Raw genomic sequence first — 57,671 nt, 5'->3', positions numbered from 1 at the left:
GGCGGCCTCGACCTCCAGCAGCGCGCGGAACCAGGCGTCGTCGGACACGGCCGCCGCCGCACCGCCGCGGGCGAAGGTGCCGGCGAACAGACCTGTCACGACTGCCTCTCCTACCGGTGGGCGGCGAGCCGCGCTCAGACGGCGGCGCACCTCAGACTGCGAAGAAGACCGTCTCGCGGTCCCCCTGCAGGTGCACGTCGAAGCGGTAGCCGTCCCCGCTCGGCTCGGCGAGCAGCGTGGCCCGGCGGTCCTCCGGCAGCGCGGCCAGCACCGGGTCCGCCGCGTTGGCCTCGGCCTCGTCGGCGAAGTAGATCCGGGTGACGACGCGGTCGAGCAGGCCGCGGGCGAACACCGAGACGTCGACGTGCGGCGCCTGCAGCCCGCCCTCGCCGTCGGGCACCCGGCCGGGCTTGAGGGTGAACACCGCGAACTCGCCGGTGATCGTGGAGGCGCGCGCGTAGCCGCGGAAGCCGGGGTGGACCGAGGCGCCGCGCGGGTCCTCCGGCGAGGGGAAGCGGCCCTCCGGGTCGGCCTGCCAGGTCTCGACCATCGCGTCGGGGACGACGTCGCCCGCGCCGTCGACCACCCGGCCGCGGATCCAGAAGCCGCCGGGCGTGCCCTCGGCCGCGGCCCACTCGCCGTCCGGCCAGGTCAGGCCGATCGCGAGGTAGGGCCCCACCGTGGCGCTGGGGGTGGTGCCCAGCCGGAACGGCTCGGTGAGGAAGCCGGTGCCGCGCTGCCCGGAGCGGGGCTGGAAGGGGACGGCCGGGTCCGGCGGGACGTCGAGGGGGTCCGGGTGCCCGGGGTGTGCGGTCACGCCACGTCTCCGTCGTCGTCGGTCTCGAACGGGGTCTGCTCGGTGCCGCGCAGCACGATGTCCCACTCGAAGGCCAGCGCCCAGTTGTCCTGGGTGCGCTCCAGCGAGTACCGGCTGACCGCCCGGTGCCGGGCCGCCGGGGGGATCGAGTTGAAGATCGGGTCCTGGCCGAACAGCGGGTCGTCCGGGAAGTACATCTGGGTGACCAGGCGCTGGGTGAACGCCCGGCCGAACAGGCTGAAGTGGATGTGCGCCGGCCGCCAGGCGTTGTGGTGGTTGCCCCAGGGGTAGGCGCCGGGCTTGACCGTCATGAACTCGTACCGGCCCAGGCTGTCGGTGACCACCCGGCCCAGCCCGTCGAAGTGCGGGTCCAGCGGCGCGGGCCAGTTGTCGACGACGTGCCGGTAGCGGCCGGCCGCGTTGGCCTGCCACACCTCGACCAGGGCGTCGGGCACCGGGCGGCCGTCGCTGTCCAGGACCCGCCCGTACACGAGGATCCGCTGGCCGATCGCCTCGCCGCCGTGGCGCAGCGTCAGGTCCGCGTCGGTGGGGAGCACCCGGTCCTCGCCGAGCACCGGGCCGGTGACCTCGGTGAGCCGGTGCGGCAGGTCCACGGGCGTGCGCAGCGGCGCGCGCAGCGCGGTGCTCCGGTAGTCCGGAAAGCCGACGGGCGTCCGGGTCCCGTCGGGTTCGCGCAGGTACCGCGGCAGGACGAGCCTGCCCTCCGACGTGGTCCCGGTCATACCGGGAACGTACGTCCGGCCGGCGACGCCGGGCGAGCGCCGGGTCCCGCCCAGCGGAAGGCGGCCGGTCCGTCAGCGGGCCGCCGACGACGCCGCGAGCGAGGCCAGGTGGGCGTGCACCAGCGTCACCGCGAGCGCGCCCTCACCGACCGCCGAGGCCACCCGCTTGACCGAGCCCTGGCGCACGTCGCCGGCGGCGAAGACGCCCGGCGTGCTGGTCTCCAGCAGCGCGGGCGGCCGGTCCAGCGGCCAGGCCGGCGTGACGTCGTCACCGGTCAGCAGCGCCGCGCCGGTGAGCAGGAAGCCCCAGCGGTCGCGGGCCAGCGTCCCGGCCAGCCAGTCGGTGCGCGGCTCGCTGCCGATCATCACGAACAGCATCCCCGGCTCCTCGGTCTCCGCCCCGGTGTCCAGGTCGCGCAGGACGACGGTCTCCAGGACGTCGCTGCCGCGGCCGCCGGCCACCTGCACGCGGTACCGGACCTCGACCCGGGGCAGCGCCTCGAGCTCGCGGATGAGGTAGTCCGACATCGTCTCGGCGAGCGAGGACCGGCGGACCAGCACGGTGACGCGCTCGGCGTAGCGCGAGAGGTACACCGCCGCCTGCCCGGCCGAGTTGCCGCCGCCGACGACGAACACGTGCCGGCCGGCCATCGCCGGCGCCTCGCTGACCGCCGCCCCGTAGAAGACGCCCCGGCCGGTGAAGGCCTCGAGCTCCGGCACGCCGACCCGCCGCCAGGCCGCGCCGGTGGCGATCACCACCGCCCGTGCCCGCACCGCCGTCCCGTCGTGGAGCGTGATCCGGTGCAGCCCGTCCTCGGTGCGCAGCGACGCGGCGGTGCGCATGAAGGAGAACGTCGTGCCGAAAGCCCAGGCCTGCAGGTAGGCGGAGAACGCCAGCCGGCTGCCGCTCACGCCGGTGGGGAACCCGAGGTAGTTGCGGATCAGCGAGCTCGTGCCCGCCTGCCCGCCGACCGCCTCGCACTCCAGGTGCAGCGTGTCCAGGCCCTCGGAGGCGGCGTACACGCTCGCGCCCAGGCCGGCGGGGCCGGCCCCGACGATCGCGACGTCGTGGACGGCGTCGGGGTCCAGCGGGTCGAACAGGCCGAACGCCTCGGCCACGTCGAGGTCGGTGGGCGCCTCGAGCACGGTCTGCTCGGGCCGGAACCGGACGACGACCACCGGCAGCCGCGGCCGCTCCAGCTCCAGGTCGGCGAGCATCGCGCGGCCCTCGGGCGAGCCGGCCTCGTAGACGCCCAGCGGGATGCGGTTGCGGGTCATCTGGTCGCGCAGGTGCTGGGCGTGCGGGTCCCACCGGTCCCCGATGATCCGCACCGCCTCGAAGCCGCCGCCCCGCCGCGAGGACCACTCCTCGAGGATCTCGGTCACCGAGCGGTGGAACTCCTCGTCGGGGCGGCCCTGCGGGGCGTACACCCAGCGGTCGAGCTGGCCGACGGTGATCGCCTCGAAGATCGGCCGGGCGGTCTCGAAGGCGCCCCACCGGACCAGCGCCACCGCGATCGCACCGGGGTGCCGCGCGTGGCAGGTGCGCAGCACCTCCAGCCCGTCGGGGTCGTCCTCCCCGAGGCCGCCGAGGAGCACGGCCACCGCCGGGTCCCCCGCGGCGGACAGCGCGGCGTCCAGCTCGCCGGGGCCGGTGCCGGCGACGACGCGGTAGTCGCTGCCGTAGCGGCGCTCGAGCTCCCGGGTGGTGGCGGTCCGCAGACCGGCGTCCCGGGCGACGACGACCAGCGCGGTGGCGGTCACGACGCCGCTCCGGACGGGCGGGCGGGGACCGGGTTCAGGGCACCGTGCACGGGGCTCTCCGGGTGCGCGCATCCCCCGTGCGGACCGTGGGCGCGGCCATGCAACCACTCCCCCGGGCCCGCTGTCACCGGGTTCCGGGGCGCCTCCGCCGTCCCTAGACTCCGCGGCGACGGGAACCTCGGCGGGAGGTGCACGTGGCCGCTCCGGCGGGGACGCCCGGGATGCCGCGGACCATCGCGACGCCCGACCAGCGGCTGCGCGTCTTCGTCTCCTCCACGCTCGAGGAGCTGGCGGCCGAGCGGCGCGCGGTCCGCGACGCCGTGGCCCGGCTGCGGCTGACCCCGGTGATGTTCGAGCTGGGCGCGCGCCCGCACCCGCCGCGCGACCTCTACCGCGCCTACCTCGCGCAGAGCGACGTCTTCGTCGGCGTCTACGGCGACCGCTACGGCTGGGTGGGCCCGGACATGGCGGTGTCCGGCCTGGAGGACGAGCTCGTCCTCTCCGAGGGCATGCCGCGGCTGCTCTACGTCCGGACGCCGGCGCCCGGCCGCGACCCCCGGCTGGCCCGGCTGCTGGAGCGGGTGCAGGCCGAGGGCGGCGTGTCGACCACGCCCTACCGCGACCCGGCCGAGCTCGCCGAGCTGGTCGCCGACGACCTCGCCGTGCTGCTCAGCGAGCGCTTCACCCGGCCGGTCCCGGCGCCCCCCGGGCTGGCCGCCGGGTGGCTGCCGACGCCGCCCACGCCGATGGTCGACCGCACCGCCGAGCTGGCCGGCGTCACCGGGCTGCTGGGCGACCCCGCGGTGCGGCTGGTGGTGCTCACCGGGCCCGGCGGCATCGGCAAGACGCGGCTGGCGCTGGCCGCGGCCGCGGCGGTGGAGCCCGACCGGGACGGCGTGTGGTTCGTCGACCTCTCCGGCGTCCGCGACCCCGCCGACGTGCCCACGGCCGTGGCCGCGGCGGTCGGGGTGTCCGCCGAGGGCAGCCGCCCCCTCCTCGACCAGGTGGCCGACCGGCTGGCCGGCCGCCGGGCGCTGCTGGTCGTCGACAACCTCGAGCAGGTCACCTCCGCCGCCCCGGACCTCGCGACGCTGCTGGCCCGCTGCCCGCTCACCCAGCTGCTGGTCACCAGCCGCACCGTGCTGCGGCTGCGCGGCGAGCACGACGTCCCGATCGAGCCGCTGGGGACGCCGGCCGCCGGCGACGACGACGGCACGGCTCCCGCGGTGCAGCTGTTCGTGGCCCGCGCCCGCCAGGCCGACCCCTCCTTCGCGCTCACCGGCGCCACCGCGGGCCCGGTCGCCGAGCTGGTGCGCCGGCTCGACGGGCTGCCGCTGGCGGTCGAGCTGGCCGCGGCCCGGGTGCGCACGCTGCCCCCGCGGCTGCTGCTGGCCCGCCTGGACCGGGCGCTCGACCTCGGCGACCCCGACGTCGACGCCCCCGACCGCCAGCGCACCCTGCGGTCCACCATCGCCTGGAGCCACGACCTGCTCGACGAGCGCGGCCGGGCGCTGCTGGCGCGGCTGTCGGTGTGCGCCGACGGCTGCACCCTCGACACCGCCGAGGTGGTGGGCGCCGGCCGGGACGAGGACGGAGCCGGCGACCTCGACGTCCTGGAGACGCTGTCGGACCTGGTCGGGCACAGCCTGGTCACCCCCACCGACACCGGCGACGGCGAGCCGCGGTTCCGCATGCTCGAGCTCGTCCGCGCCTACGCCGCGGAGCGGCTGCGCGAGCGGGGCGAGGAGGAGGCGACCCGGCTCCGCTGGGCGCAGCACCTGGCCCGGATGGGCGCCGAGGCCGGCGCCGGGCTGGCCGGCCCGGCCGCGCGGCTGTGGCGGGACCGGCTGGACGCCGAGACCGCCGACCTGCGCGCCGCGCTGCGCTGGGCGGTGGCCACCGACCGCGCGGACCTGGCCGTGCGGCTGACCGCGCCGCTGGTCCGCTGGTGGTGGGCGCGCGGCCTGCTGCCGGCCATGGCCGAGCTGGCCGAGCAGACGGCGGCGCTGCCGTCGGCGGCCACGCTGCCGCCGGACCTGGCCGGCCGGCTGACCTGGGCCCGCGCGTCGCTGCGGATCGCTCTCGGCGAGCGGACCGGTGCGGCCGGCCTGCTCGAGGGCGTGGTCGACGACGCCCGCCGCCGCGACGACGCGTGGCTGCTGGGCCACTCCCTCGGCGCGCGGGCGATGACGCTGTCCCCCGCCGACCCCCGCGTCGTCCCGCTGCTCGACGAGGCGCTCGCCCAGCTGCGCCGCAGCGGGGACGGATGGTCGGTCGCGTTCAGCGGGATGCTCCGCGTGGCCGTCGCGCTCGCCGGCGGGGACGCCGCCGGCGCCGAGCGGGTCGCGGGCGAGGCGCGGGACCTCGCCGCCGCGGCCGCCGACGACCAGCTCGCCGCGCTGCTCGGTGACGCCCTGGCCCTGGCCGCGCTGCTGGCCGGCGACCTGCCCCGCGCGCGGGCCCGGCTGGACGAGGCGGTGGCCCTGCACCGGCGGACCCGTGACCTGGAGGGCGCCGCGACCTGCCTGGAGGTGCTCGCCGCGCTCGCCCTCGCCGAGGGCCGGCACGCGGCGGCGGCCCGGCTCGTGGGCGCGGCCGACACCGCCCGCGCCGGACTCGGGGTGGCCCGCTGGTCCCCGCACCAGGCGCTGGCCGACCGGCTGCGGGAGGCGCTGCGCGCCGCGCTCGGGGACGACGAGGAGGCGCGCGGGCGGGCCGCCGGCGCGGCGCTGGGCCCCTGGGCCGCGCTGGACGAGGAGCTCGCCCGGCCCGGCTGACCGGCCGGCCGGCCGACCCCGGTCAGCCGACCGGTACCGGCGGGTACTGCGGCAGCGGCGCGGTCCCCGGGTGGGCCACGGTGAACCGGCCGAACTCGTCGTCCCGGCCGGGGTGCACCGGCGCGGGGGCGGCGTCCGCGGTCCCGAGCGGCCGGCCCGCCGGCAGCGTGCTGCGGTACTCGACGGCACGGAAGGCGGCCAGCGGCGCGAGGACCAGGCCGAGGGCGCGCAGCGCGTCGGCGACCGGGTGCTCCCCCAGCACGAGGTCGGCGCCGCCGGGCCCGGGCCGGGCCTGCCACCGGGCGAGCACCGGGATCCGCGTCTCCAGCAGCCGCCCGCCGCGCACCGACCACAGCGTCCGCGCCCGGCTGCCGCGCAGCGCCGGACCGCGGGCGCGCACGGTGTGCACCAGCACGCCGGCGCCGGCCTCGGACAGCCGGACCCGCTGCCGCCCGGGCTCGTCGAGGAAGTCCATGTCGCCGAGCCACTTCGGCAGCCCCCACTCGGCGCGGCCGAGGTCCCGGGCCTCGCGGGAGGTCACCGGCAGCTGCAGCACGAAGCCGCCGACCGCCGGGCGCCCTCCGCGCACCGCCCGGCCCGCGACGACCGCGGCCGTCACGCCCACCTCGCCGTAGGGCGCCAGCGCGTGCGTGCCGCCGTCGGGGTCGGTCCAGGTGACGGTGCGGTAGCGGAAGGCGTGCACCGCGACCGGCGTGCGGCCGCCGGGCAGGGCGAGTGGCCGGAGCAGCGGCCGGCCGCCGTCGCGGGGCAGCAGCGCGGCGACCGCGGCGGCCGAGGCCAGGTGGTAGGTGCTGGCCACCGCCGCGTCGTGGTAGGCCAGCGGCAGCCGCACGGGACCGGTCACGGCGCCCAGCACACCGGGGCGCGGCCCGGACCGGCAGGGCCGGAGGTCCCGCGGCTTCCGCTGGGTGGGAGACTGGCGGGGTGGCGGGCGGCGCGGGAGAGCGGGGACGGTCGGTGACCTCGCGCGCACTGGCCGTCCTCGACGCCTTCGACGCGAGCACCCCCCGGCTGACCCTCACCGAGATCGCCGAGCGGTCGGGCACGCCGCTGACCACCGCCCACCGGCTGCTCGCCGAGCTCACCGGCTGGGGCGCGCTGTCCCGCCGCGCCGACGGCCGCTACGAGATCGGCCGCAAGCTCTGGGACCTCGGCCTGCTCGCCCCCGTCTCCCTCGAGTTGCGGCAGGTGGCGGCGCCCTACCTGCTCGACGTGCACACGGCCACGCGGGACACCGTCCACCTCGCCGTCCGCGACGGGCTCTCGGCGCTCTACGTCGAGCGCATCTCCGGCCGCGAGTCGGTGCCGGTGGTCAGCCAGGTGGGCAGCCGGCTGCCGCTGCACGCCACCGGCGTGGGCAAGGTGCTGCTGGCCGCCGCCCCCGACGACGTCGTCGCCGAGGCCCTGGCCGCGCCGGCCCGCGCCACCCGGCACACCGTCGTCGAGCCGGCCCGGCTGCGCCGGGAGCTCGCCGAGGTGCGCCGCCGCGGCTGGGCGCGCACCGCCGAGGAGATGTCGCTGGGCACGCTGTCGGTGGCCGTGCCGGTGCGGGTGGAGCGCGGCGGCAGCACCGCCGTGGCCGCGGCGCTGGGCATCGTCGTCCCCAGCCACCGGCGCGACCTCCCCCGGCTGGTGCCGGTGCTCGAGGTGGCCGCCCGGGGCATCGGCCGGGCGCTGGCCCGGGCGGCGCACCTGGGGTGATCGGCACTTCCGCTGAGCGGCAGGCCGAGGTGTCCACCCGCGGGTAGCCCGGGTCACACTCGCCGGCATGCGCACCCAGGTGGGGATCATCGGCGCCGGCCCGGCCGGCCTGCTGCTGTCGCGGCTGCTCGCGCTGCAGGGCATCGACTCGGTGGTGCTGGAGAACCGCTCGCGGGACTACGTCGAGGCCCGCATCCGCGCCGGCATCCTCGAGCAGAACACCGTCGACGTCCTCACCGAGGCCGGCATGGGCGACCGGCTGCACCGCGAGGGGCTCGAGCACCGCGGCATCCACCTGCAGCACCCGGGCACGCGGCACACGCTGGACTTCCCCGAGCTGTGCGGCCGGCGGGTGTGGGTCTACGGGCAGACTGAGGTGGTCAAGGACCTCGTCGCCGCCCAGCTCGCCGGCGGCCCGCCGCTGCACTTCGAGGTCTCCGACGTCGCGATCGAGGACGTCGACACCGACGCCCCGCGCATCCGGTTCACCGACGCCGACGGGGTCGCGCAGGTGCTCGAGTGCGACGTCGTCGCCGGCACCGACGGCTTCCACGGCCCGTCGCGCGCCGTCGTCGCCGAGGGCACGCAGCAGCGGCTGTGGGAGCGCACCTACCCCTACGCGTGGCTGGGCATCCTGGCCGACGCCGCCCCGGCCACCGACGAGCTGATCTACGCCTGGCACCCCGACGGGTTCGCGCTGTACTCCATGCGCTCGCCGAAGGTGTCGCGGCTGTACCTGCAGGTCGACCCGTCGGAGGAGATCGAGGACTGGTCCGACGACCGGATCTGGGAGGGGCTGGCCACCCGGTTCGCGCTCGAGGGCTGGGAGATCAACACCGGCCCGGTGCTGGAGAAGTCGATCCTGCCGATGCGCAGCTTCGTCAGCGCGCCGATGCGCCGCGGCCGGCTGTTCCTCGCCGGCGACGCCGCGCACATCGTGCCGCCCACGGGCGCCAAGGGCCTCAACCTCGCCGTCGCCGACGTCGTCCTGCTCTCCCGCGCGCTGGTGCGGCTGCTGCAGGAGAAGGAGACCGACCTCGCCGACGCCTACTCCGACACCGCGCTGCGGCGGGTCTGGCGGGCCACCCACTTCTCCTGGTGGATGACCTCGATGCTGCACACCACCGGCGACCCCTTCGACGCCGAGCTGCAGCTGTCGCAGCTGCGCCGGGTGTGCACGTCGGAGGCCGCCGCCCGCGAGCTCGCCGAGAACTACACCGGCCTGCCGCTCTAGCCGAGCAGCTGCCGCACCCGCCCGGCGGTGCCGTCCGCCAGCGGCAGGTGCGGCAGCACGCCGGTCACCTCGCCGGGCTCCAGCCCCTGCTCGGCCAGGACCGCCACCAGCCGGGCGGCGGCGTCCGGAGGAACCGGGGAGGGCAGGCCGGCCTCCCGGACGGCGGCCAGCGCGAGGAACAGCGCACCCGACAGGCCCTCGTCCGGCTCGGGCTCTCGACCGCCGCCCGCCCCGCCCGGCGCGGCCGCGGCGCGGGTGGCGGCCTCGGCGGCGCGGACCAGCGACAGCGGCAGCCCCTCCGACTCCACCTCCAGCAGCGGCGTGCGGCCCAGCGCGGCGAGCACGAGGTGCTCGGCCTCGGTGCGCAGCGGCTCCTCCCACTCCATCGCGTGCACGACCTCGCCCAGGTCGGCGCCGTCCTCGCCGAGCTCGTCGAGCAGCTCGGCCCACTGCGCCGGCCGGGTGCGGCGGGCGCGGTCGGCGGCGAGCACGCAGGTCTCGCGCACGAACGGCTCGAGCACCTCGCGGTCGAACCGGTCGGCGAACACGGTGCCGTCGGCGTCGACGGCGTTGAGCGCGTCCTGGAAGCTGCCCGGGCGGGCGTCGCCCAGCTCGAGCCGGCCGTCCTCCTCGCCCGACAGCGGCTGCCCGGTCGCGGCGCGGTCGCCGATCGTCGAGCCGGTGGCCACCAGCCGGCCGCGCAGCCGCAGGTGGTGCGGCCGGTCGGACAGCCCCACCGCCCAGGCGCAGGCCTCGGCGATCAGCGCCGCGCGGCGCTCCCGGAGCACCTCGCGGCCGAGCAGGCCGAACCAGTCGACGTCGAAGGTGGAGCCGTCGAAGGAGGCGATGCTGTCGAAGGAGCTGTCGAACACCCCTCCTTGCTACCCCTCTCCCAGCGGTCCGCGGAGGAGTTCCGTCACGGTGGCCGCCGCCCCGCGGGTGCGCAGCGAGTCCAGCGCCGCCGCGTAGGCGGCCGTGAAGCGGGGCCGGTCGCCGAGGTCACCGAACAGCTCGCGGTCGGTCAGCGGGGCGAGCGGGTCCTCCCGGGACCGGCGCGCCGCGGCGACCAGGCGGTCGCGGCGGGCGTCGACCAGCCCGGCCGCGTCCCCGCGCCGCTCGAGCGCGTGCACCCACGCCGCGACCACCGCCGCCGAGCGCCGCACCTCGCCGCCCCGGTCGAGGTTCGCGCGCAGCACCGGGAACAGGAACTGCGGCAGCCGGTCGGAGGCGTGCTCGACGAGCCGGGCGAGGGTGTCGCGCACGTGCGGGTTGCCGAAGCGGGTGACCAGCTCGGCGCGGTAGCGGCGCAGGTCGGTGCCCGGGACCGGCGGCAGCGTCGGCGTCCCCTCCTCCTCCAGGTAGCCGACCAGCAGCTCGCGCAACAGCGGGTCGCGGGTCGCCTCGTGCACGTGCTCGTGGCCGAGCAGCGGGCCGAGGTGGCCGAGCACCTGGTGACCGGCGTTGAGCAGCCGCAGTTTCATCAGCTCGTACGGCGCGACGTCGCCGACCACCTGCACGCCGACGTCCTCCAGCGGCGGCCGCCCGGCCGGGAACGCGTCCTCCAGCACCCACTGCGTCCACGGCTCGCACACCACCGGCCAGAGGTCCTCGACGCCGAAGGTCGCGGCGAGCCGGGCGCGGTCGTCGTCGGTGGTGAGCGGGGTGATCCGGTCGACCATCGACGACGGGAACGGCACCTCCCGGGCCACCCACTCGCCGAGGGCGTCGTCGCGCAGCCCGGCGAAGGCGGCGAAGCTGCGCCGGGCCAGGTCGCCGTTGCCGGGGACGTTGTCGCAGGAGGCGACGGCGAACGGCGGGAGCCCGCGGGCGCGGCGGCGCACCAGCGCCTCGGTGACCAGGCCGAACACCGTCACCGGCGCGGCGTCCGGCCGCAGGTCGGCGAGCACGGCGGGCGCCGTCGCGTCGAACTCGCCGGTGGCCGCGGACGCGTTGTAGCCGCCCTCGGTCACGGTCAGCGTGACGATCCGGGTGCCCGGCGCCGCCATCGCCTCGACCACCGCCCCGGGGTCGTCCGGCGCGAGCCGGTAGCCCACCAGCGAGCCGACCACCCGGGCGGTGAGGTGACCGTCGGGGTGCTTCTCGACCAGCGTGTACAGGCGGTCCTGCGCGGCCATGACCTCGGCCATCCGGCGGTCCGCGGGCAGCACGCCGACCCCGCAGACCCCCCAGTCCTGCCCCGCGCCGGCCTCGAGCAGCCGGTCCAGGTACAGCGCCTGGTGCGCCCGGTGGAAGCCGCCGACGCCGAGGTGGACCACCCCCGCCCGCACCGCGGCGCGGTCGTAGCGCGGCGTCCACACCGACGCGGGCAGCTCGCCCAGCGTCGCGGCGCTCAGCCGGGTCATCGGCGCTCCTCGGGCTCCGGGTCGGGACCTGCCCCTACCCCGCCCGGGCGGGCACCGGCACCCGCTGCAGGTCGGCGGCGACGACGAGGTCGCCGTCGAACTCCTCCCGCGCCTCGTCCGCAAAGGCGCGCGGGTCGGCGTAGCGCTGGGAGAAGTGGGTGAGCACCAGCGTGCGCACCCCCGCCTGCGCGGCGACCCGGGCGGCCTCGCGGGCGGTGAGGTGCCCGTACCGCTGGGCCAGCGCCGCGTCGGCGGCGAGGAACGTCGCCTCGACCACCAGCAGGTCCGCGCGGTCGGCGAGGGCGGGGACGGCGTCGCACATGCGGGTGTCCATGACGAAGGCGAACCGCTGCCCGGGCCGCGGCGCGCTGACCTCGGCCAGCCACACCGTCCGCTCCCCCACCCGCAGCACCCCCTCGCGCTGCAGCCGGCCGACGTCGGGACCGGCGACGCCCGCCCCGGCCAGCCGGTCCGGGAGCATCCGGACGCCGTCGGGCTCGGTCAGCCGGTAGCCGAAGGACTCGACCGGGTGGCTGAGCCGGCACGCCTCGAAGACGCCGGCGGGGTCGTCGGCCAGCCGGCCGTCCCCGGACACCGGCTCCTCGCGGATCTCGGCGAGGTCGGCGAACGGGGTGGCGTGCCGCAGCCGGTCGAAGAAGGCCTGCCCTGACGCCGGGTAGTGCGCGACCACCGGGTGCGCGACGCCGTCCAGCGACATCCGCTGCACGACGCCGGGCAGGCCCAGGCAGTGGTCGCCGTGGAAGTGGCTGAGCAGGATCCGGTGGACGGCGCTGCTGGGCACCCCGGCCAGCAGCATCTGCCGCTGGGTGCCCTCGCCGGGGTCGAACAGGAAGCCGCGGCCGTCCCAGCGCAGCAGGTACCCGTTGTGGTTGCGGGTGCGGGTGGGCGCCTGGCTCGCGGTGCCGAGCACGACCAGCTCCCGCGCCGCAGGTGAGGTGCTGGAACGGCCTCCCTCCAGGGTCCCGCGCCGAGCCTGCGAGGCGTGGGGGGAAGGGAGGTCCTCCATCAGCCGAACAGGTCGGACAGGAAGGACTCCTTGCGCTTCTTGCCGTGCGAGCCGTAGGAGCCGTGCGACGACGAGTGCGAGGACCCGCGCACCGCGCCGAGCACCTCGTTCACCACGGCACCGAGCCCCGCGCCACCGGCGGCCGGGTACTGGCCGCCGTGCTGCTGCGGTGCGCCGTGCTGCTGGGGCGGCTGCTGGGCACCGTGGCCGCCGGACTGCGCGGCGGCCGGCGCGGCGTGCCAGGAGTTCTCGGCGTCGATCAGCCGCTCGAGCTCCCCGCGGTCGAGGAAGATGCCCCGGCACTCGGTGCACTGGTCGACGTGGACGCCGTTGCGCTCGTAGGTGCGCATCGTGCCGTGGCACTTGGGACAGACGAGATCCATGCCGCACGGTACGACGCACGCGGGACCCCCGGAGACCGGGACCGCGTGCCAGGGTGCGCGCCCGTGAGCACAGAGCGCACGGTGACCCTCCGCTTCGGCACGGCCTCCCGGCGGAGCACCACCCACACCAACCTCTCCGCCGTCCGCAGCGACGGGCCGGTCCTGTGGGTGGCCGGCGACGAGACCGCCACGATCGAGCGGCTGGTGGCCGACGACCCCGCCGACCCCACCTCCTACGGCGACCAGACCACCTTCTCCCTCGCCGACCTGGTGCCGCTGCCCGGCGGCACCGGCCCCGGGGTCGAGGAGGAGGCCGACATCGAGGGCCTGGCCCGCACCGGCGACGCGCTGTGGGCGGTCGGCTCGCACAGCCTGCGCCGGCGCCGCATCCGCGACGAGCACGACGGCGAGCGGGCGCTGCGCCGCCTGGCGCGGGTCACCGGCCAGCCGCGCCGGCAGGTGCTGGTGCGCATCCCGGTGGTCGACGTCGACGGGCTGCCCACCCTGGTGAAGGACGACGGCGCCCGCAGCGCCGCCGTGTTCGGCACCCGGGGCAGGGACCTGCGCGAGCTGCTCGCCGACGACGAGCACCTCGCCCCGTTCCTCCCCATCCCGGGCAAGGACAACGGCCTCGACGTGGAGGGCATCGCGGTCTCCGGCGAGCGGGTCTTCCTCGGCCTGCGCGGCCCGGTGCTGCGCGGCTGGGCGGTGGTGCTCGAGCTGCGGCCGGAGGTCGACGAGCGCGACCCCACCCGGCTGCGGCTGCGGCGGTTCCCCGGCGGCCGCCGCTACCGCAAGCACGTGCTGCGGCTGGCGGGCCTGGGGGTGCGCGACCTGTGCCCGCAGGGCGAGGACCTGCTGGTGCTCGCCGGCCCGACCATGGACCTCGACGGGCCGGTGTACGTCTACCGCTGGCACGGCGCCCTCACGGCTGAGGAGCCGACCGTCGTCCGCGGCGACCTGCTCACCCGCGAGCTGGCGCTGCCCTTCGGGGACGGCGACGACCACGCCGAGGGCATCGGCCTGCTCGGCGACCCCGCCGACGGCCGGCTGCTGGTCGTCCACGACAGCCCGGCGCCGGCGCGGCTCACCGACGACGGCGGCGTGCTCGCCGACGTCGTCCGGCTGCCCTGAGCCGCTACCCCACCCGCACCGGCCTGGCGGCGACCACCCCGGCCGCCGCCAGGCCGAGGCCGACGGCGAGCAGGAGCAGCAGCGGCGCGGTCCACCCGCCGGTGGCCTCCGACAGCGCGCCGACGACGACCGGGCCGAGCGCGCCGAGGCCATAGCCGACGAGCTGGCTCATGCCCGACAGCCGGGCCGCGGCGTCGGCGTCGGCGGCGCGCAGCACCACGAGGGTGACCGCCAGCGCGATGCCCGCGCCCTGCGCCAGCCCGCCGACGACCGCCCACGCGGGCCACGCCCCCGGCGCCACGAGCAGCCCGGCGACCGGCACCACCCACAGCGCGGCGACCCCGAGCGCGAGCCCGGCCTGCCCGGACGTGCGGGCGAGGACGGCCGGCACCAGCAGGCTGCCCGCGATGCCGAGCGCCTGGTAGACCGAGGCGGCCACCGAGCCGGTGGCGGCGTCGGTGCCGGCGCGGTCGGCCAGCAGCGTCGGCAGCCACGCGGTGAGCGAGAAGTACAGCGTGGAGTGCAGCGCCTGCACCGCGGTCACCGCCCACGCGGTCGGCGACCGCCACAGCGGCCGCGCGCCGCCGGACCGTACGGACGGGGCGGGGCCGGCGGCGTCGGCGTCGCGCGCGGCCGCCGCCCAGACGACCGCCGCGGCGACGGCGAGCACCCCCTCCGCGGCGAGCGCGCCCCGCCAGCCGAGCACCGCCGCCAGCGGTGCGGTGAACGCCGCGCCCGCGGCGGCGCCGGCTACCAGGGCCGCGGTGTACAGGCCGGTCACCGTGCCCGCGCGCCGGCCGAACCCGGCCTTGACCACGGCGGGGAGCAGCACGTTGCCCACCGTCATGGCCGCGCCGGCGAGGAAGGTGCCGGCCAGCAGCACCGGGGCGCCGTCGAGGACCCGCAGCCCCTGCGCGACCGCGAGCAGCACCAGCGAGCCGAGGACGGCCGCGCCCGCGCCGGCCCGGCGCCCGACGGCGGCCGCGGCCGGCGCCAGCAGCGCGAAGCACAGCACCGGCAGCGTGGTCAGCAGGCCGGCGGCGGCCGCGGACAGGCCGAGGTCGCCGCGGACGTCGTCGAGGACGGGGCCGACGGCGGCGATCGCGCCCCGCAGGTTGAGCGCCGTCAGCAGGACGGCGGCCAGCAGCAGCCGGCCGCCGGGGGACGCGGCCGGCACGGCCCCATCCTGCGCCGCCGCCCGCGGACCCGCCGGTTCCGGACCCGGTGCGGATCGTGAAACACGAGCCGCTAGTGTCCCAGCCGTCCGTGGCCCGGGTCACACCGTCGTACCGGGCCGGAACGCTGGAGGTCTCCTTGCCCCTCTCCGTCCCCCGGCGGCTGCGCAGGTCGCTGCTCGCCCTCCTCGCCGGCACCGCGCTCACCGCGGGCGCCGTCGCCGCCGCCGCTCCGGCCGGCGCCGCCCCTGGCGGCCCGCGTGACCGCGCGCCGCTGGTCGTCCAGACCGACGGCGGCGCCGTCCAGGGCAGCCGGCCCGGCGACCACCGCCTCTTCGAGGGCATCCCCTACGCCGCCCCACCGGTCGGCGAGCTGCGCTTCCGCCCGCCGCAGCCGGCCGCCGGCTGGTCCGGCACCCTCGACGCGACCGAGCCGGGCAGCCCTTGCCCGCAGGTGTCGAGCCTGACCAACCCGACCTCCTCGACGGACGAGGACTGCCTGTACCTCAACGTCACGACCCCGTCGGGGCTGGCCACCGACCGGCGCGACCTGCCGGTCATGGTGTGGATCCACGGCGGCTCCTGGCGCACCGGCAGCGGCGACCGCTACGACGCCGGTGCGCTGGCGCTCGAGGGCGACGTCGTCGTCGTGACGGTCAACTACCGGCTCGGCCCGCTCGGCTTCCTGGCCCAGGACGACCTGTCCGCGGCCATCGGCGGCGCGGGCTCCGGCAGCGCCGGGCTGCTCGACCAGCAGGCCGCCCTGCGGTGGGTGCAGCGCAACGTCGCGGCCTTCGGCGGCGACCCGGACAACGTGACGATCTTCGGCGAGTCGGCCGGCGCGTCCTCGGTGTGCGCGCAGCTGGCCTCCCCCACGGCCGCCGGCCTGTTCGACAAGGCCATCGCGCAGAGCTACAGCTGCGCGACCCGGTACGCGACGCTCGACGAGGCCGAGACCGTCGGCGCGGGCGTGGCGGCCGCCGTCGGGTGCACGGGCAGCGGGCCGGCCGTCGTCGCCTGCCTCCAGGCCGCTCCCGTGTCCACGCTGCTGTCCCGGTGGCCGGCGAGCGGCGGTTCGTTCGTCGTCGGCGGGTCGTCGCTGCCGGTCCAGCCGGCCGACGCCATCACCTCGGGGAACTGGAACCGGGTGCCGGTCGTCCACGGCAACCTGCAGGACGAGAACACGCTGTTCACCCCGCTGGGCATCCCGACGGCGCAGCTGCCGCGGTACCTGGACCCGGCGGCGCACGACGCGATCCTGGCCGAGCGGTTCGGTCCCCGGGCCGGCGAGGTGGCGGCGCGGTACCCGCTGGCGGAGTACGGCTCGCCGCTGCGGGTGCTCGCCGCGGTCGCGAGCGACACCGGCAGCGCGCTGTCGACCTGCCAGCACGTCGACGCCTACGAGGCACTCGACCAGCGGCCGCGCAACGACCGGGTGTACGCCTACCAGTTCCGCGACCAGGGCGCCGACCCGCTGCTGGACTTCTCGCGGGCGCCGTTCTCCTTCCCCGCGGGGTTGTACGACGAGGGCGCGCAGCACGCCGGCGAGCTGCCCTACCTCTTCCCCGGCCTGTTCGGGGACGGGCTGACCGCCGAGCAGCAGCAGCTGGCGACGACGATGGTGCGCTACTGGACCAACTTCGCCGCCACCGGCAACCCCAACGGCAGCGGCGTGCCGGCCTGGCACCGGTACTCCGGCCCGTCCGACGTCCAGGGCCTGGACGTGACCTCGCAGGGCGGCGTCGGCCCGGTCGACGTCGCCGCGGACGCGGACTGCGCGTTCTGGGCGGGCCGCTGAGCACCTGAGTACCTGAACAGCACGCGCCCGAGCACCACCCCGGGCCCCGGGAGCGGCACGTCCGGTGACCGCCACCCGGGGCCCGGGGCACGTCCCGCCCCGCCCGCCCCACGCCCCGAGAGCCGGATCTACTGATCGGTAACAGATGTGGGATCGTCGGGGAACACGTCGAGACGGCGTCACACCGCCGTCAGGAGAGAGGTCCCATGCGGTTGCAGCTTTCCCCGGAGATGGAGGCCTTCCGGGATGAGATGCGCACCTTCTTCACCACCCAGGTGCCGCAGGAGATCCGCGACACCGTCGCGGCCCACCGCCACCTGACCCGCGACCAGTACGTCGAGGCCCAGCGCGTCCTCAACGCCGCCGGCCTGGCGGTGCCGCACTGGCCGGTCGAGCATGGCGGCCGGGACTGGACGCCGCTGCAGCGCCACATCTGGCGCGAGGAGATGCAGCTGGCCAACGTCCCCGAGCCGCTCGCGTTCAACGCCAGCATGATCGGCCCGGTCATCGCGAGCTTCGGCAACCAGGAGCAGAAGGAGCGCTTCCTGGCCAAGACCGCGAACCTCGACATCTGGTGGTGCCAGGGCTTCTCGGAGCCCGACGCCGGCTCCGACCTCGCCTCGCTGCGCACCACCGCCGTCCGCGACGGCGACGACTGGGTGGTCAACGGCCAGAAGACCTGGACCACCCTCGGCCAGTACGCCGACTGGATCTTCTGCCTGGTCCGCACCGACCCGTCCGCCGAGAAGAAGCAGCGCGGCATCTCGATGCTGGTCTTCCCGATGGACACCCCCGGCGTGACCCTGCGGCCGATCCAGCTGATCGACGGCGGCCACGAGGTCAACGAGGTCTTCTTCGAGGACGTCCGCGTGCCCGCCGAGAACCTGATCGGCGAGGAGAACCGCGGCTGGGACTACGCCAAGTTCCTGCTCGGCAACGAGCGCGTGGGCATCGCCCGCGTCGGCGCCACCAAGAAGCTGATCGCCCAGGCCAAGCAGCACGCCCGCGAGGTCGTCGTCGGCGGCCGGCCGCTGTCGCAGGACCCGCGCCTGACCGCGCGCATCGCCGAGCTGGAGAACGAGCTGCTGGCCCTGGAGCTGACCGCCCTGCGCGTGGTCGCCAACTCCGCCGACGGCAAGCCGCACCCGGCGTCCTCGGTGCTCAAGCTGCGCGGCTCGGAGCTGCAGCAGGCCGCCACCGAGCTGCTCGTCGACATCGCCGGCCCGCTGTCGGTCGCGTCCTTCGCCGACGGCGGCTCGCAGGTGCCCCAGTGGGCCCGGGTGGCCACGCCGGAGTACCTGAACTACCGCAAGGTCTCCATCTACGGGGGCTCCAACGAGGTCCAGCGGACCATCATCGCCGGCACGATCCTGGGGCTGTGAGCTAGCAGTGGACTTCCAGTACGACAGCGAGCAGAACGACCTCCGCGAGGCCGTCGCGGGCCTGCTGGGCCGCGCCTACGGCGACAGCGAGCGGCGCCGCCAGGTGGTCGCCACCGACCCCGGCTTCGACGAGAAGACCTGGGCGCAGCTGGCCGAGATGGGCGTGCTCGGGCTGCCCTTCGCCGAGGAGGACGGCGGCATGGGCGCCGGCCCGATCGAGGTGGCCCTGGTCGCCGAGGAGATCGGCCGCGTGCTCGCGCCCGAGCCGTTCGTCGAGGCCGTGGTCCTGGCCGGCGGCCTCGTCGCCGCCGTGGGCACCGCCGAGCAGCGGGCGGCGGTCCTCGGGCCGCTGTCCGAGGGCGCCAGCGTGCTCGCCGCAGCACTCGCCGAGCCCGGCACCCGGTGGAGCCCCGCGGCGTCGGCCGTGACCGCCACGCAGGACGGCGGCACCTGGCGGCTGACCGGCGTCAAGGAGCCGGTGCCGAACGGCGCCCGCGCCGACGTCCTCGTCGTCAGCGCGGTGACCGGGGGCGGCACCGCCCTGTTCCTCGTCCGGGGCGACGCCGAGGGCCTGACCCGCACCGGCTACCGCACCCACGACGGCACCCGCGCGGCCAACGTCACCCTCGACGGCACCCCCGCCGAGCTGCTCGGCGAGGGCAGCGCGGACCGCACCGCCGACGTCGAGCGGGCGCAGGCCCTGGCCCGGATCGCCTACAGCGCCGAGGCCGTCGGGGCGATGGACACCGCGCTGAAGACCACCGCGGAGTACCTGAAGACCCGCAAGCAGTTCGGCGTCACGCTCAACCGGTTCCAGGCGCTGACCTTCCGCGCGGCGGACATGTACGTGTCCCTGGAGCTGGCCCGCAGCACCGCGCTGTGGGCGAGCATGGTGGCCGACACCGGCGGCGACGTCGTCACCGCCGCCGACCGCGCCCGGCTGCAGACCAGCCGCGCCGGCCGGCACGTCGGCAAGGAGGCCATCCAGCTGCACGGTGGCATCGGCGTCACCGCGGAGTACTCGGTCGGCCACTACACCAGCCGGCTGACCGCGATCGACCACCTGCTCGGCGACGGTGACTGGGCCGCCGACCGGCTGGCGTCGACCGTGGACTCCTACCCGACGGTCGACCCGCTGGGCGCGCCCTACACCGGCTGACGAAGGACCCCGTCCTCCCCACCCTCCGCACGCTCGGGGCGGGACCCGGGACGGGGCCGTTCCCGCACCTCACCGGCAGCGGCCGGCGTCCCCTCCCCCGGGGGCGCCGGCCGTCGCCGTTCCCGGCCGCCGAGGACCTAGGGTCCGGCGGGTGCTCACCTGGCTCCTGCTCCCCGCCGTGCTCGCGACCGTCCTCGCTTGGGTCGCGGCGCGGCTGGTCCGGCGGCGCGCCCAGGGCCGCCGCGCCGGCCGGGTCGCCGCCGTCCTGGTCGCCGTCCTCGCCTGGGTCGCCGTTGCCGCGGGCGGGCTGCAGGTCTGGGCGCGGGCGTCGCTGGACTCCTCCGGCATCGCCCGCGCGATCGTGTGGATGGACGCCGACGTCGACGACCGGCTCCGGTTCCCCGAGCTGCCGGTCCCGGCCGGCGACACCCCGCTGCCGCTGACCGCCGGCTCGCTGCCCGGCGGCGTCCTCGACGAGGTGACCGTCCCCGGCGGCGGCACCGAGGACCTCGCGACGCTGCTCGACCGCACGCAGACGACGGCCTTCGTCGTGCTGCGCGGCGACGAGGTGCTGCTCGAGCGCTACGGCGCCGGCGGCTCCCGCGAGACGCCGATGACGTCGTTCTCGGTGGCCAAGTCGGTGCTGTCCACGCTGGTCGGCCTGGCGATCGACCGCGGCGCGATCGGCGGCCTGGACGACCCGGTCACCGAGTACGTGCCCGAGCTGCTCGACCGCGACCCGCGCTTCGGCGAGATCACGCTGCGGCACCTGGTGACCATGTCGTCGGGCCTGTCCTACGAGGAGGAGGGCCTGCCCTGGAGCGACGACGCGCTCACCTACTACGACGTCGACCTGCGGCGGCTGGCCCTGTCGGCCGAGGTCGCGCGGGAGCCGGGGCGGGAGTGGCTGTACTGCAACTACAACCCGCTGCTGATGGGCCTGGTGCTGGAGCGCGCCGTCGGCGAGCCGGTCGAGGACTTCGCCGCCGAGGCGCTGTGGGGCCCGATGGGCGCCGAGGCGGACGCGAGCTGGAGCGCCGACAGCGCGGCCAGCGGGTTCCCCAAGATGGAGAGCGGGTTCAACGCCCGGGCGCGCGACTACGCCCGCTTCGGGCTGCTGTTCGCCCGGGAGGGCCGCGCCGGCGACCGGCAGGTCGTGCCCGCCGGCTGGGTCGCCGAGGCCACCGCGCGGGACACCTCCGGCGACCCGGCCGAGCACTACCAGTACTGGTGGTGGGTCGACACCGAGCGCGAGGGGCGCTCCTACGCCCGCGGCAACAAGGGCCAGTACGTCTACGTCGACCCGGCGACCGACGTCGTCGTGGTCCGGCTCGGCCGTGAGGAGGGCGTCGACGACTGGCCGGCCGTGCTCCGCGACGTGGCCGACCGGGTGGGCGCGGCGGGTTAGTCGCCCACCACCGCGCGGCGCAGGTCGTCGGCGTCGGCGCGGACCTGGTCGAGCACGGCCGCGACGCCGTCCTCGCGCAGCAGCCCGCCGGTGAGCCGCTCGACCGGCACCGGCACGTGCGCCGGATCGGCGTACCGGGCGCCGAGCTCGAACGCGACCCGCAGCAGGGCGCCCTCGGCGGAGGTGGGGTCGTCGACGGCGACCAGCGGGGCGACCATCGCCGGCGGGAAGCCCCACTGCTCCAGTGCCACCGCGGACAGCCGCAGCGCGGAGATGCCGTACCGGCACACCTCCGCGGTCCGCCGGGCGGCGAACGGGCGCTGCGCGGCGGCCAGCTCGCGGTAGCCCTCGGGGTCGTCGGCGTGCAGCAGCGCCACGCCGACCTGGGCGAGCAGCCCGAGGCACAGCGCGTCCTGCGGCCGGCTCCCGAACCGCGGGGCCAGCGCGGAGGCGGCCAGCGCGATGCCGGTGCTGGTCTCCCAGAACCCGTCGGGCAACTGCGACTCGTCGTCCAGGCAGGTCAGCGCCACCGTCGCCATCGTCCGCACCGCGGTGAAGCCGACGACGGTGACGGCGAACTGCAGCGTCGTCGCCCGGCCGCTCATGCCGAAGTACGCCGAGTTGGCCAGCTTCATCACCCGGCCGGCCAGGGCGACGTCGCCGGCGAGCACCTCGGCGAGCGTGCGGGCGCTGGCGTCCTCGGTGCTGGCGACCGCCACCACCTGCGCGGCGACGGTGTGCTGCGCGGCCATGGTGTCGATGCCGGCGAGCAGCCGGTCCAGGTCGACCGCCGGGCGGGTCAGGGGCACCGCGGTCACCGGGCACCCACCCAGGCGGCGGTGGCGGCGCCGTCCATCGGCTCGGCCAGCGAGAAGCCCTGCAGGTAGGTGGCCCCGAGCGCGGTCAGCGCGGCCGCCTGGGCCGGCGTGGCCACGCCCTCCGCGACGGTGGACAGGCCCAGGCTGCGCGCCAGCGCGATGACGGCGGTGGCGATCTCGGCGTGCCCGTCGGCGAGCTCGGCCACGAAGGACCGGTCCACCTTGAGGCAGTCGACCGGCAGGTGGCGCAGGTAGGCCAGCGACGAGTAACCGGTGCCGAAGTCGTCGATCGCCAGCGCCACCCCGAGGTCGCGCAGCTGCTGCAGCAACGCCCGCGCGGCGACCGGGTCGGTCATGAGCGCGGACTCGGTGATCTCGATCGACAGGCGGGCCGGGGCGACGCCGTGCCGGTCCAGGGCGGCGACCACCTCGCCCGGCAGGGCGGCGTCCAGCTGCAGCGCCGAGACGTTGACGTTCACCCGTGGTGGGGCGGCGGCGCCGAGCTCGCGGTCCCACGCGGCGACCTGCCGGCACGCCTCGTCCAGGACCAGCAGGCCCAGCGCGCCGACGAGGCCGCTCTCCTCGGCCAGCGGCACGAACGTCGCCGGGCTGATCGGCCCCCGCGCGAGGTGCACCCAGCGCGCCAGCGCCTCCACCGCCTCCAGCGAGCCGTCGGCGGCGGAGACGATGGGCTGGTAGTGCAGGCCGATCTGCCGCCGCTCGATCGCGTCCCGCAGGTCGGCGACCATGCGCAGCTTGTCGCGGGCCTCGGCGCGACCGGCCCGGTCCAGCACCCGCACCCGGCCCTTGCCGCCGGCCTTGGCCTGGTACATGGCGATGTCGCAGTCGCGGACCAGGTCCGCGGCGTCGGCGTGCTCGGGGGCCTGCACGGTGACGCCCACGCTGCAGTGCGGCTGGAACCGCACCCCGGCCAGGTGCACCGGCACCGCGAGCGCGGCGACGATGCGCTCGGCCAGCGCGGCGGCGTCGGCCTCGTCGACGTCCTCGCAGACGACGACGAACTCGTCCCCGCCGAAGCGGGCGACCAGGTCGCCGGGGCGGACCGTGGCGCGCAGCCGCCCGGCCACCTCCACCAGCAGCTCGTCGCCGGCCTCGTGGCCGAGCGAGTCGTTGACCACCTTGAAGTCGTCGAGGTCCAGGAACAGGCAGGCCAGCCCACGGCCCCCGGCGGCGAACCGGGCGGCGAGGTGCTGGTCGAGCAGCGTGCGGTTGGGCAGGCCGGTCAGCGGGTCGTGCTGGGCCTGGTGGGCCAGCCGCGCCTCGAACACCATCCGGTCGGTGACGTCCTCGACGGTGCCGAGGAAGCCCGCACCGGCGCCCGGGGTGAAGACGTGGCCGAAGCGCAGCACGGTGGCCCGCTCGGTGCCGTCGGGGCGCACCAGGCGCGCCCGCACCTCGCCGTCCCCGCCCTCGAGGACGGCGGCCACGACCTCGACGACGGCGCCGAGGTCGTCCTCGTGCACGCAGCCGGTCCACCCGGTGCCCAGCAGGACCTCGGCGGGCCGCCCGGCCAGCCGGCAGAACGCGTCGTTGACGTGCGCCAGCCGCATGCCCTGCTCGGACAGCAGCGTCGGGACCGGTGAGCGCTCGCTGAGGGTGGCGAAGCGGCGCTCGGCGGCGTCGGCGGTGGCGCGCGACACCCGGTCGGCCTCCGCGGCCCCGGGCGTGACCACCAGCGTCCACGCGTCCCCGGCCGGCGCGGGGGTCGCCCGCACGACGGCGTCGGTCAGGCCGCCGCCCGCGGTGCGGACCGGCAGGGCCAGCCGGGAGGTGTGCTCGCGGCGCAGCAGCAGCGGGAGCTCGCCGGCGGCGAGCGTGGGGAGCAGGTGGGCGACCGGCAGCCCGGCCAGGCCCGCGGGTCCGGGGCCGAGCAGCCGGACGGCGCCCTCGTTCGCCCAGGTGACCCGGGGGGCGCCCCCGACGGTCTCGGCCACGAGCAGGGCGGTGCCCTCGCCCGCCGCCGCCGCGGAGAAGACCGCGGCCACCACCTCCGGGGTCGCGGCACCGGCCGGACCCGTCACGGGCGGGCTGGTGGGCACGGGCGTCCTCCTGGGCCGGGGCGGCCTGCACGGCCGGTGTCCCCGCACGGGGACACCCCCGCTGCGTCGGCACCCGCGGGGCCGGGCTCCAGCCGGGGACGCCGCCCCCTCACCCCGAGGGGTGGGTCCGCGCCGCCTGCGATCCGCGTCACGATCGTGTGCCGGGGGGCGAGGGATGCCGGGTGCGCCTGTCACCATGCAGCCCCGGGGTGGCAGAGCCCGCCGCCCCCGCAGCACCACCCAGGCCCCGCCGGCAACGACGCCGGCCCGAGCTGTCGTTGGAGTGCGCGTGCTCATCGGTGTCCCCGCAGAGACCCGGCGGAACGAGACGCGGGTCGCGGCGACCCCCGCGAGCGTCGGCCGGCTGTGCGCCCTCGGCCACGAGGTCCTCGTCCAGGCCGGCGCCGGGGAGGCGGCCAGCTGCCCCGACGAGGCCTACGTCGCCGCCGGCGCCCGGATCGGCCCGGCGGCCGAGGCGTGGGGCGCCGACGTCGTCCTGCACGTCAACGCCCCCACCCTCGACGAGGTCGCCCTGCTGCGCCCGGACGCGGTGCTGGTCAGCCTGCTCGCCCCGGCCCTGGCGCCCGAGCTGCTCGACGCGCTGACCGCCCGCGGCGTCACCGCCCTGGCGATGGACGCCGTCCCCCGCATCTCCCGCGCCCAGTCACTGGACGTGCTGTCCTCGATGGCCAACATCGCCGGCTACCGGGCCGTCGTCGAGGCCGCGCACGCCTTCGGCCGGTTCTTCACCGGCCAGGTCACCGCGGCGGGCAAGGTGCCGCCGGCCAAGGTGTTCGTCGCCGGCGCCGGCGTCGCGGGACTGGCCGCCATCGGCGCGGCGAGCAGCCTCGGCGCGATCGTGCGCGCGACCGACGTCCGGCCCGAGGTCGCCGAGCAGGTGCGCTCCCTGGGCGGCGAGTACGTCGGCGTCCCGGCCGACGAGGGCGAGACCCAGGCCAGCGGCACCGGCTACGCGTCGGTGACCAGCGAGGACTTCGACGCGCGCGCGGCGGTCATGTACGCCGAGCAGGCCCGCGACGTCGACGTCGTCATCACCACCGCGCTCATCCCCGGCCGACCGGCGCCCCGGCTGCTCACCGAGGACATGGTGGCGAGCATGAAGCCGGGCTCGGTGGTCGTGGACATGGCCGCCGCCCAGGGCGGCAACGTGGCGGGCTCGGTGCCCGACGAGGTGGTCGTGACCCCGAACGGCGTCACGATCATCGGCTACACCGACCTGCCGGCCCGGCTGCCGGCGCAGTCCTCGCAGCTGTTCGCCACCAACCTGGTCAACCTGCTCACGCTGCTCACCCCCGGCAAGGACGGGCGGTTGGTCCTCGACCTCGACGACGTCGTCCAGCGGGCGATGACCGTGACCCGCGACGGCGAGCTGCTGTGGCCCCCGCCGCCGGTGCAGGTCTCGGCCGCCCCCGTGGCCGCCGCGGCACCGCCACCGGCGCCGCTGCCGTCTCCCGAGAGGAGGGCGGCGACGCCTCAGCGGCGGGCCGCGCTCGTCGGCCTGGCCGGCGCGCTGCTGTTCCTGCTGGCCGCCTTCTCCCCCGACCAGCTCATCGGCAACCTGACGGTGTTCGCCCTCGCCGTCGTCGTCGGCTTCTACGTCATCGGTCACGTGCACCACGCGCTGCACACCCCGCTGATGAGCGTCACCAACGCGATCTCCGGGATCATCGTGGTCGGCGCCCTGCTGCAACTGGGGCACGTCAGCACCGTGGTCACCGTGCTCGCGTTCCTCGCCGTCCTGCTGGCCAGCATCAACGTGTTCGGCGGCTTCGCGGTGACCCGCCGCATGCTCGGCATGTTCCGGAGGGCCTGACCGCCATGACCGCCACCAGCGCCGCGTCCGCGGCCTACATCGTCGCCGGCCTGCTGTTCGTCCTGAGCCTGGCCGGCCTGTCGAAGCACGAGACCGCCAAGACCGGCAACGCCTACGGCATCGCCGGCATGGCCATCGCCCTGGTCGCCACCGTCGGGCTGGCCTGGCACGACGGCGACGCGCTCGCCGTCGGGCTGATCGCCGTCGCCATGGCCCTCGGCGCGGCCATCGGCCTGTGGCGGGCGCGCATCGTCGAGATGACCGGCATGCCCGAGCTCATCGCGCTGCTGCACAGCTTCGTCGGCCTGGCCGCGGTGCTGGTCGGCTGGAACGGCTACCTGTCGGTCGAGGGCGCCCCCGCCGGCGAGGCCGAGGAGCTAGGCCTCCCGGTCGGCATCCACTCCGCCGAGGTCGCGATCGGCGTCTTCATCGGCGCGGTCACCTTCACCGGCTCGATCGTCGCGTTCCTCAAGCTGTCGGCCCGGATCAAGAGCAACCCGCTGGTGCTGCCGGGCAAGAACGCGCTCAACCTCGGCGCGCTCGCGGCGTTCGCCGTCCTCACCGTCGTCTTCGTCGTCTCGCCGGACCTGGGCGTGCTGGCCGGGCTGACCGTGCTGGCGCTGGCGCTCGGCTGGCACCTGGTCGCCTCGATCGGCGGCGGCGACATGCCGGTCGTCGTCTCGATGCTCAACAGCTACTCCGGCTGGGCGGCCGCGGCGTCGGGCTTCCTGCTCGACAACGACCTGCTGATCATCACCGGCGCGCTGGTCGGCTCCTCGGGTGCCTACCTCTCCTACATCATGTGCCAGGCGATGAACCGCTCGTTCATCTCCGTCATCGCCGGCGGCTTCGGCAACGAGGGCAGCACCACCGGGTCCGGCACGGTCGAGGGCGAGCACACCGAGATCACCGCCGAGGACGTCGCGCAGCTGCTGCGCGACGCCGACAGCGTCGTCATCACCCCCGGCTACGGCATGGCGGTCGCCCACGCGCAGAACGCCGTCGCCGACCTCACCCGGACCCTGTCGGACAAGGGCGTGCCGGTCCGTTTCGGCATCCACCCGGTCGCCGGGCGGCTGCCCGGGCACATGAACGTGCTGCTCGCCGAGGCGAAGGTGCCCTACGACGTCGTCCTGGAGATGGACGAGATCAACGACGACTTCCCGAAGACGTCGGTCGTGCTGGTCATCGGCGCCAACGACACGGTCAACCCGGCCGCGGCCGAGGACCCCGGCAGCCCGATCGCCGGCATGCCGGTCCTGCACGTGTGGGAGGCCGAGCACGTCGTCGTGTTCAAGCGGTCGATGAGCACCGGCTACGCCGGCGTCCAGAACCCGCTGTTCTTCCGCGAGAACACCCGGATGCTGTTCGGCGACGCGCGCGAGCGCGTCGAGGACATCCTGCGGGCGCTGTGAGCGTGCTCGTCAGCCCCGCCTGGCTGATCGGCGGGCTGCGCAACGTGCCGGGCTTCCTGGCCACCGACGGGCGGGGGCTGGCGTTCGTCAGCGACACCCCGGTGTTCGACGTGCCGCTGGGCGCGGTCACCGACGTCTCGTGGCCGTGGTGGTGGTTCGGGGGCGGGCTCGAGCTCTCCGCGGCCGGGCAGCGGTGGAAGGTCACCTTCGTCCGGCCCAACGGGATGCCGCCGCCGCAGCCGTCGATGCTGGCGTCGTCGGTGGGGACCGTCGGGGTGCTCACCGGGACGCTGCCGCCGCACGTGCTCGCCGACCTCGACGCGCTGCGCGGGCTGGCCGACGTCCGCGACGGCCGCGCGGCCGGGAGGCGGTGGCGCGAGGTGCTGCCGGGCTGAGTTGCGTGTCCGGCCACGGGGGGACGACGGTTGCCGGTGTGGACCCCTTCCGTCTCGGCATGCCGAAGATCCCCGGCCTCACGGAGCTGCTCACGCTCCTGCAGACGCAGACCGAGGCGCTGGCCCAGCTGCCGCGCACGCTGACCGACCTCAACGCCGCCGTCCGCGAGCTGATCGCCGCGACCTCGACGGCGACGTCGGCCATCTCGTCGGCGCAGCGCACCGCCGAGCGGCTGGAGACCCTGGTCGGCGAGCTGGAGGAGCCGGTGCGGGCGCTCAAGCCGGGGCTGGAGCGGGTCGGGCGGGTGCTCGACGACCCCGCGGTGGAGGCGGTGCCGGACATCATCCGCACCATCGACGAGGACCTGATGCCGATGATCGCGACGCTGCGTCAGGCCCAGTCGCGGGTCGCCGGCGTCACCGGCCTGCTGCGCCGCCGCGGCCGCCCCGACGACCGCCCTGACGACCGCCCTGACGACCGCCCTGACGACGCGGACGCGGCCGGCTGACGCCCGCTCCCCAGTGCCCCGGCCGCCCGAGGACGGCGGGCAGCCGGGTGCCGCCGTCGCCGCGGGCGGCGGCCACCTGCGGGCGGGTGAGGAACAGCGCGCCGGTGAGGTCGGCGCCGCGGAGGTCGGCCGCGCGCAGGTCCGCGCCGAGGAGGTCGGTGGCGGTGAGGTCGGCGCCGCGCAGGTCCGCGCCGATCAGGTAGGCGCCGCGCAGGCTCACCCCGCGGAGGTCGGTCCTCCGGAGGTCGGCGCCGACCAGGTCGGCGCCGCGCCGGTCCCGCCCGCCGGCGCGGACGGCGGCGCTGACCCGGCCCAGCAGCTCCCCCGCCGCCGCACGGACCGCTCCGGCGTCGACCGCTCCCAGCTCCCCGGGCGTCCCGGCGGCCAGCCGCTCGGTGCGCCCGAGCGCCGCGGTGACCTCGTCGTGCAGGCCGGCCGGCAGCGGGAGCGCGGCGGCCTCGGTGAGGTACCAGAGCAGCTCGTGCAACTGCCGCAGCACGGGGAACGCCGCCGCCACGCCGGGGTCGGCGGCCGGCTGCTCGACGGCGGCCACCTGCACCAGCCGCTGGCCGGCGCCGAAGCAGTCGAAGACCGTGCAGCCGGGGAAGCCGCGCTGCCGCAGGTCGGCGTGGATGCCGCAGCGGGCGTCCGCGGTGAGGTGGACGCAGGCGCGGCCGGCCGGCTTGTCGACCGCGAAGTCCGCAGACGCGGCGAACGCCGGGAGCACGCAGCACAGGCCGGCGCACGAGGAGCAGTCGGCGGCCAGGTCCCGTCGCCGGTCGGCGGGGGCCACCGCCGACGGGGCGGGAGGGGTCACAGGTCCAGGGTAGGTGCGGGCCCCTCGGGGTCGAGATCGCGCGATCTCGCGCAGCCGGCGGGCCCTGGGGGTCGAGATCGCGCGATCTCGCACGTCCGGCGAGCCGGGAGCGGGCGAGATCGCGCGATCTCGGCGGCAGGGAGCCAGCAGGATGACGGGCGTGGACGTGCTGAGCAGCCGCGTGCTCCTGCGGCCCACCGACGCCGAGCGCTCGCAGGCCTTCTACCGCGACGTGCTCGGGCTGGCCGTGTACCGCGAGTTCGGCCCGCCCGGGCACCGCGGGGTCGTCTTCTTCCTCGGCAACGGCCTGCTCGAGGTGTCCGGCCGGGCCGACGGGCGCCCGCGCGGGCTGGCGCTGTGGGTGCAGGTGCGCGACCTGGCCGCCGAGGTGGCGCGGCTGGCCGCGGTCGGCGTCCCCGTCGTCGCGGCGCCCGAGCGCAAGCCGTGGGGCCTGCTCGAGGCGACGGTCGAGGACCCCGACGGCGTGGCGATCGTGCTCGTCGAGGTCCCCGCCGACCACCCGCTCCGGGCCGACGTCCGCCCGACGGGTTGAGTCGCCGAGCGGGCGAGCGGCGTGGGAGGACGGGGTCCTCTCCTAGTCGGTGCCGGACTCCATCGCGGCGCGGTCGAGCAGCTCGTCGTCGGCCGGGGTGGTCCGGCCGGCGATCGCCCGTGCGCCGCCCTCGGTCATCCGGTCGATCAGGCCGGTGGCGGCCGCCTGCGCGGCGCCGATGACGGCCGGCTCGGCTCCGCCGCCGACCATGCCGAGCCGCGCGTACTGCTCGAGCTTGGCGCGGGAGTCGGCGATGTCGAGGTTGCGCATGGTCAGCTGGCCGATCCGGTCCGTCGGCCCGAACGCGGGGTCCTCGGTGCGCTCCATCGACAGCTTGTCCGGGTGGTAGCTGAACGCCGGGCCGGTGGTGTCGACGACCGACCAGTCCTCCCCGCGCCGCAGCCGCAGCGTGACCTCGCCGGTGACGGCCATGCCGACCCACCGCTGCAGCGACTCCCGCAGCATGAGCGCCTGGGGGTCCAGCCACCGGCCCTCGTACATGAGCCGGCCCAGCCGCCGGCCCTCGGTGTGGTAGGTGGCGAGGGTGTCCTCGTTGTGGATGGCGTTGACCAGCCGCTCGTAGGCGGCGTGCAGCAGCGCCATGCCCGGCGCCTCGTAGATGCCGCGGCTCTTGGCCTCGATGACCCGGTTCTCGATCTGGTCGGACATGCCCAGCCCGTGCCGGCCGCCGATCGCGTTGACCTCGAGCACCAGGTCGACGGCGGAGGCGTACTCCTTGCCGTTGACCGAGACCGGCCGCCCGTTGGCGAAGCCGATGGTCACGTCCTCGGGCTCGATCTCGACGGCGGGGTCCCAGAACCGGACGCCCATGATCGGCTCGACGATCTCGATGCTCGTGTCGAGGTGCTCGAGCCGCTTGGCCTCGTGGGTGGCGCCCCAGATGTTGGCGTCGGTCGAGTAGGCCTTCTCCGCGCTGTCCCGGTAGGGCAGGCCGTGCGCGGTCAGCCACTCCGACATCTCCTTGCGGCCGCCGAGCTCCTCGACGAACCGCGCGTCCAGCCACGGCTTGTAGATCCGCAGCGACGGGTTGGCCAGCAGGCCGTACCGGTAGAACCGCTCGATGTCGTTGCCCTTGAACGTCGAGCCGTCGCCCCAGATCTGGACGTCGTCCTCGAGCATGGCGCGCACCAGCAGCGTGCCGGTGACCGCGCGGCCCAGCGGGGTGGTGTTGAAGTAGCTGCGCCCGCCGGAGCGGATGTGGAACGCGCCGCAGGTCAGGGCCGCCAGGCCCTCCTCGACCAGCGCCTCCCGGCAGTCGACCAGCCGGGCGACCTCCGCGCCGTAGGCGGTGGCGCGGCCGGGCACCGACGCGATGTCCGGCTCGTCGTACTGCCCGATGTTCGCCGTGTAGGTGCAGGGGACGGCGCCGCGGTCGCGCATCCAGGCGACCGCCACGGAGGTGTCGAGACCACCGGAGAAGGCGATCCCGACGCGTTCGCCGACGGGCAGGGACGTGAGCACCTTGGACACGAGGAAGATTATGCACGACTACGCATGACCATTCACGGGTGGGGGTCGGGCCACCGGACCCCGTGGGGCAGGATCGCAGGAGTGCCGGACCTCTCCGCGGGCGACGACCTGCGTGCCCTCGTCGACGCCTCCCCCTCCCCGTTCCACGCCGTCGCCGAGCTCGCCCGCCGGCTGGCCGCCGCCGGGTTCACCGAGCTGGCCGAGGCCGACGCGTGGGAGCTCGCCCCCGGCGGGGCGCACTACGTCGTGCGGCAGGGCAGCCTCGTCGCGTTCCGGCTGGGCAGCGCCCCGCTCCCCGAGGCCGGGATGCGGCTGGTCGGCGCGCACACCGACTCCCCCACGTTCAAGGTCCGCCCCCGGTCCGACGTCCGGCAGGCCAGCTACCGGCTGGTCGGCGTCGAGCCGTACGGCGGCGGGCTCTGGCACACCTGGCTGGACCGGGAGCTGACCGTCGCCGGGCGGGTGGCGCTGCGCGGCGGCCGCACCGCCCTGGTCCGGCTCGACGGCGCCCCGCTGCGGCTGCCGTCGCTGGCCATCCACCTCGACCGGAGCGTGCGCGAGGGGCTGACGCTGGACCCGCAGCGGCACCTGGTCCCGGTGTGGTCGCGGGACCTGGACACCGAGCCGGGGCTGACCGAGGCGCTCGCCGCGGCCGCCGGGGTGACGCCGGGCGACGTCGTCGGGCACGACCTCGTGCTGGCCGACACCCAGCCCGCGGCTCCCGCCGGCCCCGACGGCACCTGGATCGCGGCGCCGCGGCTGGACAACCTGGCCAGCTGCCACGCCGGCGTGACGGCGCTGGTCGGCGCCGCGCCCGGGGAGCGCACGCAGGTGCTGGTCGCCAACGACCACGAGGAGGTGGGCAGCGGCTCGATGTCCGGGGCGCGCGGCAGCTTCCTCGAGGACGTCGTCCGGCGGCTGGTCGGCGTCACCGCGCCCGGGGACCCGCAGGCGCTGCCCCGGACCCTCGCCCGGTCCCGGCTGGTCTCGGCGGACACGGCGCACGCCCTCCACCCGACCCGCTACGACCGGCACGAGCCCGCCCACGCCCCGCAGCTCGGCGGCGGCCCGGTGCTGAAGGTCAACGCCAACCAGGCCTACGCCACCGATGCGGCCGGCGGCGGCTGGTTCGCCGAGCGGTGCGCCGAGGCCGGGGTGCCGCTGCAGCACTTCGTCTCCCGCGCCGACCTGCCCTGCGGCTCGACGATCGGCCCGTTGACCGCCACCCGGCTGGGCGTGGCGACCGTCGACGTCGGCGCGCCGGTGCTGGCCATGCACTCCTGCCGGGAGCTGGCCTCGGCGCTCGACGTCCCGCTGGTGGTCGCCGCGCTCACCGCCTGCTACACCGGCTGAGCGGGCGGCTCCCGGTCGGCCGGGCGGTCGGCCGGGCGGTCGGGCCGGTCCGGCGGGGAGCGGCGGAGGACGTCGGCGAAGGACTCCTCCAGCCGCGCCCAGGTGCCGCTCCACTCGACGAGCGGCTCGAGGATCCGCTCGAAGACCGCCAGCTGCTCGTCGAAGGCCTGCAGCTGGCCCATCAGCCCCTCGATCAGCTGCCGCTGCGCCCGCACCGACGACGCGATCGACCGCACCTGCGCCGCCGACATCGCGCCGGGCGGGGAGGGCAGCCGCGGCAGCGACAGCCCCGACGGCACGGCGCCGGCGGCCAGCCGGGTGGCCCGGTCGGTGAAGCCGCGCAGCTGCGCCACGAACTCCTCGACCGACCGCGCGACCAGCCCGCCGTCGCGGGGCCTGTCCTCGGACTCGCTCACGCGCACCTCCCCCGGCCCGCCCGCCCGGTCGGCGGGAACCGGCCCCAGTCTCGCGGGTGCGGACCTCAGCCGCCGGTCAGCGCGCGCAGCGTCTCCGCGTTCCGGACGGCGTGGCCGTACCCGTCGTTGTTGAAGTACGCGTACACCTCGCGCCCCTGCCCGGCCCACTCGCCGATCCGGTCGGCCCACCAGCGCAGGTCGGCGTCGGGGTAGGAGCCGGCGTAGAGGTGGTGGGGGTCGGGGCCGTGCAGCCGGACGTAGACGAACGGCGCCGTCGCCCGCAGCACGCACGGCAGGCCGGCGCCGCTCATCACGCAGTACGCGGCACCGTGCCGCTCGAGCAGGGCGAACACGCCGTCGTCGTGCCAGCTGGGGTGCCGGAACTCCACGGCCACCCGCATCCAGTCCGGCAGCAGGCCGAGGAAGTGGTCGAGCCGGGCGTCGTCGCGGGCGGCGGCCGGGTGCAGCTGGACGAGCAGCACCGCCCGCCGGGGTCCGAGCTCGTGCCAGGCCGCGGTCATCCGCTCGACCCAGGCCTCGGGGGCGTACAGCCGCTTGGCGTGGGTCAGCCCGCGCGGGGCCTTGACCGACAGCCGGAAACCCTCGGGCAGCCGCTGCCGCCACGAGGCGAAGGTCGCGGTGCGCGGCCAGCGGTAGAAGCTTGCGTTGAGCTCCACGGTGCCGAACCGGTGGACGTAGTGGGCCAGCCGCTCCCGGGGCGGCGTCCCCGGTGGGTACAGGACGCCCTCCCAGTGGTCGTAGCTCCAGCCCGACGTGCCCACGTGGACGGCCACCGGCGCTCCCGCCCGGTCAGGCCCGGCGCAGGCCGGCCAGCCGGGTCGCGGCGGCGAGCACCCTCCCGTACGAGCCCGGCGCCAGGCGCACCAGGACGTCGGGGACGACGGCGCTGGCGCCGATGAGCAGCCGCGGCCGGCGCCGCTCCACCGCCTCGACGATCCGCTGCGCGGCGCGGTCGGCCGGATAGCGCAGCAGCTTCGCGAACTCCCGCTTGCCCCGCTCGGCCTCCGCGGGGTCCGCCCCGCTGGCCACGCGGGCGGTCTCGGCGATGCGGGTGGCGATGCCGCCGGGGTGCACGCTGGTCACGCCGACGCCGTCCTCGGCCAGCTCGTGCCGCAACGCCTCGGTGAACCCGCGGACGGCGAACTTGCTCGACGCGTACGCCGCCTGCCCGGCCGGCGCCATGAGCCCGAACAGGCTGGAGACGTTGACCAGGTGCGACCCGGGGTGCGCCTTCAGGGTGGGCAGCAGCGCGTGGGTGAGCCGGACGGCGGCGCGGAAGTTGACGTCCATCACCCACTCGAACTCCTCGAGGGTCACCTGGTCGAACCGCCCGCCCAGCGCGACGCCGGCGTTGTTGACCAGCAGCGTCGTCCCCGGGTGCCCGGTGACGACCCGGCCGGCGGCCTCGCGCAACTGCCCGGCGTCGGCGAGGTCGGCGACGACGGTGTCCACCGACCGGCCCGGGGAGGCCGCGCGCACCGACGCCGCGACGCCCTCGAGCCGCCCGGCGTCGCGGTCGACCAGCACGAGGTCGCTGCCGCGGGCGGCCAGCCGCGGGGCGAGCGCGGCGCCGATCCCGCTGGCCGCCCCGGTGACGACGGCGGTACCGGTGAAGGCGTAGGGGTGCACCCGGCGACCGTATCCGGCGGCGCTCAGGGCAGCCGCCACACCGTCGTCCGGCGCAGCCCGGGCCCCTCCGTCTCGGGGACCTGGTACACCGCGGCGGCCTCCAGCCGCTCGTGCGGGAGGTACGGGCGGCCGGGGTCGCCGACGAGCACCTGGCAGCCGCGGGCCCGCGCCCGGTCGAGGAAGGGCAGCACCCGCCCGGTCATCTCCCGGTCGTAGCAGACGTCGCCTGCCACGACGACGTCGACGGCGGGCGGCTCGCGGTCCAGGACGTCGCCGGTGACGCTGATGCCCGCGACGCCGTTGAGGCCGGCGTTGACGCCGACCGCGGTCCGGGAGAACGGGTCGACGTCGCTGGCCAGCACCCACCGGGCACCGGCGAGGACGGCGGCGACGGCCACCAGGCCGCTGCCCGACCCGAGGTCGAGCACCGTGCGGCCGGCGACGGTGGCGGGCTCGTCGAGCAGGTGGCGGGCCAGTGCCTGCCCGCCGGGCCAGGCGGCCGCCCAGAACGGCGGCTCGTCCCCCGCCCCGCCGGCCGCGGTCTCCATCGCCTCCCAGAGGGCGACGACGTCGTCGGCGACGTGCAGCCGCACCTCGGGGACGAGCGAGGGCCGGCGCACCTGGGTGTGCGCGCGGACGAAGCCCGCGGGCACCACCCGGGTGGCCGGCCCTCGATGGATCACCTTCGGATCAGTACCAGCCGGTGGCCTGCGAGTGCGCCCAGGCGTCGCACGCGCTGCCGTAGCGCTGCTCGATGTAGATCAGGCCGGCGTCGATCTGGCGGTAGCCGTCGGAGGTCTTGGCGATCCCGGTGCTGGCCCAGGTGGAGTTCAGGAACTGCGGGATGCCGTAGGCGGTGCTGGTGGGGTTCTGGGCGTTGGGGTTCCAGCCGCTCTCCTTGCCCCACAGCTTCTCCAGGCAGGAGAACTGCTCGGAGCTGCCGACCTTGCTCAGCGCGTAGTCCTTGAAGGAGCCGGACGGCGCGGCGGGCGCGGCCTCCTGCGCGGCGGCCTCCTCCGCGGCCTGCTCCTCGGCGGCCTGCTGCGCGGCGGCGGCCTCGGCGGCAGCCTGCGCCTCGGCGGCCTGGCGGGCGGCCTCCTGCTCGGCGGCGACGCGGGCGGCCTCCTGCTCGGCGGCGACGCGGGCGGCCTCGGCCTCGGCGGCCTGGCGGTCGCGCTCGGCCTGCTCGGCGGCGAGCTGCGCGTGGGCGGCACCGGCCTCCTGCGCGCTGCGCTCGGCGCGCGAGGCGGCGACGTCGGCCAGCGACGTCAGGTCGGTGGCGTCCGGGGTCTGCGCGGCGGCCGGCTGCTGGGGGACGCCCAGCTCCTCGGCGACGCTGACCGCGGTGCCGGCGTTGTCGGTGCCGGCGGAGGCGGCGGGGCCGCTGGTGGAGACGACGCCGACGATCAGCGCGCCGGCGGCGGCGGCGCCGAGCAGCAGGGCCGGGCGGCGCGGGCCCAGCGGGGGGCTGCCGCGGCGGAAGAGGCGCCGGCGCGCGGGGGCCTCGGCGGCCTCGGCAGCGCCCCCGGCGGCGGGCAGCTCGCGGGTGGCGGTGTGGGCGTCGGTGTCGGGGGTGGTGGGGGTGTCAGCGGTGGCGAGCTCGACGGTCGCGGGGGCGTCGGCAGGCGTGTTCGGGACGTGGCGGGACATGAGGGGGTGTGGGCTCCGAGGGAGAGTGGCGCGCGGCAGCGGGCCCGGAGGCGGACCTCGGGCATGCGGGTACGGCGCGGGTCTGTGGGTGTCGCGGACTACGGGGTCCCCGGCGACGTCGTCGCTGGGAGCGGCAGGACAGGAGCAGCCGGCGTCAGGCGGACGCGGGGGCGCGGTGTGCGCGCGGACGGCTGCACCTGCGGGCCGCTTCGGCCCGGAGGCGGGGCATGCGGAGACTCTCCGTTTCTTCCGTGAGCCGCCTACCGAGTTAGCTGACGGGTTCGGGCGGGAAGGAGCCCTACGCGCGCCGGGCCGGAGCTCGGCGGGCGCGATTCACCCCAGTACTGCGGTGGGTCCCCGGCTCGCGCCCGCAGGTGCGGACACGACTCGGCGGCGTCCGGCCGGGCTCCCCGGAAGGGGGACCTGACGACCAGCCGGACGCCAGCCACCGTACGGTCGTTACCGGTTCGTGACAACCGACGGGGCCGGAGTGACGGCCGTGACGGGTGGTGCGGACTCCCCCGGTCCGGAACCGGCCCCCGCGTCGCCGCTGGTCAGGAGGCCGCCGCGACCTCGGGCCGGCCGGGTCCGAGCAGCGGTGTCACGTCGGACACGTCCGTCCCCGGGGGCGCCGGACGCGCCCCCGCGCGCGGCTCGGCAGCCGGGTCCTCCCCGAGCCGGGGCAGCCCCCGCTTGTCGCCGAGGGCGGGGACGTCGTCGGGCACCACGCCGGTGACGACGGCGAGCGCCTCGTCGAGCTGACCGGTCAGCAGGCGCAGCCACTCCCGCGCCCGGTCGCGCTCGTCGCGCAGGGGTGCGAGCTCGGCCTCGACGGCGCGCCGGCGCTCGAGGGCCTCGGCGTCGGCCCGGGCCCGCGCCTCGGCGGCCTCGCGGTCCCGGCGCTCGCGCTCGGCGGCGGCGGCCCGCTCCAGCCGGGCCGCCTCGCGGCGCGCGGCCTCGAGGACCGCCGCAGCCTCGCTGCGGGTCTGCTCGCGGGCGGCGAGCACCGCCTCGCGCATCTCGGCCACCCCGGACAGCCGGGCCTGCGCCTCGGTGAGCGCCTCGGCCCGGATCCGCCCGGCCTCCTCCTCGGCGGCTGCGGTCAGCGCGGCGGCCTCCTCCCGGGCGCGGCGCATCATCTCCGCCGCGTCCTCGGGGCCGGGCAGGCTCTGCCGCTCCCGGACCAGCTGGGCCAGCCGGCGGCGGGCGTTCTGCAGCTCGGCCGACGCGGCGGCGTAGCGGCTGAGCAGGTGCTCGTTCTCCCGGCGCAGGACCAGGAGCTCGGTCTCGGCCCAGGCGACGTAGTCGTCGACCTGCACGCGGTCGTAGCCGCGCACCGCCCCGGTGAACACCGGACCGGTGCCCAGCAGGCCGTCGAGCCCGCGCCCCGGAGGCGGCTCCGGAACGCCGTTCCCGCCCCCGTCCGGAGCAGCTCCCTGTCCCCGCAGCGACATCCCGGTTCCCCCTCGGTGCGCCGTCCGATCCGGTCCCCCACCGGCCCGCCGGCGGGGTGATCACAGAGTCGCACCCGCCGGGTGCCGCCGACCGGGCCGACACGGACACGCGCCCCGCCCGCGGAGTGGGCACGCCCGGACGTGCCGGGCCGCTCACCGTGCGCGGTCGAGAGGTCTCAGTACGGTCACGGACCCGTCGGGAATGCCCGGCGGGGGTCGGTCGTTGGGCCGGGTACAGTAGTTGCACTCTCAACCACTTGGAGCACGAGATGCAGTTCGGGGTCTTCACGGTCAGCGACGTCACGACCGACCCGACGACGGGGCGGACGCCGAGCGAGGCGGAGCGGATCAAGGCCGTCGTCGCCATCGCGAAGAAGGCCGAGGAGGTGGGCCTCGACGTCTTCGCCCTCGGCGAGCACCACAACCCGCCGTTCTTCTCGTCCTCCCCCACCACCACGCTGGCCTACGTCGCGGCGCAGACCTCCCGACTGCAGCTGTCGACGTCGACCACGCTGATCACCACCAACGACCCGGTGAAGATCGCCGAGGACTACGCGATGCTGCAGCACCTCGCCGACGGCCGGGTCGACCTGATGATGGGCCGCGGCAACACCGGCCCGGTCTACCCGTGGTTCGGCCAGGACATCCGCAACGGCATCCCGCTGGCCGTGGAGAACTACGCGCTGCTGCGCCGGCTGTGGGACGAGGAGGTCGTGGACTGGCAGGGCCGCTTCCGCACCCCGCTGCAGGGCTTCACCTCCACCCCGCGGCCGCTGGACGGCGTCCCGCCGTTCGTGTGGCACGGCTCGATCCGCTCGCCGCAGATCGCCGAGCAGGCCGCCTACTACGGCGACGGCTTCTTCCACAACCACATCTTCTGGCCGAAGGAGCACACCCAGCGGATGGTGGAGTTCTACCGGTCCCGCTTCGAGCACCACGGCCACGGCGCCGCCGACCAGGCGATCGTCGGACTCGGCGGGCAGGTGTTCATGCGGAGGAACAGCCAGGACGCCGTCGCCGAGTTCCGGCCCTACTTCGACAACGCGCCGGTCTACGGGCACGGGCCCTCGCTCGAGGACTTCTCCCGCGAGACGCCGCTGACCGTGGGCAGCCCGCAGCAGGTGATCGAGCGCACGCTCGGCTTCCGCGACTACGCCGGCGACTACCAGCGGCAGCTGTTCCTCGTCGACCACGCCGGCCTGCCGCTGAAGACCGTGCTCGAGCAGCTGGACCTGCTCGGCGAGGAGGTCGTGCCGGTGCTGCGCCGCGAGTTCGCCGCGCTCAAGCCGGCGCACGTGCCCGACGCGCCCACCCACGCCGCCCGGGTGGCGGCGCGCGGCGGGGCGCAGGACTCGACCGTCTACGCCGCCGGTGACGACGTCACGGGCCAGGTCACCGACGCGGCCCGCGAGGAGGTGTCCCTCTGATGACCACCCGCACCCTGGCCGTCGTCAGCGCGGGGCTCGGCGTGCCGTCGTCGACCCGGCTGCTGGCCGACCGGCTCGCCACCGCGACCGTCGCCGCGCTGCGCGAGCGCGGCGAGGACGCCACCGTCGAGGTCGTCGAGCTCCGCGAGCACGCCCGCGACGTCGCCGACGCGCTCGTCACCGGGTTCCCCAACGCGGCGCTGCGCGAGGCGGTCGCGACGGTGACCGGCGCGGACGCGGTCATCGCGGTCACGCCGGTGTTCACCGCCTCCTACAGCGGCCTGTTCAAGTCCTTCGTCGACGTGCTCGACAAGGACGCGCTCACCGGCACGCCGGTGCTGCTCGCGGCGACCGCCGGCACCGCCCGGCACTCGCTGGTGCTCGAGCACGCGATGCGGCCGCTGTTCAGCTACCTGCGCGCCGCCCCCGTGCCGACGGCGGTCTTCGCGGCGAGCGAGGACTGGGCCGGCGGCGACGGCACCAGCCAGGAGCTGGCCGCGCGGATCACCCGCGCGGCCGGCGAGCTGGCCGACGTCGTCACCGGCCGGCCGTCCTCGGCCCGGCCGGCCGACCCCTTCGCCGACGTCCCCTCCTTCGAGGACCTGCTGCGGGGTCAGGCGTAGGGCCGGTCCTGCGCCGGCGGAGGTGCGCCTCCGCCGGCGTCCGCGTGCCGCGCCGCGCCGTGCTCGGGGGCCTGCCGGGCGACCGGCACGCCCTCCGGCGCGGCCGGCGGCCCCGCCGGCACCGGCGCGGCCGGGGGCACGGCCGGTGCCGGGCGGCCCCGCAGCCGCGGGTAGGCCAGCACGAGGCTGGCCGCCAGGGCGATGGCCAGGATGACCGCCCACGTGCCGGTGTAGTCGGCCCACGAGCCCGTGAGCAGCAGGAACGCGGGCAGGGCGGCGGTGAGCAGCCCGGCGACGACGGCGATCGCGCCCGTGTAGCGGGTGAACTCCTCCCGCTTCAGGCCGAGGACGACGAAGAACAGCGCCCAGAGCACCGCCCAGTACAGCCAGATGACGCCGAAGCCCGGGTCCCGCGGGACGACGTAGAAGAAGTTCAGCCCGGCGTACACCAGCGCGCACGCCGCCACGAACGCCGAGAACCAGCCCAGCCCCGTGCCGTCGAGGCCGCCGAGCAGGTTGATCCCCACGTACAGGTACGTGAAGCCGAACAGGTAGAGACCCGACGCGGCCAGGATCGTGGCCGGGTCCCCGTCGGCCGTGATGATCAGGACGGTCGGCGTCACCACCTGCAGCGCCCCGACGAACAGGTTGAGCGGAGCGGCGGCACGGGCGTCCACCAGCCCCAGCAGCATCAGGCCGTTGACGACCAGGACGGCTCCCACGTACAGCAGTCCCACGGCTCCCATGTGCGGTCATCTCCTCGGGTCCCGCGACGGTGCGGACGTCCCCCGTGACTGGTGCCGGCGCGGTCGCGCCGGCGGTCAGGAGCCGGGGTCCCCGGGCTCCCGTTCGTTCTCCCGGACGGCCTCGTTCTCCTCGAGAGCCGTGTCGATCAGGTCGGCGAGGCCGCCGACGGAGCGGTGCGGCCCACCCCGGCGGACGACGACCGGCTCGGGCACGTCGTCCTCCTCGGACGACAGTCCCTCGGTGAGGTCGTGCGCCGCTCGCAGCGCGGCCTTGCCGGCGCGGTCGGCCGCCTCGTGGCGCTCGATCCGCGGGACCTCCTCGGTCACCTCTGGTCTCCTCCCGCGTCCTCCCGGCACGGTCGGTGACGCCCGGCCCGGGTTGGGCGGACGGCGCGCCGGGTAACCCCCTCCCGGCCTCGAACAACCGGGAGCCGTGCAGTGCTCGTGTGAGGAGCGATCCGTGCAACTCCGGGTCGAGGTGGTGTGGACGTGCGCGCCGTGCGAGGTCGGCGGGCAGGACGTGGCGGAGGACGGTGACGACGACCCGACCTGCTGGAACTGCGGTGGGCCGGTCGTGGTGACCGCCCGGCCCTCCGTCCGCCGGCCCTTCCCCGAACCGTTCCCCGAACCGTTCCCCGAGCCGGACGCCGCCTGAGGGCGGCGCCCGGCCCGGGCGGGCGGGTCCCGGCGTGCGCCGGGACCCGCCGGGCGGTCAGGACGTGACGGCGCACTGCCCGCGGTCGGCACGGACCGGCCCCGACGCCGACGGCTTGACGTCGAAGTCGAAGATCGCCGTCGGCAGGTACAGCGAGCAGCAGGCGTTCGGGATGTCGACGACCCCGCTGACGCGGCCCTCGATCGGCGCCGAGCCGAGCAGCAGGTAGGCCTGCTCGCCGGAGTAGCCGAACTTCTGCAGGTACCGGACGGCGTTGAGGCAGGCGTTGCGGTAGGCCTGCGTGGCGTCCAGGTAGAGGTTGCGGTCGTTCTCGTGGTCGACCGAGACCCCGATGAAGGTCAGGAACTCCGAGTAGCGGGGCTCGACGTTGCCGGGGATGAACACCGGGTTGGTGGTCACCCCGTAGGTCTCCATGCCGCCCTTGATCAGGTCGATGTGGAAGTCGATGAACCCGCCCATCTCGATGGCGCCGCAGAACGTGATCTCGCCGTCGCCCTGGCTGAAGTGCAGGTCGCCGCCGGAGAGCTTCGCGTCCTGCACGTGCACCGGGTAGAAGACGCGGGACCCGCGGGAGAAGTTCTTGATGTCGTGGTTCCCGCCGTTCTCCCGCGCCGGCACGGTGCGGGCGCCGTCCCGGGCGATCGCCGCGGCCACGTCGCCGTCGGCCTGCCCGGGCAGCGTCTGGTCCTCGATCGGGAGCAGCGCCAGCGCGGGCACGCGGTCGGGGTCGGTGTCGGCCAGGGCCTTCTCCCGCCGGTTCCACCGGGCGAGCAGGTCGGCCGACGGGGCGGTGCCGAACAGCCCGGGGTGGGTCAGGCCGGTGTAGCGGACGCCCGGTATGTGCCGGGAGGTCGCCACCTGGCCGTGGAAGTCCCAGATCGCCTTGTAGGCGTCCGGGAAGTAGTCGGTCAGGAAGCCGCCGCCGTTGGCCTTGGCGAAGATGCCCGTGTAGCCCCAGCCCTGGCCGGGGGCGTCGCCGAACTCCTGCGGCGCCTGCACCGGGCCGAGGTCGAGGATGTCCACCACGAGCAGGTCACCGGGCTCGGCCCCCTCGACGCCGATCGGGCCGCTGAGCATGTGCGCCCGGGTCAGGTCGACGTCGCGGACGTCGTTGGCCGAGTCGTTGTTGCCGATCTGGCCGTCGGTCCACTCCCGGCACTCCACCCGGATGTCCTGCCCGGGCCGGACCATCGTGGCGACGGGTACGTCCGGGTGCCAGCGGTTGTGGCCCGGGACGGCCTGGTCCCGCATGGACTTGGCCTGGTCGACGGTGAAGACGACGTCTGGCATGTCCCCCACACTCCGATCTGCGTTGACGGGGAGGGCCGACCCGCGTCCACGGGCCGTTCGGGGCGGCTCCGCGCGGGAGCCGGGGAGGCGACGGCGGCCCGGCCCCGGGGCCGCCGCGCGGGCTGGTCAGGGCCGGGGCAGGGCGTTCCACCGCGGGTCGCGCGGCACCGGGCGGCGGGGCGCGGGCGGCACGGCCGTCGTCACGGCGGGCGCGTCGGCGCTGGCCTCCTCGCGCGACCGCGCCGCGGCCAGCGGCGCCGGGGTGCGCGCCAGCAGCGGGGCGGTGTAGACGCGCCGGCCGGCGTCGCCGCACGAGGGGCACCGCTCCGAGGCCTGCGCGGTCCCGATGGGCCGCCGCACCTCCCACGGGCCGCACGCCGGGCACCGGTACAGGTAGGCCGCCATCTTGGCCTCCGCGGGGAAGTCGGGACCACTCGGGAGCGGGCGACGCTAGTGACGGGCCCGGACGGACCGGAGGGACCTTCGACTCCATCGGTGGCGCGTCGCCACGGGCGGCTCCCTGCCGGTGACCGCGGGTGGGCCGGTCTGCTCTCGGCTCAGCGGACGGCGTCCTCCGACGGTGCCGCGGAGCCGCCCTGCGGGGCCTCCGCCGTCATGATCCGGACCACCTCCGCCCGGTCCGCGGCCGAGGGCAGGCCCCAGCCCGGCTCGTAGCCGTACACCTCGGACAGCGGCCGCGACGCCGTCCGGCCGGTGAGCACCTCCACCGAGCCGGTGTCGATCAGCCCCGGGTGCTCGACGCCGCACGCCTCGGCCACCTTGAGCAGGTCCCGGCGCAGGGTGGCCACGTAGTTGGCCAGCCGCACCGACTTCAGCGCCGGGTCCAGGCCGTGCGCCAGCCACGCGTTCTGGGTGGCGACGCCGGTCGGGCAGGTGTCGGTGTGGCACTTCTGCGCCTGGATGCAGCCGATGGCGAGCATCGCCTCGCGGGCCACGTTGACCATGTCGCAGCCGAGCGCGAACGCCACCACCGCGTTGTCCGGCAGGCCCAGCTTGCCGGCGCCGACGAAGGTGACCTGCTCGGCCAGCCCTCGGCGGGCGAAGATGCTGTACACGCGGGCGAAGCCGAGCTGGAAGGGCAGCGACACCGAGTCGGTGAAGATCAGCGGCGCGGCGCCGGTGCCGCCCTCGCCGCCGTCGATCGTCACGAAGTCGACGCCGCGGCCGGTGTCGGCCATGAGGCGGGTCAGCTCGTCCCAGAACTCCAGGTCGCCGACGGCGGACTTGATGCCCACCGGCAGGCCGGTCTCGGCCGCCAGCAGCTCCACCCAGTCGAGCAGGCTGTCGGTGTCGGTGAACTCCGCGTGCCGGGACGGGCTGACGCAGTCGACGCCCTCGGGCACCCCGCGGGCTGCGGCGATCTCGGCGGAGACCTTCGCCGCCGGCAGCACCCCGCCGAGCCCGGGCTTGGCGCCCTGGCTGAGCTTGACCTCGAGCGCCCGCACCGGCGCGGAGGCCACGAGGTCCTTGAGCCGCTGCAGGTCGAAGCGGCCGGCCTCGTCGCGGCAGCCGAAGTAGGCGGTGCCGATCTGGAACACCAGCTCGCCGCCGTGCCGGTGGTGCACCGACAGCCCGCCCTCGCCGGTGTTGTGCAGGCACCCGGCCAGCGCCGCGCCGCGGTTGAGCGCCTCGACGGCGGCCCCGGACAGCGAGCCGAAGCTCATCGCCGACACGTTCACCACCGACGCCGGCCGGAACGCCTGCGCGCGCCCGCGCGGGCCGCCGAGCACCTTCGCCGAGGGCAGCGTGACGTCGGCCGCCGAGTGCGGGTGCGACGGCGGGACGGCGCGGCCGAAGGTGCGGTGGTTGATCACCGGGTAGCCCGCCGTGAACTCGAGGTCGTTGTCGGTGCCGAACCCGAAGTAGTTGTTGTCGCCCTTGGCCGAGGCGTACACCCAGCGGCGCTGGTCGCGGGTGAACGGGCGCTCCTCGTTGTTGCCGGCGACCAGGTACTGCCGCAGCTCCGGGCCGATCGACTCGATCAGGTAGCGGGCGTGCCCGATCACCGGGAAGTTGCGCAGCAGGGTGTGCTCCCGCTGCACCAGGTCCCGGGCGGCCACCGCCGCCAGCGCCCCGAGTCCGGCCACCGCGGCCCGCGCCGCACCCCTCATCGCCCCGCTCCTCCCGCGCCGTTGCGGACCCGGGCCCACCCCCGGACCGCCATCCTGGGCCGCCCGCGCGCCGCGGTCTACAGGAAGAGGCTGAGCACGAGCGCGAACACGAACCCGAGCGTCCCGAGCAGCGTCTCCATGACGGTCCAGGTCTTCAGCGTCGTCTTCTCGTCCATCTGGAAGAACCGGCTGACCAGCCAGAAGCCGGAGTCGTTGACGTGCGAGAGGACGGTGGCCCCGCCCGCGATCGCGAGGACGATGAGCGCCAGGTCGATGGACGACAGCCCGCTGGAGGCCTCGACCACCGGGGCCATGAGGCCGGCGGTCGTCGTCAGGGCGACCGTCGCCGAGCCCTGCGCGACCCGCAGCAGCACCGAGACCACGAACGCGGCCACGATCACCGGCAGGCCGATGTCGCCGAGCAGGTCGGCCAGCGCCGTGCCGATGCCGCTGGCGCGCAGGACGCCGCCGAACATGCCGCCGGCGCCGGTGATCAGGATGATCGCGCAGACCGGACCCAGGGCGCTGTTGACGATCGACTCGACCTGGGCGCCGCTCTCGCCGCGGCGCCGGCCGAGCACCACGATCGCCACCAGCACGGTGACCAGCAGCGCCACCGGGGTGGCGCCGAGCAGCTGTCCCGCGCGCACGACGAACGACGTCTCCTCGAGGACGCCCGCGGTGGCCAGGGTGGTCAGCCCGGTGTTGAGGAAGATCAGCACGAGCGGGAGCAGCAGGATGCCGATCACGGTGCCGAAACGCGGCGGCGCCGGCCGGGTGACCGTCTCCGTCCGGCGTCCGCCGGAGGCGCCCGCGGTGCCCGGTGCGGTCCCGGCCACGGTGGGCTCGGGGGCCTCCGGCGCGGCGCCCGGGCCCGGGTCGTCCTCGGACGGCGGGACCGCGACGTCGAAGCGCCGCCCGGCCCACAGGCCGAACAGGTAGCCCCCCAGGTACCAGGTGGGCAGGCCGACGACCAGCCCGAAGACCAGGACCAGCCCGATGTCGGCCCCGATCAGCTCGGCTGCCGCGACCGGCCCCGGGTGCGGCGGGACGAACGCGTGCATCACGGCGAAGGCGCCGGCGACCGGCAGTCCGTAGGTGAGCAGCGAGCCGCCCAGCCGGCGGGCGACGGTGAAGACGATGGGCAGGAAGACCACGAGCCCGGCGTCGAAGAAGATCGGGAAGCCGAACAGCAGCGCGGCGACGCCCAGGGCCAGGGGTGCGCGCCGCTCCCCGAACCGCCCGATGAGGCTGTCGGCCAGCACCTGCGCCCCGCCGCTGTGCTCGAGCAGCCGCCCGAGCATCGCCCCGAGGCCGACCAGCAGCGCCACGTTGGCCAGGGTCGCGCCGAACCCCTCGGTGAGCGTGGTGACGACGTCCTCGAGCGGGATCCGCGTCGCCAGCGCGACCAGCAGGCTGACCAGGATCAGTGCCAGGAACGCGTGCAGCTTGAGCTTCATGATCAGGAACAGCAGCACGCCCACGGCTGCCGCCGCGATGAGCAACAGCCACCCGGCTCCCAGAGCCGGTTCGACCTCGGGCATGGGGTCCTCCTGGGGTCAGCCCTCGTCGTCGAGGGCGTCGAGGGCACGCAGGACGTCTTCGAGCGCGCGGGTGGACCGCTCGACGAGCGGGCGGGTGTGCCGGTAGAGGTCGGCGGCGGCCGGGTCGGGCCCGACCGGGTCGGAGACGCCGATCAGCGCGGTGGCGGCGTCGAGGTCGGGCAGCGCGCCCAGGGCGTGCAGGCCGAGCAGGCAGGCGCCGAGGCCGGTGCCCTCCGGGGAGTCGGCGAGCCGCACCGGCAGGTCCAGGGCCGCGGCGAGGGTGGCCACCCACAGCGGCGAGGCGACCGCACCGCCGGTGGCCCGCACCTCGGTCACGGGCAGGCCGGTGGCCGAGAACGCGTCGCGGACCAGCGCCAGCTGCTGGCACACGCCCTCGACGGCGGCGCGCACGAGGTGCCCCCGGCGGTGCTCGCGGCGCAACCCGACGTAGGCCCCGCGCAGCCCGGACCGCCACCACGGCGCCCGCTCCCCCAGCAGGTAGGGCAGGCACAGCAGCCCGGCGCTGCCGGGCGGGACCGCGGCGGCCTCCTCGAGCAGCCGGGCGTCGAGGGCGTCGGCGTCCTCCCCCGTGACCCCCTCCCCCTCGGCCAGCGCCTGGGCGGCCCAGCGCACCACCGAGCCGCCGTTGTTGACCGCGCCGCCGACCACCCAGTGGTCGTCGGTGAGCGCGTAGCAGAACAGCCGGTGCGCGGGGTCGACGGTCGGCGCCGGGACGACGACCCGCATCGCGCCGCTGGTGCCCAGCGACACGGCGGCGACCTCCGGGCGGACGGCGCCGATGCCGAGGTTGGCCAGCACGCCGTCGGAGGCGCCGAGGACCAGCGGGGTGTCCGCGGGCAGGCCGGTGGCCGCGGCGACCTCCGGGCGCAGGCCCTCGAGCACCGTCGTGGTCGGCAGGACCTCGCCGAGCTGCCCGGGGCGGACGCCGGCCAGGTGCAGCGCCTCGGCGTCCCAGGTGCCGGTGCGGATGCCGTAGAGGCCGGTGGCCGAGGCACACGCCCGGTCGAGGACCTGCGGGCCGCCGCGCAGCGCGGAGACGACGAGCTCCTTCACCCCGCCCCAGCGCGGCACCGCGCCCAGCCGGCCGGGGTCCTCGGCGCGCATCCAGGCGAGCTTGAGCAGCGGGGACATCGGGTGCACCGGCGTCCCGGTGCGGGTGTGCAGCCCGCCGGCGCGGCCGTCGGCGCGCAGGGCCTCGGCGAACCCGGCGGCGCGGTCGTCGGCCCAGGTCACGACGGGACCCAGCGGCCGGCCGTCGCCGTCCATGGGGACCAGGCCGTGCATGGCCGCGGACAGGCACACCCCGACCACCCGGTCGCCGCGCTCGCGGGCGGCCCGGCTGACGGCGGCCAGCGCCTCGACGGCGGCGTCGGCGAGCCGGTGCGCGTCGAGCTCGGCGCGGCCGGGGGCGGGCACGGACAGCGGGTAGCCGACGCTGACCAGGTCGCGCACCCGGCCGTCGGTGCCGGCGGTGACCGCCTTGGTCGCGGTGGTCCCGCTGTCCAGCCCGACCACGACGTCCATGCGGGCGATCCTGCCCGGGGCCGAGGGGGGCCGCGAACTCAGCGCTGGATCTCCACCAGCAGCACCCAGGCGTTCAGGCAGGACACCGCGATCCCGCCGACCAGCGCCCCGGCCAGCCAGTAGAGCCCGCCGCCGGCCCCGAGGGCGAGCGACAGCGCCGCCGCCAGCACCGCGCCGGCGGGCAGCAGCACCAGGACCGCCGCGCGGACGCGCCGTCCCCGCGGGGCGTCCGCCTCCGCCGGGACCCGCACCAGCCCGACCGCCCCGCCGGCGGCGAGCAGGGCACCGGTGCCGGCGAGCTCGGCGGCGAGGGCGGGCACCGGCTGACCGGGGACGAGGACGAAGACGCCGGCGGCGAGCAGCGCCACCAGCAGCACCAGCGTGGCCGCGGCCCGGCGGGGCAGCGTCGGGAACGCGAGGATCCGGTCGAGGTTGATGGAGACCGCGACGAACAGCAGCCCGGTCAGCGCGGCGGTGGCGCCGACGGCGGCCACCGCGAGGTCGTGCCACGCCTCGGGGTCGTACGCCTGGGGGTTGTACGCCTCCGGGCTGGAGGCGTCCGCGCGGGTGGCTGCCACGCCGCCCGATCCTGGCGCACGGGCCGCCGGGACGGCGCCCCCGCGCCCGGCTCAGCGGTAGGCGGACCCGCCGCGCAGCCGGGCGCCCACCGCCGTCACCAGCGGGGCGAGGACGACGCCGTCGCGGGCCAGCCGCGCCCGCAGCGCCCGGCGGTGGCGCAGCACGCCGACCAGGCCGATCGCCCAGAACAGGTACTGGACGGCGAACGCGGCACGGAAGGCGCCGAGGTCGTAGGCGGTCGAGGCGCCGGGCGTGAGCACGTCGAGCACCGCGCCGATCGCCAGGACGGTCAGCAGCGAGGCGACGAAGCCGCCGACGTTGACCACGCCGCTGGCGCTGCCCTGCCGCTCGGCGGGGTTCCAGGTGCGGGCGAAGTCGAAGCCGATCATCGAGCCGGGGCCGTTGGTGCCGAGGACGACGACCAGCAGCACGAGCAGCCACAGCGGCGCCCGGCCGGGCCACAGCAGGACGACGGTCCAGGTGGTGGCGGTGACGGCGAGGATGCCGAGGACCAGCACCGAGCGGCGCAGCGGCCAGCGCCCGCACAGCCGGCCGAGCAGCGGCCCGACCCCCATGCCGACGACGACCAGCAGCGTGAGCAGCCCGGCCGCCGTCGCCGGGGACAGCCCCTGGCCGACGACGAGGAAGGGGTAGCCCCACAGCAACGCGAACACCGTGCCGGAGAACTGGGTGACCAGGTGGGTGTAGAGCCCGATCCGGGTGCCGGACTCCTGCCAGGTCAGCGCCAGGTTGCGGCGCACCTCGGCCAGCCCCGCGGGGGTCGCGGGCGCGACGCCGGGCGGGGCGTCGCGCAGCGTGGCGAGCACCACGACGACGACCAGCACGCCGACCGCCGCCGCACCGAGGAACGTGCTGCGCCAGCCCGCCGCGTGCAGCAGCGCGACCAGCGGGTAGGCGGCGACGACCTGCCCGAGCTGGCCGAGGATGCCGGTGAGCTGGGTGACCAGCGGGACGGTGCGGCCGGGGAACCAGAAGCCGATCACCCGCAGCACGCTGATGAAGGTCATCGCGTCGCCGGCGCCGACGAGGACGCGGGCCGCGACGGCGGTGGGGACATCGGTGGCCAGCGCCAGCACGAGCTGGCCGACGGCCATGGTGACGCCGCCGGCGACGACCAGCCGGCGTGAGCCGAAGCGGTCCAGCGCCACCCCGACCGGCACCTGCAGCCCGGCGTACACCGCCAGCTGCAGCACCAGGAACAGCGAGACCGCCGAGGCCCCGGCGGAGAACCGCTCCTGCGCCTCCACCCCGGCCACGCCCAGCGAGGCGCGGTGGAAGACGGCGACGACGTAGGCGGCGAGCGCGGCGAGCCAGACGGCGTAGGCGCGCAGGGGCGTGCGGTCGGCGGTCGCGGACGTCACTGGGAGGACGACAGCCGCGGCGGACCGTCTGTTCCCGGATCTCCGGTGAGTCGCCTCACGGCACGCGTCCGGAGCACCGCCCGGACGGGGGGCCCGGCCCTAGGATCGGCGGGTGGTCGCAGCACTGGTCTCGCCCGAGGACCTGACCGAGGACGACGCCCAGCGCCGGGTGCGCATCCTCCTCGCGCTGGCCACCTGCATGGCCGCGAAGGGCTACCGCGCCACGACGATCTCCGACATCGCCCGCGAGGGCCGGGTGTCCAAGACCGTCGTCTACGCGCACTTCCGCGACAAGGAGCACTGCCTCCTCGAGCTCTACACCCGCGCCACCGACAAGATGCTGGCCACCGTGCACGCCGCGCAGGACCGTGCGGCCGCCGAGGGGCTGTCCTGGCGGGAGCGGCTGCGGTCGGCCGTGCGCGCCTACCTCGAGGTGCTCGCGGCCAACCCGGAGGTGGCCTGGGCGGCGCTGGTGGAGGTGCAGGCCGCCGGCCGCCACGCCCTCGCCCTGCGCCGGCAGGTGATCGACCGCTACGTGGAGCTGATCGGCGGGGTCGCCGCGGAGATGGCCGAGCGGTACCCCGACGAGGTCCGCGCGGTGGACCGCGCGCTCGTCGTCGCCGCGGTGGGCGGGCTCAACGAGCTGATGCTCGCCCGGGTCGAGCGCGGCGAGGCCGGCTCCCTGGCCGAGGACACCGACCACGCCACCGAGGTGCTCGTCCAGCTCGTCGACCGCCGCTGAGCCGGCGCGGCCGCCCCTCCGCGGGCCGCGTGGGATAGTCCCGCGCCGTGTCCGTGATCTCGTCGCTGCGCGTCTTCCACCAGCGCCGCATCGCCCTGCCGGTCGACGACGACGCGCTCGTCCTGGACGTGGGCAGCGGGGACAAGCCGTCGTGGCGCGCGGACGTGCTCCTGGACCGCTACCTCGGCGACGAGTACGCCGTGCAGCGTTCCGGCCGGGGGCGGGCCCGCGTGAGCCGGCCGCTGTTCAACGCCGACGCGGCCGCCATGCCCTTCGCCGACGGCGCCTTCGACTACACGATCTGCTCGAACCTGCTCGAGCACGTCGCCGACCCGGCCGGCGTGGTCCGCGAGCTCGTCCGGGTGTCGCGCGCGGGGTACATCGAGGTGCCCGAGGCCTCCAGCGCCAAGATCGTCGACTTCCCGAGCCACGTCTGGTGGTGCCGCCTGGACCGGTCGACCGAGCCGCCGACGCTGGTGTTCACGGCCAAGGAGCGCCCGGAGTTCGACCCGGAGATCGCCGGGTTCCTGCGTCGGTCGGGCCTCGAGCGCCGGGTCGAGGCGGTCCTCGACAGCCGGTTCGAGCACCGGGTGGTGATGCTGCACTGGTCGGGCGGCGTCCCGGTCCGCGTGGAGGGCGAGGTCCCGCCGTCGCTGCTCGAGCACGCGATGAGCCGGCCCTCCCACACCCGGGACGGCCGGGCGGTGGCCGTCCAGCTGGCCACCGACCTGCTGACCGTGCGGACCCGCCGCCGGCTGCGCCGGCGCCGCCTGCGCTACGACGACCTCGTGCGGCCGGAGTACCGCCGCGGGGACGGCGCCGTGCTGGAGCGGCGCGTCTACACCGACCCCCGGTGGACGCCCGGCCCGGGGGCCGGTCAGTGGGGGTCGTCTCAGTAGGGGTCGTAGGGCGAGTCGTGCCCGAGCAGCCGGGCCACCGGCCGCAGCCGGAGCCGCAGCAGCACCTTGAGGACGACGTTGCGCGCCCACCACGGCAGTTCGGCGAGGATGCGCAGCCGGTCCCGCGCGGTGGGCCGGCCGACGCGGAACAGCGCGAGCGACCCGGCCCGCCGCTCGTAGCGCAGGTCGCGGGACGGGAGGACGTGCCGCAGGACGCCGAGGGTGACGCCGATCGAGGAGAAGCAGTCGTGCACCAGCAGCGGCGCGTCCTCCGGGAGGTGCACCCGCCAGCGGAGGTCGTCCGAGAGCGTCCAGTAGTCGTGCTTGCCGTCGACGTAGAGCAGGTCGAGGGGGCGGGTCCAGCCGGGACGGGCCCGCGTCGAGTAGTCGCACAGCAGCTCGACGGTGTCCCCCACACCGGCCGCCGCGACGTTGCGCTCGAACTCCGTCCGCGTCCGGCTGCCGCCGAAGAGCCGGCCCTCGACGAACGGGTCGACGGCGACCAGCCGGCCGCCGCCGGCCTGCAGCGCGCGGGCGAGGACGACCGTCGAACGGCCCCGGTGGCTGCCGATCTCCAGGGCGAGCGCGCCGGGCGGCAGCTGCGCGGCCTGCTCGTGCAGCAGCTCGGCCTGCTCCCTCGTCAGCCAGCCCGGGATGCCGTCGGCGAGCGCCCACACCGCGGCGGTGCCCGTTTCGGGTGAGGTCGGCGCGGGACGGGACACGGGGCTCCGATCGGGAGGCAGACGGCGGCTAGAGTGGTACGGAACCGTACCGCAGGCGGCGACTGAGCCGGGAGGCGTTCCGATCAGCACAGCCGTCAGCCACGACGCGCGGCGTGGCCTCCGCAGGTCCCCCCGGACGCTCCCCTGGCCCGACGTCGCCGTCTGGCTCCTCCTGGTCCTCGGCTCCGTGCTGCAGCAGCCGGGCCGGACCACCTTCGACACCAAGTTCGACCTCACGGCCGACCCCGCCGCCTTCCTCGGCCGGGCCCTGCACCTGTGGAGCCCGGTGTCGCTCGGCGAGCTGCAGAACCAGGCCTACGGCTACCTGTTCCCCCAGGGCCCCTGGTTCCTCGGCCTGCAGGCACTCGGCGTCCCGGACTGGCTGGCCCAGCGGCTGTGGTCGGCCCTGCTGCTGGTGGTCGCCTACGAGGGGACCCGCCGGCTGTGCCGGTCCCTCGGCCTGCCCGGCACCGCGGCCACGCTCGGCGGGCTCGGCTACGCGCTGGCGCCGCGGCTGCTCGGCGCCAGCGGCGTCCTGTCCGGGGAGGTGCTGCCGCAGGCGGTGCTGCCCTGGGCCGTCCTCCCCCTGGCCGCCGCCGTCGCCGGGCGGATCTCGCCGCGGCGCGCCGGGCTGCTGTCCGGGCTGGCCGTCCTGTGCATGAGCGGGGTCAACGCCACCGGGACCCTCGCGGCGCTGCCCGTCGCCCTCCTCGTGGCCGCGAGCCGGCTGCGGCGCCGTGGCGGCGCGGCCCTGCTGGGCTGGTGGGCCGCCGGCACCGCCCTGGCCTGCGCCTGGTGGTTCGGCCCCTTGGTCGTGCTCGGGCGCTACAGCCCGCCCTTCCTCGACTTCATCGAGACGGCGGCGGCGACCACCGCGCCGGCCGGCTGGGCCAACGCGGTCCGCGGCGCCGAGCACTGGGTCGCCTACCACAGCGTGGCGGGGCAGGACTGGTGGCCCGGCGCGCACACCCTGGTCACCTCCCCGCTGCTGGCGGTCCTGACGACGGCGGTCACCGCCTGCGGCCTCGCCGGGCTGGTGCACCGGCGCACGCCGCTGCGCGGCCCGCTCCTCCTGGCGCTGGTGCTGGGGCTGCTGTGCCTGACGGCGGGCAACGCCTCCGCCGTCGGGTCGCTGGTCGACGAGCCGGTGCGGGCGCTGCTCGACGGGCCGCTCGCGGCGCTGCGCAACGTGCACAAGGTCGACCCGCTGATCCGGCTGCCGGTCGCCGTCGGCCTCGCCTCGGCGGTCGCGCTCGCCGGCGAGCGCCTCCGGGCGGCGCCGGGGCGCCGCGGCGTGCCGCGGTCCGGGCCCGCGGGCCGCCGGCTGGCAGGGGCGGCGCTCGCGGCCGTCCTCCTGGCCGGCGCCGCGCCGCTGGTCACGGGCGGGCTGCGGACCCCCGGCTGGGACGCGGTCCCCGACGCCTGGTCCGAGACGGCGGCCTGGCTCGCCGACCGCCCGGACAGCCGGGCCCTGGTGGTGCCCGGCTCCGGCTTCGGCGTCCAGACCTGGGGCTGGACGATCGACGAGCCCCTGCAGGGCGTCGCCCGGGGCGACTGGGTGACCCGCAGCCAGGTGCCCCTCGTCCCGGGGCCGACGGCGCGGGTGCTGGACGCCGTGGAGACGCGGCTGGCCGACGGGCGGGGCGGCGCCGGGCTGTCGGCGTTCCTCGCGCGGGCCGGTATCACCCACGTGGTGCTGCGCCGCGACCTCGACCCGGCCGTCGCGCAGACGGCGGCCGCCGACCGGGCCGAGCGCGCCCTCCTCGACAGCCCCGGGCTCGCGCGGGTGGCCGGCTTCGGCCGGACCGGGTTCGGCGACCAGGCCCTGGTGGACGTGTTCGCGGTGGCCGGCGCCTCGCCGCGCGCCACCCTCGCCGACGCGCGCGACCTCGCGACGCTCGACGGCGGCCCCGAGGACGTGCTGGCCGCGCTCGACGCCGGGGTGCTGCCGCCCGCGGCCCCGGTCGTCGTGGGGGCGGCGGACGGGCCGGCCGACGTCGTGAGCGACGGCTACCGGCGGGTGGAGCGCCAGTTCGGCCGCGTCCACGACGCGGTGGGCGAGGTCATGACCCCGGCGGAGCCGTACCGCGACGGCCGGCCGGAGCCGGACTACCCGGGAGCGCCCGCCGTCGAGCGGGCCGCCGCGGACTTCCTCGCCGTCGACGGCGTCACCGCGTCGAGCTCGCAGGGCTACCCCGACGCCCTCGGGCCGGTCCTGCCCGCCGCCGGCCCGGCGGCCGCCCTCGACGGCCGCCCGGAGACCGCGTGGCGCTCGGCGGCGTTCGTGGCGCCGGTCGGGCAGTGGCTGGACGTCGACCTCGACCGGCCGGTGACCGGCGGCGTCCTGGCGGTGACCTTCCTCGACACCCCGGACACCGCCACGGTCCGGACGGCGCAGGTGTCCCTCGACGGCGCCCCGGCCGTCCACCGCGTGCCCGAGGACGGGCGGCTGTTCGTCCCCCTCCCGGCGACCCCGGTGCACCACGTCCGCGTCACCGTCTCGTCCGTGGCGCCCGGGCTCGACGAGGCCTCCCCCGTCGGCGTGGCCGAGATCGGCCTCCCCGGCGTCGGGGCGGGCCGGACGCTGGAGGTCCCCCGGCCGATCGGCGCGGACACCACGGTCGTCCTGTCCGGGGAGGCGCCGCGCCGGGCGTGCGTCGACGTCGGCTACGGCCCGCACTGCGAGACCTCGCAGGTCCGGGCGACCGAGTGGCACGGCCTGGACCGCCGGCTGACCGTGGCCGAGGCCGGCGCCTGGGACCTCACCGGCACCGTCGTCGCCACCCCCGGCCCGGGCGCGGCGGCCCTGCTCGCGCCCGTGGACGACACGGCGTCGGCCACGTCGGACTCGGTGTACGGCGACGACCCCTCGGTCGCGGCGGTGGCCGCCTTCGACGGGCTGCCGCAGACCCCGTGGCTGGCCGATCCGGACGACGCCGAGGTGACCCTGGACCTGCGCTGGCCGGGCGAGCGCACGGTCAGCCGGATCGTCGTGGACCCGGCGTCGGTCCCGGCCGCCGAGCCGGTGCACGCCCGGATCGAGTCGGCCGCCGGCGTCCGGGACGTCGATCTGACCGACCTCGGCTTCTTCGAGCCGCTGCGCGCCCCCGGGGGCCTGTCCGTGACGTTCACCCGGTCCCCGGCGCCGTCGGCCGCCGGGCTCCCGCTGGGGGTGGGCGAGGTGCGCGTGGACGGCCTCGACGGGCTGCAGCACCGGCCGTCGCTGGAGAGCGGCACCGGAGCGGTGTGCGGGCTGGGCCCCGAGGTCCGCATCGACGGCACGGTGCACCGCACCGGGGTGACCGGCACCGTCGACGACGTCGTCGCGGGGCGGCCGCTGACCTGGCGCGTGTGCGACGGCCCGGTCGCGCTCGCCCCCGGGACCCACCGCGTGGTGGCCGCCGCGACGGCGCAGTTCCAGCCGGTCGCCCTGACCTGGCGGCCCGCCGGCAGCCCCCCCGCGGCGGCGCCGCGCGACGCGGACGACCGGCTGCGGGTCGTGTCCTGGGCGGACACGCGGCGGGTGGTGGCCGTGACCGCCGGCGCGGAGGCGGTGCTCCGGATCGCGGAGAACGTCAACGCCGGGTGGCGGGCGACGCTGGACGGCGAGCCCCTGGAGACCGTGGTGCTCGACGGCTGGCAGCAGGGCTACCGGGTGCCCGCGGGCGCCTCCGGCGAGGTCGTCGTCGAGTTCGCGCCCGACGCCTGGTACCGGGGGGCGCTGCTGGCCGGGCTCGTGCTGGCGGTCGTTCTCGTGCTGCTCCTCCTCGCCGACCTGCACCGGCCGCACCCGGGCCGCCTCGACCCGGGGGGCCCGACCGTCCGGGACCCCGTGCTGGGCCCCGGGGGTGCGCTGGCCCTGGGCCTGGGCGGCCTGGTGCTCGGCGGGATCCCGCTGGCGGCCGGGTGGGTGGCCGGCCTGGCCCCGCCGCTGCGCCGGTACGCCGTCACGCTCGGCGGAGCCGCGCTGCTGGCCGCGGGCGTGCTGACCGCGCTGTCCGCCGGCCTGCCGATCGGCCGGCCCGGTCCGGGGGCCGACGGCGCGGCCGCCGCCGGGGTCGGCCTCCTGGTGGCCTCGGCGGTGCGGCTGCGGCGGCCACGGAGACGGGAGAGGAGCGCGCGGTGACCGGCCGGCACGCGGGGGAACCGGTGGAGCTGCGGCTGCGGCTGGAGCCGACGCTGCTGGCCGGGGTGGCGCTCGTGGTGCTGCAGACGGTCGTCCGCGCCCTCGTCGTCCTCCCCTCCTACTACTGGCAGGACGACTTCCACCACCTGGACCTCGCCCGCCGGCTGGGCCTGTCGCAGGCCTTCCTGGTCCGCGACTACAGCGGCCACCTGGAGATCGGGCAGTACGTCCTCTACTGGCTGGTCGGGCGCGACCTCGGCACGTCCTTCCTGCCCGCGGCGCTGGTCCTGCTGCTCCTGCAGCTGGTGGCCTCCGGCCTGCTGCTGGCCGTGCTGCGGCTGCTGTTCGGCCGGTCGCCGTGGGTGCTCGTGGCCTTCGCCGGGTACCTGTTCACCCCGCTCGGGCTGCCGGTCGCGACGTGGTGGGCCGCCGGCATGCAGGCCCTGCCGCTGCAGGTCGCGATGCTGCTGGCCCTGCTGGGCGCGGTGCACTCGGTCCGGGGCGGGCGGCGCCGGTGGGCCGTCGTCTCGGTCGCCGGCACGGTCCTCGGCCTGCTGATGTGGGAGAAGGCGGTCCTCGTCGTCCCGACGGTGCTCGCCGTGCTGGTCCTCGTGGAGGGCGCCGGCCGGCCGGTGGCCGATCGGGTGCGCCTGCTGCTGCGGCACCGGCGTCTCCTGCTCGCCCACCTGGTCGCGCTGGCCGGCTACACCGTGCTCTACCTGTCGGTGGTCGACTCCGCGGCGGTGGTCGGCGGCGGCTCCGCGGACACCCTCACCGGCGCCGGCGAGACCGTGCTGCGCACGCTGCTGCCCGGCCTGTTCGGCGGGCCGTGGACCGACAGCGGGGCCGAGAACACCGTCTACCCCCGCGTCGGCGACGCGATCGTCGTCCTCGTCGTCCTGCTCGCCGCGGCGGTGGTGGCGCTCAGCGGGTGGCTGCGGGGGCGCCGCGCGCTGCAGGGCTGGCTGCTCGCGGCCGGCTACGTGGCGGTGGACGTCGGCCTGCTGCTCGTGGGGCGCGCCGACTACCTGGGGCTGGTGGCCCGCGACCCGCGGTACGTCACCGACGCGCTGCCGGTCGTGGCCATCGGGGTCTGCGCCGCCTTCACCGGCCCGCTGGTGCAGCGCCGGTTGCCGCGGTGGTGGCCGGGGACGACCGGCGCGGCTCCGGCCGGGTCCCCGCTCGCCGCCGTCGCCGTGCTCGTCTCCAGCTGCCTGCTGTCGACCTCGCTGCTGGCCGACGGGCTGCAGCACCGCTACTCGCGCGACTGGGTGCTGGGCGTGGTGCGCGCGCTCGAGGAGGAGCCGGGCGTGTCGGTGGTGCCCACGCCCCTGCCGACGAACGTGAGCGTCAGCACCGACCTCGAGGGACTCCTGCGGGCGGTGGGCCACGAGCAGGAGCTCGGCCGCCCGGGCACGGACGTGCGGGTGGTGGACGGGCTGGCCCGCCTGCGCCCGGTCACGGTCGTCGCCCCGACGCTGCAGGCCACCGGGCCGGTCCCCGACTGCGGATGGCGGGTGGAGGGGGGCTGGCAGCGGCTCGGCACCGTGGCCCAGGCCGGACCGGGGACCCAGGTGCTCCGGCTCGGGTACCTCACCGGGCAGCCGGCCACGCTGCACGTGCTGGTGGGCGGGGTCGAGCAGGCGCTGGTCCTCCCGCCCGGGGTGGGGCACGCGACCTTCGTGGTCACCGGCCTGCAGGGGCCGGTGACGGCGCGCGTCTCCGACGTGGCCACGGGCGGGATCTGCGTCAGCGACGTCGTCGCCGGGGCGCCCTGGCCGGCGGGCTGACCGCGGACCGGCGGGGGGGGGGGGGGGGGGCGGCCGCGGGCCCCCACGGCGGTGCGGCCGCCGCCGCGGTCGACGCGCTGGCGCTGCTGTGCTCCGACGCGTTCCGCCGGGGGCGCTGGGACGAGGCCGCGCGCACCGCCGGGGAGG

At 76.6% G+C, this 57,671-nt stretch carries 51 protein-coding genes and 1 riboswitch (1 of these 52 running past the window's edge); of the genes, 21 read left to right on the top strand and 30 right to left on the bottom strand.

The window, feature by feature from the left end; genetic code table 11:
* The 4 genes from pcaB to ACI798_RS05665 form a co-directional block, all read right to left on the bottom strand.
* Window positions 1-99, bottom strand: partial view of a 3-carboxy-cis,cis-muconate cycloisomerase gene (gene pcaB / locus ACI798_RS05680; RefSeq protein WP_456939530.1) — the start only. The gene continues 1,230 nt to the left of window position 1, outside the view; the window shows 99 of its 1,329 coding nt (coding positions 1-99); it begins with the start codon at window positions 97-99; the stop codon falls past the left edge of the window.
* Window positions 100-151: 52 nt separating this feature from the next.
* A complete protein-coding gene (pcaG, locus tag ACI798_RS05675; RefSeq protein WP_456939531.1) occupies window positions 152-817 on the bottom strand; it encodes a protocatechuate 3,4-dioxygenase subunit alpha in 666 nt (221 codons plus the stop codon).
* Complete coding sequence (gene pcaH, locus ACI798_RS05670; protein ID WP_456939532.1) at window positions 814-1,560, bottom strand: protocatechuate 3,4-dioxygenase subunit beta; 747 nt, start codon at window positions 1,558-1,560, stop codon at window positions 814-816. Before pcaH ends, pcaG begins: the two co-directional genes overlap by 4 nt.
* A gap of 72 nt (window positions 1,561-1,632) precedes the next feature.
* Window positions 1,633-3,324: an FAD-dependent oxidoreductase gene (locus ACI798_RS05665; protein ID WP_457047441.1), complete on the bottom strand. Its 1,692-nt coding sequence runs from the start codon at window positions 3,322-3,324 to the stop codon at window positions 1,633-1,635.
* Window positions 3,325-3,518: 194 nt separating this feature from the next.
* Here ACI798_RS05665 and ACI798_RS05660 point away from each other — a divergent pair, with 194 nt between their 5' ends.
* Window positions 3,519-6,101 (top strand): ATP-binding protein, encoded by a 2,583-nt coding sequence (locus ACI798_RS05660; protein ID WP_457047440.1) that lies wholly within the window; start codon window positions 3,519-3,521, stop codon window positions 6,099-6,101.
* 22 nt (window positions 6,102-6,123) lie between these two features.
* On the opposite strand, the gene ACI798_RS05655 is transcribed toward ACI798_RS05660, so the two are convergent.
* Window positions 6,124-6,966 carry an acetoacetate decarboxylase family protein gene (locus tag ACI798_RS05655; RefSeq protein ID WP_457047439.1) on the bottom strand — a complete coding sequence of 281 codons (843 nt, stop codon included), beginning with the start codon at window positions 6,964-6,966 and terminating at the stop codon, window positions 6,124-6,126.
* Window positions 6,967-7,079: 113 nt separating this feature from the next.
* On the opposite strand from ACI798_RS05655, the gene ACI798_RS05650 reads away from it, so the two are divergent.
* Both ACI798_RS05650 and ACI798_RS05645 read left to right on the top strand, forming a co-directional pair.
* A complete protein-coding gene (locus ACI798_RS05650) occupies window positions 7,080-7,823 on the top strand; it encodes an IclR family transcriptional regulator (protein ID WP_457047438.1) in 744 nt (247 codons plus the stop codon).
* 67 nt (window positions 7,824-7,890) lie between these two features.
* Complete coding sequence (locus tag ACI798_RS05645) at window positions 7,891-9,057, top strand: 4-hydroxybenzoate 3-monooxygenase (protein ID WP_456939537.1); 1,167 nt, start codon at window positions 7,891-7,893, stop codon at window positions 9,055-9,057.
* Here the strand turns inward: ACI798_RS05645 and ACI798_RS05640 are convergent.
* Genes ACI798_RS05640 through ACI798_RS05625 form a run of 4 tightly spaced genes read right to left on the bottom strand, consistent with a single transcriptional unit; the run spans window position 9,054 to window position 12,830 of the window.
* On the bottom strand, window positions 9,054-9,929 hold the full coding sequence (locus ACI798_RS05640; protein ID WP_457047437.1) for a hypothetical protein: 876 nt from the start codon (window positions 9,927-9,929) through the stop codon (window positions 9,054-9,056). The genes ACI798_RS05645 and ACI798_RS05640 overlap by 4 nt on opposite strands.
* A 9-nt stretch (window positions 9,930-9,938) precedes the next feature.
* Window positions 9,939-11,420, bottom strand: coding sequence for a mannitol dehydrogenase family protein (locus ACI798_RS05635; protein WP_457047436.1), 1,482 nt, complete (start codon window positions 11,418-11,420; stop codon window positions 9,939-9,941).
* A gap of 34 nt (window positions 11,421-11,454) precedes the next feature.
* Window positions 11,455-12,399 carry a ribonuclease Z gene (locus ACI798_RS05630; RefSeq protein WP_457047511.1) on the bottom strand — a complete coding sequence of 315 codons (945 nt, stop codon included), beginning with the start codon at window positions 12,397-12,399 and terminating at the stop codon, window positions 11,455-11,457.
* Between the two features lie 47 nt (window positions 12,400-12,446).
* On the bottom strand, window positions 12,447-12,830 hold the full coding sequence (locus ACI798_RS05625; protein ID WP_457047435.1) for a TFIIB-type zinc ribbon-containing protein: 384 nt from the start codon (window positions 12,828-12,830) through the stop codon (window positions 12,447-12,449).
* Window positions 12,831-12,893: 63 nt separating this feature from the next.
* Here ACI798_RS05625 and ACI798_RS05620 point away from each other — a divergent pair, with 63 nt between their 5' ends.
* The gene (locus ACI798_RS05620) at window positions 12,894-13,964 is read left to right on the top strand and encodes a DUF3616 domain-containing protein (RefSeq protein WP_457047434.1); all 1,071 of its coding nucleotides are present in this window, start codon (window positions 12,894-12,896) and stop codon (window positions 13,962-13,964) included.
* A gap of 4 nt (window positions 13,965-13,968) precedes the next feature.
* Here the strand turns inward: ACI798_RS05620 and ACI798_RS05615 are convergent, their stop codons facing one another.
* Window positions 13,969-15,141 (bottom strand): MFS transporter, encoded by a 1,173-nt coding sequence (locus ACI798_RS05615; protein ID WP_456939542.1) that lies wholly within the window; start codon window positions 15,139-15,141, stop codon window positions 13,969-13,971.
* A 137-nt stretch (window positions 15,142-15,278) separates the two neighbouring features.
* Here ACI798_RS05615 and ACI798_RS05610 point away from each other — a divergent pair, with 137 nt between their 5' ends.
* The 4 genes from ACI798_RS05610 (at window position 15,279) to ACI798_RS05595 (ending at window position 20,886) form a co-directional block, all read left to right on the top strand.
* Window positions 15,279-16,937, top strand: a complete 1,659-nt coding sequence (locus ACI798_RS05610; protein ID WP_457047433.1) for a carboxylesterase/lipase family protein — start codon at window positions 15,279-15,281, stop codon at window positions 16,935-16,937.
* Window positions 16,938-17,143: 206 nt separating this feature from the next.
* The gene (locus ACI798_RS05605) at window positions 17,144-18,319 is read left to right on the top strand and encodes an acyl-CoA dehydrogenase family protein (protein ID WP_456939544.1); all 1,176 of its coding nucleotides are present in this window, start codon (window positions 17,144-17,146) and stop codon (window positions 18,317-18,319) included.
* 7 nt (window positions 18,320-18,326) lie between these two features.
* Window positions 18,327-19,478, top strand: a complete 1,152-nt coding sequence (locus ACI798_RS05600; RefSeq protein WP_456939545.1) for an acyl-CoA dehydrogenase family protein — start codon at window positions 18,327-18,329, stop codon at window positions 19,476-19,478.
* A gap of 151 nt (window positions 19,479-19,629) precedes the next feature.
* Complete coding sequence (locus tag ACI798_RS05595) at window positions 19,630-20,886, top strand: serine hydrolase domain-containing protein (RefSeq protein WP_457047432.1); 1,257 nt, start codon at window positions 19,630-19,632, stop codon at window positions 20,884-20,886.
* Here ACI798_RS05595 and ACI798_RS05590 read toward each other — a convergent pair.
* Together ACI798_RS05590 and ACI798_RS05585 are read right to left on the bottom strand one after the other, a co-directional pair.
* On the bottom strand, window positions 20,883-21,704 hold the full coding sequence (locus ACI798_RS05590; RefSeq protein WP_457047431.1) for an HDOD domain-containing protein: 822 nt from the start codon (window positions 21,702-21,704) through the stop codon (window positions 20,883-20,885). The genes ACI798_RS05595 and ACI798_RS05590 overlap by 4 nt on opposite strands.
* A complete protein-coding gene (locus ACI798_RS05585) occupies window positions 21,701-23,764 on the bottom strand; it encodes a putative bifunctional diguanylate cyclase/phosphodiesterase (RefSeq protein ID WP_457047430.1) in 2,064 nt (687 codons plus the stop codon). The genes ACI798_RS05590 and ACI798_RS05585 overlap by 4 nt, the downstream gene beginning before the upstream one ends.
* Window positions 23,765-24,053: 289 nt before the next feature.
* Between ACI798_RS05585 and ACI798_RS05580 the strand changes: the two genes are divergently transcribed.
* From ACI798_RS05580 to ACI798_RS05565, 4 genes are read left to right on the top strand one after another with little or no spacing between them, the layout of a single operon-like run.
* Window positions 24,054-25,598, top strand: a complete 1,545-nt coding sequence (locus tag ACI798_RS05580) for a Re/Si-specific NAD(P)(+) transhydrogenase subunit alpha (RefSeq protein ID WP_457047429.1) — start codon at window positions 24,054-24,056, stop codon at window positions 25,596-25,598.
* 5 nt (window positions 25,599-25,603) lie between these two features.
* On the top strand, window positions 25,604-27,013 hold the full coding sequence (gene pntB, locus ACI798_RS05575) for a Re/Si-specific NAD(P)(+) transhydrogenase subunit beta (protein WP_457047428.1): 1,410 nt from the start codon (window positions 25,604-25,606) through the stop codon (window positions 27,011-27,013).
* The gene (locus ACI798_RS05570; protein ID WP_456939551.1) at window positions 27,010-27,408 is read left to right on the top strand and encodes a hypothetical protein; all 399 of its coding nucleotides are present in this window, start codon (window positions 27,010-27,012) and stop codon (window positions 27,406-27,408) included. Before pntB ends, ACI798_RS05570 begins: the two co-directional genes overlap by 4 nt.
* Before the next feature lie 38 nt (window positions 27,409-27,446).
* Window positions 27,447-27,917: a hypothetical protein gene (locus tag ACI798_RS05565; RefSeq protein ID WP_457047427.1), complete on the top strand. Its 471-nt coding sequence runs from the start codon at window positions 27,447-27,449 to the stop codon at window positions 27,915-27,917.
* Here the strand turns inward: ACI798_RS05565 and ACI798_RS05560 are convergent.
* Entirely contained in the window at window positions 27,826-28,734 is a 909-nt protein-coding gene (locus ACI798_RS05560; protein ID WP_457047426.1) for a pentapeptide repeat-containing protein, read from the bottom strand. The two genes, ACI798_RS05565 and ACI798_RS05560, sit on opposite strands and share 92 nt — an antisense overlap.
* Window positions 28,735-28,894: 160 nt before the next feature.
* On the opposite strand from ACI798_RS05560, the gene ACI798_RS05555 reads away from it, so the two are divergent.
* A complete protein-coding gene (locus tag ACI798_RS05555) occupies window positions 28,895-29,287 on the top strand; it encodes a VOC family protein (RefSeq protein ID WP_456939554.1) in 393 nt (130 codons plus the stop codon).
* Window positions 29,288-29,329: 42 nt separating this feature from the next.
* Here the strand turns inward: ACI798_RS05555 and argG are convergent, their stop codons facing one another.
* Window positions 29,330-30,778 (bottom strand): argininosuccinate synthase, encoded by a 1,449-nt coding sequence (gene argG, locus ACI798_RS05550; protein WP_456939555.1) that lies wholly within the window; start codon window positions 30,776-30,778, stop codon window positions 29,330-29,332.
* 81 nt (window positions 30,779-30,859) lie between these two features.
* Here argG and ACI798_RS05545 point away from each other — a divergent pair, with 81 nt between their 5' ends.
* Window positions 30,860-32,131 (top strand): M18 family aminopeptidase, encoded by a 1,272-nt coding sequence (locus tag ACI798_RS05545; RefSeq protein ID WP_457047425.1) that lies wholly within the window; start codon window positions 30,860-30,862, stop codon window positions 32,129-32,131.
* Here ACI798_RS05545 and ACI798_RS05540 read toward each other — a convergent pair.
* The 6 genes from ACI798_RS05540 to ACI798_RS05515 all read right to left on the bottom strand — a co-directional run bounded on the left by ACI798_RS05540 (window position 32,119) and on the right by ACI798_RS05515 (window position 37,199).
* A complete protein-coding gene (locus ACI798_RS05540; protein WP_457047424.1) occupies window positions 32,119-32,547 on the bottom strand; it encodes a hypothetical protein in 429 nt (142 codons plus the stop codon). The two genes, ACI798_RS05545 and ACI798_RS05540, sit on opposite strands and share 13 nt — an antisense overlap.
* 65 nt (window positions 32,548-32,612) lie before the next feature.
* Entirely contained in the window at window positions 32,613-33,341 is a 729-nt protein-coding gene (locus ACI798_RS05535) for a DUF72 domain-containing protein (protein ID WP_456939558.1), read from the bottom strand.
* Between the two features lie 16 nt (window positions 33,342-33,357).
* Window positions 33,358-34,197 (bottom strand): SDR family NAD(P)-dependent oxidoreductase, encoded by an 840-nt coding sequence (locus tag ACI798_RS05530; RefSeq protein ID WP_457047423.1) that lies wholly within the window; start codon window positions 34,195-34,197, stop codon window positions 33,358-33,360.
* Between the two features lie 23 nt (window positions 34,198-34,220).
* The gene (locus ACI798_RS05525) at window positions 34,221-34,880 is read right to left on the bottom strand and encodes a class I SAM-dependent methyltransferase (protein ID WP_456939560.1); all 660 of its coding nucleotides are present in this window, start codon (window positions 34,878-34,880) and stop codon (window positions 34,221-34,223) included.
* A 7-nt stretch (window positions 34,881-34,887) separates the two neighbouring features.
* A complete protein-coding gene (locus ACI798_RS05520) occupies window positions 34,888-35,847 on the bottom strand; it encodes an aggregation-promoting factor C-terminal-like domain-containing protein (RefSeq protein WP_457047422.1) in 960 nt (319 codons plus the stop codon).
* 242 nt (window positions 35,848-36,089) lie between these two features.
* A riboswitch (cyclic di-AMP (ydaO/yuaA leader) is annotated at window positions 36,090-36,250 on the bottom strand.
* A gap of 151 nt (window positions 36,251-36,401) precedes the next feature.
* Complete coding sequence (locus ACI798_RS05515; RefSeq protein ID WP_457047421.1) at window positions 36,402-37,199, bottom strand: DivIVA domain-containing protein; 798 nt, start codon at window positions 37,197-37,199, stop codon at window positions 36,402-36,404.
* A 371-nt stretch (window positions 37,200-37,570) separates the two neighbouring features.
* Here ACI798_RS05515 and ACI798_RS05510 point away from each other — a divergent pair, with 371 nt between their 5' ends.
* Both ACI798_RS05510 and ACI798_RS05505 read left to right on the top strand, forming a co-directional pair.
* Window positions 37,571-38,728, top strand: coding sequence for an LLM class flavin-dependent oxidoreductase (locus ACI798_RS05510; protein ID WP_457047420.1), 1,158 nt, complete (start codon window positions 37,571-37,573; stop codon window positions 38,726-38,728).
* Entirely contained in the window at window positions 38,728-39,351 is a 624-nt protein-coding gene (locus tag ACI798_RS05505) for an FMN reductase (protein WP_456939564.1), read from the top strand. Before ACI798_RS05510 ends, ACI798_RS05505 begins: the two co-directional genes overlap by 1 nt.
* Here ACI798_RS05505 and ACI798_RS05500 read toward each other — a convergent pair.
* Window positions 39,342-40,097: an AmiS/UreI family transporter gene (locus ACI798_RS05500; RefSeq protein ID WP_457047419.1), complete on the bottom strand. Its 756-nt coding sequence runs from the start codon at window positions 40,095-40,097 to the stop codon at window positions 39,342-39,344. The genes ACI798_RS05505 and ACI798_RS05500 overlap by 10 nt on opposite strands.
* Window positions 40,098-40,172: 75 nt before the next feature.
* Complete coding sequence (locus ACI798_RS05495) at window positions 40,173-40,424, bottom strand: hypothetical protein (RefSeq protein WP_456939566.1); 252 nt, start codon at window positions 40,422-40,424, stop codon at window positions 40,173-40,175.
* A gap of 133 nt (window positions 40,425-40,557) precedes the next feature.
* On the opposite strand from ACI798_RS05495, the gene ACI798_RS05490 reads away from it, so the two are divergent.
* Complete coding sequence (locus ACI798_RS05490; RefSeq protein WP_456939567.1) at window positions 40,558-40,752, top strand: hypothetical protein; 195 nt, start codon at window positions 40,558-40,560, stop codon at window positions 40,750-40,752.
* A 57-nt stretch (window positions 40,753-40,809) separates the two neighbouring features.
* Here the strand turns inward: ACI798_RS05490 and fmdA are convergent, their stop codons facing one another.
* The 7 genes from fmdA to ACI798_RS05455 all read right to left on the bottom strand — a co-directional run bounded on the left by fmdA (window position 40,810) and on the right by ACI798_RS05455 (window position 49,245).
* A complete protein-coding gene (fmdA, locus tag ACI798_RS05485; RefSeq protein WP_456939568.1) occupies window positions 40,810-42,063 on the bottom strand; it encodes a formamidase in 1,254 nt (417 codons plus the stop codon).
* 126 nt (window positions 42,064-42,189) lie between these two features.
* Window positions 42,190-42,468: an FmdB family zinc ribbon protein gene (locus ACI798_RS05480; RefSeq protein ID WP_456939569.1), complete on the bottom strand. Its 279-nt coding sequence runs from the start codon at window positions 42,466-42,468 to the stop codon at window positions 42,190-42,192.
* Between the two features lie 152 nt (window positions 42,469-42,620).
* Entirely contained in the window at window positions 42,621-44,195 is a 1,575-nt protein-coding gene (locus tag ACI798_RS05475) for an FMN-binding glutamate synthase family protein (RefSeq protein WP_457047418.1), read from the bottom strand.
* A 77-nt stretch (window positions 44,196-44,272) separates the two neighbouring features.
* On the bottom strand, window positions 44,273-45,739 hold the full coding sequence (locus ACI798_RS05470; RefSeq protein ID WP_457047417.1) for a GntP family permease: 1,467 nt from the start codon (window positions 45,737-45,739) through the stop codon (window positions 44,273-44,275).
* Between the two features lie 15 nt (window positions 45,740-45,754).
* Window positions 45,755-47,284 (bottom strand): gluconokinase, encoded by a 1,530-nt coding sequence (locus ACI798_RS05465; protein WP_456939572.1) that lies wholly within the window; start codon window positions 47,282-47,284, stop codon window positions 45,755-45,757.
* Window positions 47,285-47,322: 38 nt separating this feature from the next.
* On the bottom strand, window positions 47,323-47,862 hold the full coding sequence (locus ACI798_RS05460) for a hypothetical protein (RefSeq protein ID WP_457047416.1): 540 nt from the start codon (window positions 47,860-47,862) through the stop codon (window positions 47,323-47,325).
* 51 nt (window positions 47,863-47,913) lie between these two features.
* Window positions 47,914-49,245, bottom strand: coding sequence for an MFS transporter (locus ACI798_RS05455; RefSeq protein WP_456939574.1), 1,332 nt, complete (start codon window positions 49,243-49,245; stop codon window positions 47,914-47,916).
* Between the two features lie 112 nt (window positions 49,246-49,357).
* Between ACI798_RS05455 and ACI798_RS05450 the strand changes: the two genes are divergently transcribed.
* Complete coding sequence (locus tag ACI798_RS05450) at window positions 49,358-49,987, top strand: TetR/AcrR family transcriptional regulator (RefSeq protein WP_456939575.1); 630 nt, start codon at window positions 49,358-49,360, stop codon at window positions 49,985-49,987.
* 47 nt (window positions 49,988-50,034) lie between these two features.
* Window positions 50,035-50,886, top strand: coding sequence for a class I SAM-dependent methyltransferase (locus tag ACI798_RS05445; RefSeq protein WP_456939576.1), 852 nt, complete (start codon window positions 50,035-50,037; stop codon window positions 50,884-50,886).
* Here ACI798_RS05445 and ACI798_RS05440 read toward each other — a convergent pair.
* Entirely contained in the window at window positions 50,880-51,608 is a 729-nt protein-coding gene (locus tag ACI798_RS05440) for a class I SAM-dependent methyltransferase (RefSeq protein WP_456939577.1), read from the bottom strand. The genes ACI798_RS05445 and ACI798_RS05440 overlap by 7 nt on opposite strands.
* A 187-nt stretch (window positions 51,609-51,795) precedes the next feature.
* Here ACI798_RS05440 and ACI798_RS05435 point away from each other — a divergent pair, with 187 nt between their 5' ends.
* Entirely contained in the window at window positions 51,796-55,734 is a 3,939-nt protein-coding gene (locus ACI798_RS05435; protein WP_457047415.1) for an alpha-(1->3)-arabinofuranosyltransferase domain-containing protein, read from the top strand.
* Window positions 55,731-57,524 carry a hypothetical protein gene (locus ACI798_RS05430; protein WP_457047414.1) on the top strand — a complete coding sequence of 598 codons (1,794 nt, stop codon included), beginning with the start codon at window positions 55,731-55,733 and terminating at the stop codon, window positions 57,522-57,524. Before ACI798_RS05435 ends, ACI798_RS05430 begins: the two co-directional genes overlap by 4 nt.
* The last annotated feature ends 147 nt before the right edge of the window (window positions 57,525-57,671 follow it).

The organism is Geodermatophilus sp. SYSU D01045 (assembly GCF_054050295.1).
Note: the sequence above shows the minus strand (reverse complement) of the source record. Positions and strands in the feature narration are given on the sequence as shown.

Excerpts from the sequence above, each read along its gene's own strand:
- pcaH (WP_456939532.1), bottom strand. The coding sequence starts at position 1,560 with ATGACCGGGACCACGTCGGAGGGCAGGCTCGTCCTGCCGCGGTACCTG.
- ACI798_RS05645 (WP_456939537.1), top strand. The coding sequence starts at position 7,891 with ATGCGCACCCAGGTGGGGATCATCGGCGCCGGCCCGGCCGGCCTGCTG.
- ACI798_RS05635 (WP_457047436.1), bottom strand. The coding sequence starts at position 11,420 with ATGACCCGGCTGAGCGCCGCGACGCTGGGCGAGCTGCCCGCGTCGGTG.
- ACI798_RS05625 (WP_457047435.1), bottom strand. The coding sequence starts at position 12,830 with ATGGATCTCGTCTGTCCCAAGTGCCACGGCACGATGCGCACCTACGAG.
- ACI798_RS05605 (WP_456939544.1), top strand. The coding sequence starts at position 17,144 with ATGCGGTTGCAGCTTTCCCCGGAGATGGAGGCCTTCCGGGATGAGATG.
- pntB (WP_457047428.1), top strand. The coding sequence starts at position 25,604 with ATGACCGCCACCAGCGCCGCGTCCGCGGCCTACATCGTCGCCGGCCTG.
- ACI798_RS05520 (WP_457047422.1), bottom strand. The coding sequence starts at position 35,847 with ATGTCCCGCCACGTCCCGAACACGCCTGCCGACGCCCCCGCGACCGTC.
- ACI798_RS05510 (WP_457047420.1), top strand. The coding sequence starts at position 37,571 with ATGCAGTTCGGGGTCTTCACGGTCAGCGACGTCACGACCGACCCGACG.
- ACI798_RS05505 (WP_456939564.1), top strand. The coding sequence starts at position 38,728 with ATGACCACCCGCACCCTGGCCGTCGTCAGCGCGGGGCTCGGCGTGCCG.
- ACI798_RS05500 (WP_457047419.1), bottom strand. The coding sequence starts at position 40,097 with ATGGGAGCCGTGGGACTGCTGTACGTGGGAGCCGTCCTGGTCGTCAAC.
- fmdA (WP_456939568.1), bottom strand. The coding sequence starts at position 42,063 with ATGCCAGACGTCGTCTTCACCGTCGACCAGGCCAAGTCCATGCGGGAC.
- ACI798_RS05480 (WP_456939569.1), bottom strand. The coding sequence starts at position 42,468 with ATGGCGGCCTACCTGTACCGGTGCCCGGCGTGCGGCCCGTGGGAGGTG.
- ACI798_RS05475 (WP_457047418.1), bottom strand. The coding sequence starts at position 44,195 with ATGAGGGGTGCGGCGCGGGCCGCGGTGGCCGGACTCGGGGCGCTGGCG.
- ACI798_RS05470 (WP_457047417.1), bottom strand. The coding sequence starts at position 45,739 with ATGCCCGAGGTCGAACCGGCTCTGGGAGCCGGGTGGCTGTTGCTCATC.
- ACI798_RS05465 (WP_456939572.1), bottom strand. The coding sequence starts at position 47,284 with ATGGACGTCGTGGTCGGGCTGGACAGCGGGACCACCGCGACCAAGGCG.